Annotated in this window: 46 protein-coding genes and 1 tRNA gene (1 of these 47 running past the window's edge); 15 read left to right on the top strand and 32 right to left on the bottom strand. The window is 48.8% G+C overall.

Annotated features, from left to right (window positions below):
• Window positions 1-188 precede the first annotated feature (188 nt).
• Genes HMPREF9442_RS07725 through HMPREF9442_RS07740 form a run of 4 tightly spaced genes read right to left on the bottom strand, consistent with a single transcriptional unit; the run spans window position 189 to window position 5383 of the window.
• On the bottom strand, window positions 189-1763 hold the full coding sequence (locus tag HMPREF9442_RS07725; RefSeq protein WP_040602827.1) for a S41 family peptidase: 1575 nt from the start codon (window positions 1761-1763) through the stop codon (window positions 189-191).
• A gap of 22 nt (window positions 1764-1785) precedes the next feature.
• Complete coding sequence (gene coaD / locus HMPREF9442_RS07730) at window positions 1786-2244, bottom strand: pantetheine-phosphate adenylyltransferase (protein ID WP_008617490.1); 459 nt, start codon at window positions 2242-2244, stop codon at window positions 1786-1788.
• 10 nt (window positions 2245-2254) lie between these two features.
• The gene (locus HMPREF9442_RS07735; protein ID WP_008627147.1) at window positions 2255-4222 is read right to left on the bottom strand and encodes a DNA topoisomerase IV subunit B; all 1968 of its coding nucleotides are present in this window, start codon (window positions 4220-4222) and stop codon (window positions 2255-2257) included.
• 9 nt (window positions 4223-4231) lie between these two features.
• A complete protein-coding gene (locus HMPREF9442_RS07740; RefSeq protein WP_008627148.1) occupies window positions 4232-5383 on the bottom strand; it encodes a GNAT family N-acetyltransferase in 1152 nt (383 codons plus the stop codon).
• A gap of 205 nt (window positions 5384-5588) precedes the next feature.
• On the opposite strand from HMPREF9442_RS07740, the gene HMPREF9442_RS07745 reads away from it, so the two are divergent.
• Window positions 5589-6743 carry an OmpA family protein gene (locus HMPREF9442_RS07745; protein WP_232038437.1) on the top strand — a complete coding sequence of 385 codons (1155 nt, stop codon included), beginning with the start codon at window positions 5589-5591 and terminating at the stop codon, window positions 6741-6743.
• Between the two features lie 50 nt (window positions 6744-6793).
• Here HMPREF9442_RS07745 and HMPREF9442_RS07750 read toward each other — a convergent pair whose 3' ends face one another.
• Complete coding sequence (locus tag HMPREF9442_RS07750; RefSeq protein ID WP_008627150.1) at window positions 6794-8002, bottom strand: THUMP-like domain-containing protein; 1209 nt, start codon at window positions 8000-8002, stop codon at window positions 6794-6796.
• Between the two features lie 5 nt (window positions 8003-8007).
• Window positions 8008-8682 (bottom strand): M15 family metallopeptidase, encoded by a 675-nt coding sequence (locus tag HMPREF9442_RS07755; protein WP_008627151.1) that lies wholly within the window; start codon window positions 8680-8682, stop codon window positions 8008-8010.
• A gap of 368 nt (window positions 8683-9050) precedes the next feature.
• Between HMPREF9442_RS07755 and HMPREF9442_RS16215 the strand changes: the two genes are divergently transcribed.
• The 7 genes from HMPREF9442_RS16215 to HMPREF9442_RS07795 all read left to right on the top strand — a co-directional run bounded on the left by HMPREF9442_RS16215 (window position 9051) and on the right by HMPREF9442_RS07795 (window position 19778).
• Window positions 9051-9245: a hypothetical protein gene (locus HMPREF9442_RS16215; RefSeq protein WP_130893902.1), complete on the top strand. Its 195-nt coding sequence runs from the start codon at window positions 9051-9053 to the stop codon at window positions 9243-9245.
• 741 nt (window positions 9246-9986) lie between these two features.
• The gene (locus tag HMPREF9442_RS07770; RefSeq protein ID WP_087944090.1) at window positions 9987-12053 is read left to right on the top strand and encodes a PEGA domain-containing protein; all 2067 of its coding nucleotides are present in this window, start codon (window positions 9987-9989) and stop codon (window positions 12051-12053) included.
• Between the two features lie 42 nt (window positions 12054-12095).
• Window positions 12096-14282: a BACON domain-containing protein gene (locus HMPREF9442_RS07775; protein ID WP_040602822.1), complete on the top strand. Its 2187-nt coding sequence runs from the start codon at window positions 12096-12098 to the stop codon at window positions 14280-14282.
• A 57-nt stretch (window positions 14283-14339) separates the two neighbouring features.
• On the top strand, window positions 14340-15668 hold the full coding sequence (locus HMPREF9442_RS07780; protein ID WP_040602823.1) for a fibrobacter succinogenes major paralogous domain-containing protein: 1329 nt from the start codon (window positions 14340-14342) through the stop codon (window positions 15666-15668).
• Between the two features lie 12 nt (window positions 15669-15680).
• Window positions 15681-17552 carry an LPP20 family lipoprotein gene (locus HMPREF9442_RS15360; protein ID WP_008627166.1) on the top strand — a complete coding sequence of 624 codons (1872 nt, stop codon included), beginning with the start codon at window positions 15681-15683 and terminating at the stop codon, window positions 17550-17552.
• Window positions 17553-17579: 27 nt separating this feature from the next.
• A complete protein-coding gene (locus tag HMPREF9442_RS07790) occupies window positions 17580-18281 on the top strand; it encodes a hypothetical protein (RefSeq protein WP_008627172.1) in 702 nt (233 codons plus the stop codon).
• Between the two features lie 9 nt (window positions 18282-18290).
• Complete coding sequence (locus HMPREF9442_RS07795) at window positions 18291-19778, top strand: hypothetical protein (RefSeq protein ID WP_008627174.1); 1488 nt, start codon at window positions 18291-18293, stop codon at window positions 19776-19778.
• A 77-nt stretch (window positions 19779-19855) separates the two neighbouring features.
• Here the strand turns inward: HMPREF9442_RS07795 and HMPREF9442_RS07800 are convergent, their stop codons facing one another.
• Window positions 19856-21613: a 1-deoxy-D-xylulose-5-phosphate synthase gene (locus HMPREF9442_RS07800; protein WP_008627176.1), complete on the bottom strand. Its 1758-nt coding sequence runs from the start codon at window positions 21611-21613 to the stop codon at window positions 19856-19858.
• 122 nt (window positions 21614-21735) lie between these two features.
• On the opposite strand from HMPREF9442_RS07800, the gene HMPREF9442_RS07805 reads away from it, so the two are divergent.
• Window positions 21736-24177 carry a TlpA family protein disulfide reductase gene (locus HMPREF9442_RS07805; RefSeq protein ID WP_008627177.1) on the top strand — a complete coding sequence of 814 codons (2442 nt, stop codon included), beginning with the start codon at window positions 21736-21738 and terminating at the stop codon, window positions 24175-24177.
• Between the two features lie 121 nt (window positions 24178-24298).
• Here HMPREF9442_RS07805 and HMPREF9442_RS07810 read toward each other — a convergent pair whose 3' ends face one another.
• The 5 genes from HMPREF9442_RS07810 to HMPREF9442_RS07830 all read right to left on the bottom strand — a co-directional run bounded on the left by HMPREF9442_RS07810 (window position 24299) and on the right by HMPREF9442_RS07830 (window position 29857).
• Entirely contained in the window at window positions 24299-27421 is a 3123-nt protein-coding gene (locus HMPREF9442_RS07810) for a fibronectin type III domain-containing protein (protein WP_008627178.1), read from the bottom strand.
• A gap of 271 nt (window positions 27422-27692) precedes the next feature.
• A complete protein-coding gene (locus HMPREF9442_RS07815; protein ID WP_008627179.1) occupies window positions 27693-28217 on the bottom strand; it encodes a PIN domain-containing protein in 525 nt (174 codons plus the stop codon).
• A complete protein-coding gene (locus tag HMPREF9442_RS07820) occupies window positions 28180-28914 on the bottom strand; it encodes an ImmA/IrrE family metallo-endopeptidase (protein ID WP_008627181.1) in 735 nt (244 codons plus the stop codon). Before HMPREF9442_RS07820 ends, HMPREF9442_RS07815 begins: the two co-directional genes overlap by 38 nt.
• Window positions 28901-29254, bottom strand: a complete 354-nt coding sequence (locus HMPREF9442_RS07825) for a helix-turn-helix domain-containing protein (protein ID WP_008627182.1) — start codon at window positions 29252-29254, stop codon at window positions 28901-28903. Before HMPREF9442_RS07825 ends, HMPREF9442_RS07820 begins: the two co-directional genes overlap by 14 nt.
• Before the next feature lie 529 nt (window positions 29255-29783).
• Window positions 29784-29857 (bottom strand) — tRNA-Ile (locus tag HMPREF9442_RS07830).
• Window positions 29858-30026: 169 nt separating this feature from the next.
• On the opposite strand from HMPREF9442_RS07830, the gene HMPREF9442_RS07835 reads away from it, so the two are divergent.
• From HMPREF9442_RS07835 to HMPREF9442_RS07850, 4 genes are read left to right on the top strand one after another with little or no spacing between them, the layout of a single operon-like run.
• Complete coding sequence (locus HMPREF9442_RS07835) at window positions 30027-32651, top strand: calcium-translocating P-type ATPase, PMCA-type (RefSeq protein ID WP_008627183.1); 2625 nt, start codon at window positions 30027-30029, stop codon at window positions 32649-32651.
• Between the two features lies 1 nt (window position 32652).
• Entirely contained in the window at window positions 32653-33264 is a 612-nt protein-coding gene (locus HMPREF9442_RS07840; RefSeq protein WP_008627184.1) for an HAD family hydrolase, read from the top strand.
• A 12-nt stretch (window positions 33265-33276) separates the two neighbouring features.
• The gene (ribF, locus tag HMPREF9442_RS07845; RefSeq protein ID WP_008627185.1) at window positions 33277-34221 is read left to right on the top strand and encodes a riboflavin biosynthesis protein RibF; all 945 of its coding nucleotides are present in this window, start codon (window positions 33277-33279) and stop codon (window positions 34219-34221) included.
• Between the two features lie 18 nt (window positions 34222-34239).
• Window positions 34240-35016 (top strand): CPBP family intramembrane glutamic endopeptidase, encoded by a 777-nt coding sequence (locus HMPREF9442_RS07850; protein ID WP_040602831.1) that lies wholly within the window; start codon window positions 34240-34242, stop codon window positions 35014-35016.
• A 101-nt stretch (window positions 35017-35117) separates the two neighbouring features.
• Here HMPREF9442_RS07850 and HMPREF9442_RS07855 read toward each other — a convergent pair whose 3' ends face one another.
• On the bottom strand, window positions 35118-37406 hold the full coding sequence (locus tag HMPREF9442_RS07855; protein WP_008627187.1) for an NADP-dependent malic enzyme: 2289 nt from the start codon (window positions 37404-37406) through the stop codon (window positions 35118-35120).
• 163 nt (window positions 37407-37569) lie between these two features.
• Between HMPREF9442_RS07855 and HMPREF9442_RS07860 the strand changes: the two genes are divergently transcribed.
• Window positions 37570-38178: an L-threonylcarbamoyladenylate synthase gene (locus HMPREF9442_RS07860; protein WP_008627188.1), complete on the top strand. Its 609-nt coding sequence runs from the start codon at window positions 37570-37572 to the stop codon at window positions 38176-38178.
• Here HMPREF9442_RS07860 and HMPREF9442_RS07865 read toward each other — a convergent pair.
• The 7 genes from HMPREF9442_RS07865 to HMPREF9442_RS07895 all read right to left on the bottom strand — a co-directional run bounded on the left by HMPREF9442_RS07865 (window position 38175) and on the right by HMPREF9442_RS07895 (window position 46732).
• Window positions 38175-39050 (bottom strand): AraC family transcriptional regulator, encoded by an 876-nt coding sequence (locus tag HMPREF9442_RS07865; protein WP_008627190.1) that lies wholly within the window; start codon window positions 39048-39050, stop codon window positions 38175-38177. The genes HMPREF9442_RS07860 and HMPREF9442_RS07865 overlap by 4 nt on opposite strands.
• Before the next feature lie 22 nt (window positions 39051-39072).
• Window positions 39073-40713, bottom strand: a complete 1641-nt coding sequence (locus HMPREF9442_RS07870) for an MFS transporter (protein WP_008627192.1) — start codon at window positions 40711-40713, stop codon at window positions 39073-39075.
• 4 nt (window positions 40714-40717) lie between these two features.
• On the bottom strand, window positions 40718-41809 hold the full coding sequence (locus HMPREF9442_RS07875) for an HlyD family secretion protein (RefSeq protein ID WP_008627193.1): 1092 nt from the start codon (window positions 41807-41809) through the stop codon (window positions 40718-40720).
• A gap of 23 nt (window positions 41810-41832) precedes the next feature.
• A complete protein-coding gene (locus HMPREF9442_RS07880; protein ID WP_008627194.1) occupies window positions 41833-43158 on the bottom strand; it encodes a TolC family protein in 1326 nt (441 codons plus the stop codon).
• Between the two features lie 82 nt (window positions 43159-43240).
• Window positions 43241-43939: a DUF5041 domain-containing protein gene (locus tag HMPREF9442_RS07885; RefSeq protein ID WP_040602824.1), complete on the bottom strand. Its 699-nt coding sequence runs from the start codon at window positions 43937-43939 to the stop codon at window positions 43241-43243.
• A 24-nt stretch (window positions 43940-43963) separates the two neighbouring features.
• The gene (locus tag HMPREF9442_RS07890) at window positions 43964-45886 is read right to left on the bottom strand and encodes a TlpA family protein disulfide reductase (RefSeq protein WP_008627198.1); all 1923 of its coding nucleotides are present in this window, start codon (window positions 45884-45886) and stop codon (window positions 43964-43966) included.
• Window positions 45887-45964: 78 nt separating this feature from the next.
• Complete coding sequence (locus HMPREF9442_RS07895; protein ID WP_253271063.1) at window positions 45965-46732, bottom strand: META domain-containing protein; 768 nt, start codon at window positions 46730-46732, stop codon at window positions 45965-45967.
• A 409-nt stretch (window positions 46733-47141) separates the two neighbouring features.
• On the opposite strand from HMPREF9442_RS07895, the gene HMPREF9442_RS07900 reads away from it, so the two are divergent.
• Entirely contained in the window at window positions 47142-48263 is a 1122-nt protein-coding gene (locus HMPREF9442_RS07900) for a nucleotidyltransferase domain-containing protein (protein ID WP_008627202.1), read from the top strand.
• A 19-nt stretch (window positions 48264-48282) separates the two neighbouring features.
• On the opposite strand, the gene HMPREF9442_RS07905 is transcribed toward HMPREF9442_RS07900, so the two are convergent.
• The 12 genes from HMPREF9442_RS07905 to topA all read right to left on the bottom strand — a co-directional run.
• Window positions 48283-49005 (bottom strand): IspD/TarI family cytidylyltransferase, encoded by a 723-nt coding sequence (locus tag HMPREF9442_RS07905; RefSeq protein WP_008627204.1) that lies wholly within the window; start codon window positions 49003-49005, stop codon window positions 48283-48285.
• On the bottom strand, window positions 48998-49939 hold the full coding sequence (locus HMPREF9442_RS07910; protein WP_008627205.1) for a CDP-alcohol phosphatidyltransferase family protein: 942 nt from the start codon (window positions 49937-49939) through the stop codon (window positions 48998-49000). The genes HMPREF9442_RS07905 and HMPREF9442_RS07910 overlap by 8 nt, the downstream gene beginning before the upstream one ends.
• A gap of 237 nt (window positions 49940-50176) precedes the next feature.
• Window positions 50177-50668, bottom strand: a complete 492-nt coding sequence (locus tag HMPREF9442_RS07915) for a GNAT family N-acetyltransferase (protein WP_040602832.1) — start codon at window positions 50666-50668, stop codon at window positions 50177-50179.
• Window positions 50669-50815: 147 nt separating this feature from the next.
• Window positions 50816-51313, bottom strand: a complete 498-nt coding sequence (locus tag HMPREF9442_RS07920; protein WP_040602825.1) for a M48 family metallopeptidase — start codon at window positions 51311-51313, stop codon at window positions 50816-50818.
• Between the two features lie 110 nt (window positions 51314-51423).
• Window positions 51424-52458 (bottom strand): glycoside hydrolase family 43 protein, encoded by a 1035-nt coding sequence (locus tag HMPREF9442_RS07925; RefSeq protein WP_008627214.1) that lies wholly within the window; start codon window positions 52456-52458, stop codon window positions 51424-51426.
• Between the two features lie 235 nt (window positions 52459-52693).
• Window positions 52694-53191 (bottom strand): DUF4252 domain-containing protein, encoded by a 498-nt coding sequence (locus HMPREF9442_RS07930; RefSeq protein WP_008627216.1) that lies wholly within the window; start codon window positions 53189-53191, stop codon window positions 52694-52696.
• 1 nt (window position 53192) lies between these two features.
• Entirely contained in the window at window positions 53193-53708 is a 516-nt protein-coding gene (locus HMPREF9442_RS07935; RefSeq protein ID WP_008627218.1) for a PG0215 family putative anti-sigma factor, read from the bottom strand.
• Window positions 53698-54207: a GFO_1088 family ECF-type sigma factor gene (locus HMPREF9442_RS07940; RefSeq protein ID WP_008627220.1), complete on the bottom strand. Its 510-nt coding sequence runs from the start codon at window positions 54205-54207 to the stop codon at window positions 53698-53700. Before HMPREF9442_RS07940 ends, HMPREF9442_RS07935 begins: the two co-directional genes overlap by 11 nt.
• Window positions 54208-54288: 81 nt before the next feature.
• A complete protein-coding gene (gene argB, locus HMPREF9442_RS07945; protein WP_040602826.1) occupies window positions 54289-55062 on the bottom strand; it encodes an acetylglutamate kinase in 774 nt (257 codons plus the stop codon).
• Between the two features lie 2 nt (window positions 55063-55064).
• On the bottom strand, window positions 55065-56957 hold the full coding sequence (gene speA / locus HMPREF9442_RS07950; protein ID WP_008627224.1) for a biosynthetic arginine decarboxylase: 1893 nt from the start codon (window positions 56955-56957) through the stop codon (window positions 55065-55067).
• A gap of 8 nt (window positions 56958-56965) precedes the next feature.
• On the bottom strand, window positions 56966-57493 hold the full coding sequence (locus HMPREF9442_RS07955) for a shikimate kinase (RefSeq protein ID WP_008627225.1): 528 nt from the start codon (window positions 57491-57493) through the stop codon (window positions 56966-56968).
• Window positions 57490-57671, bottom strand: the final stretch of a protein-coding gene (topA, locus tag HMPREF9442_RS07960; RefSeq protein ID WP_008627226.1) for a type I DNA topoisomerase. Its footprint extends 2167 nt past the window's final position; only the last 182 of its 2349 coding nucleotides appear in the window; the start codon falls outside the window, past its right edge; the stop codon is at window positions 57490-57492. The genes HMPREF9442_RS07955 and topA overlap by 4 nt, the downstream gene beginning before the upstream one ends.

Below are 57671 nucleotides of genomic sequence, written 5' to 3' on the forward strand. Positions count from 1 at the left end.
GAGATTGAAAAATCACTCGCCTGAGATTGATTTTCCGTTTGGCGCACAACGGTAGCAGCCCATTACCTGAAAGTGGGCTGAAAGATGGCACTTCCATCCTTCAGGATACTAATATGCTTTAAGCGAAAGGTTTACAGCATATCCTGAAAGATGGAAGATGTTTTTGTGAAACTCCTGTGTAAGGTAGATTATTTAAGAAGCTCCAATGCTTTTTTCACGAACGGATTCTCTTCGTACATGACGGCGAAGTATTCCGACATGTCCCAGATGTCCCGTGCAATCAAGGCTTTCATCTGAAGTTTCAGTTCCGGTAATGTCTTTTGAAGTTCTTCCTCGTCTTTGGGCTTCACACCGGCTTTTTCCCCTTCAGCAAGTACCAGGTCGATGAGTTCTTGGGGTGTTTCAAAACCAGTTTTGAATTTGTCGAATGAAGCGTATCCGCGCCGGATTTTCTTACGGTATTTATCAATAAACTTGAGGTCGGCGTTGACGATGGCACCTTTGGCCGTCAGTTCGCGATGGAATTTGGTGTAGCGTGTCGTATCCAACGGTATGAAATAGTCCGGCATGATACCTCCTCCTCCATAGACGGTACGGCCTTTGCGCAAAGTCTTATATTTTAAGGAGTCGGGGAAGTGGATGCTGTCTGCGTTGGTCAGTTCGCCATGGTTGTAACGTTCTATGACGTCCATGTTATACTTCATCTTGTCCCCCATGGTGTAGGGCTTTTGGATGCAGCGTCCGCTCGGTGTATAATAACGTGCCACGGTCAGTCGGATCATGGAGCCGTCGGGCAGGACGAAAGGCTTTTGTACCAGGCCTTTGCCAAACGTGCGGCGGCCCACCACCAAGCCGCGGTCCTGGTCTTGGATGGCTCCCGTGACGATTTCGGAGGCCGAGGCTGAATATTCATCCACCAATACGATGATTCTCCCCTCACGGAACAATCCCGGGCCTTGGGCGCGGAATTCTTTATAGGGCGTGCGCAATCCTTTGGTGTAGACAATCAAATCGTTCTTGGGCAGGAACTCACTGGCAATGCCCGTCGCGGCATCCATATATCCGCCGCCGTTCTGCTGCAAGTCCAGTATCAAGTCCTTCATGCCTTGGTCTTGCAAGTCCTTGATGGCTTTCTTCACTTCATCATGGCTCGTGCTACCGAAACTGGACAGGCGGATAAGCCCCACAGTGGGGGTTACCATGAAAGCCGCATCTACGGTAGATACAGGAATCTTGTCCCTCGTGACGATGAATTCCAATCGGTCTTTGATACCGTTCCGCACCACACCTAATTTTACTTTTGTATCTCTCGGGCCACGCAACCTGCGCATGATTTCCTCACGGCTCATCTTCACACCGGCAATGGCAGTGTCGTTCACGCTGACGATACGGTCGCCGGCCAGGATGCCCACCTTTTCCGACGGTCCTTTGGCCACGGGCTGAATGACGACAAGCGTGTCTTCCAACATGTTGAATTGTACGCCGATACCGTCGAAATTACCTTGCAACGGTTCGTTCATCTTCTTGGTTTCCTCGGCGTTGGTGTAAGAGGAGTGCGGATCCAGTTTGGAGAGCATCCCGTTGATGGCATCCTCCGTCAGTTTCACTTCGTCCACGCTGTCCACGTATAGGCTGCTGATGGCCAACTGGGCCATGGAGAGTTTACGCATGGACTGTTCCATTTCCGACATGTTTCCTTTCCGTTGCGCCGGAGCCGTCCACGGAAGGCAGAAGAGCAAGGCTGCCCAAAGAGTTTTTTTCATGATGTTTGTGCTGAATTGTTGTTTATTCATATTCGAGTCCCTCCGGGATATAAGGTGATATGTCCTTCCCGAAGTGCATAAGTTCCTTCACCATCGTGGAACTGATGAACGCCCATTCCGGTTCTGTGAACAAGATAATAGTCTCCACGCCTGTCAACCGGCGGTTCAGGTCGGCTATGTTCATTTCATATTCATAATCCTTGATGGAGCGTATGCCGCGCAGGATGAAGCGGGCGTGATGGCGGGCTGCGAAATCTACGGTCAGGTCCGAGTAGCCCTCCACCTGGATGCGTTCGTCCCCGGCAAAAAGTTTACGCAGGGCGGCAATGCGCTTTTCCGTACTTTGTTCCATGCGCTTGTATTCATTGATGCCCACGCCGATAATGATGCGGTCGAAGAGCGTAAGCCCCCGTCGTAGCAGAGATTCGTGTCCTTTGGTAAAAGGGTCGAAACTACCGGGGAATATGGCTATTTTTTCCATTGATGAATCTTTATATAGCGGTTTCTGCGGTTTCGTCTTCTTCCGCACGGTCTTCCTCGATGACCAGGTTGTTGATAATGAAGTTCTGTCGTTCCATGGTGTTCTTGCCCATGTAATATTCCAATAGCTCTTTCACTTGGTCGCTCTTATGCAACGACACTTGTTCCAGACGGATGTCCGGGCCGATGAAGTGCTTGAACTCGTCGGGAGAGATTTCCCCAAGCCCTTTGAAACGGGTGATTTCCGGGTCGGGACCTAAGGCTTCGATGGCCGCCACGCGCTCCTCGTCGGAATAACAATAGCGGGTGATGAAGTCCGATTTGGCAGCCTTGGCTTCTTCTTCCAGTTCCTTCAACTTTTGCTTGCCGATTTTGTTTTTGCGGTTGCGCACGCGGAAAAGGGGCGTCTGGAGAATATACACGTGTCCTTTCTTAATAAGTTCGGGGAAGAACTGTAGAAAGAAAGTAATCATCAACAGGCGGATGTGCATGCCGTCCACGTCGGCATCGGTAGCCACGATGACTTTGTTGTAGCGTAGCCCGTCTAGTCCGTCTTCGATGTTCAGGGCGGCTTGCAGGAGGTTGAACTCCTCGTTTTCGTACACCACTTTCTTTGTGAGACCGAAACAGTTCAACGGCTTGCCTCGCAGGCTGAACACCGCTTGGGTCGTCACGTCGCGGCTCTTGGTGATACTGCCGCTAGCCGAGTCGCCTTCGGTGATGAAGATGCTGCTATCCTCCTTCAGGTCGCCTTTGGCATCGTTCAGGTGGATGCGGCAGTCGCGCAGTTTGCGGTTGTGCAAGTTGGCCTTCTTGGCTCGTTCGCGTGCCAACTTTGTCACGCCGGCGATGGCTTTGCGTTCCTTTTCGTTTTCGGTGATTTTTTGTATGATGATGTCGGCGATGTCCGTATTCTTGTGCAGGTAGTTGTCCACCTGTTCTTTGACGAAGTCGCCCACGAACTTGTCTATGCTGATTCCGCCGTCGGGTATGGTGGTCAGCGACCCTAATTTGATTTTCGTCTGGCTTTCGAAGAGCGGTTCTTCGATGTTGACGGCGATGGCCGCCACCAGTCCGTTACGGATGTCTCCGTAATCGAAGTTCTTGCCTGAGAAATCTTTGATGGTCTCGGCAATGTGTTTTTTGAAGGCACTTTGGTGCGTGCCGCCTTGGGTCGTATGCTGTCCGTTGACGAACGAATAATATTCCTCTCCGTATTGTCCCGTGTGGGTAAAGGCTATTTCTATGTCTTCCCCTTTCAAGTGGATGATAGGATAAAGCCCGTCGTTGGTCATATTATCGTTCAACAGGTCTACCAGACCGTTGCGGGAATGGATGCGGCGGCCGTTGAACATGATGGTCAGTCCCGTGTTCAGGTATGTGTAGTTGCGCAGCATCGTTTCAATGAATTCGGTGCGGAACGTGTAGTTCTTGAACAAAGCACAGTCAGGTTCGAAATAGATGAAAGTTCCGTTTTCGTCGGCTGTCGGTTCCGTCGATTCGCTGGTCAGGATTCCGCGTTCGAAAGTGGCCCGGCGCATTTCGCCGTCGCGATGGCTTCGCACTTCGAAGTGCGAGCTGAGCGCGTTGACCGCTTTCACACCCACTCCGTTCAGTCCCACGCTCTTCTTGAATGCCTTGGAATCGTATTTGCCGCCCGTGTTGAGCATGCTCACCGCTTCGATGAGTTTGCCCAAAGGGATACCGCGGCCATAGTCGCGTACGCTGACCCGCAAGTTGTCCTCTACGGTGATTTCTATCCGTCGGCCGGCATTCATTTTAAACTCGTCGATGCTGTTGTCTATCACTTCTTTCAAAAGCACGTAGATACCGTCTTCGGCATGAGAACCGTCGCCCAGTTTTCCGATGTACATGCCCGGACGGGTACGGATATGTTCCATGTCCGACAAGTGGCGGATATGGTCTTCGGTGTATTCGGTAAGTATCGGTGCTTCGTTTGGTTTCTCTTCTTCTGCCATAGTGTGTTTCTATTTAAGTGACTTCTGGTAGCAACGTCTGTGTTTATGTACTTCTGCGTCTAAGTAAGCCCATTGCCCTTGGCTTTTTTCGTTGGTCTCCAGTTGCGGATGCGTTTCGCCGAACTTAAAGCCCATCTGTTGGCAAATGGGGATGAGGTCGGCGAAGAGCATGGCATTGACCCCTTTGTTCTGATATTCCGGAAGGACGGCCACAAGCAACAAATCTATGATATCCGAATGCTTGAAGAACAGGGCCTTGACCAAATGATACCAACCGAAAGGGAACAGGCGGCTCTTGGCTTTCTGCAAAGCGTGCGAGAGGGAAGGCATACCCACCCCCATGGCTATGATGCGTCCTTCGGCGTCTTCCACGAGCGTGACGAGCCGCATGTCTACGAGCGGAAGGTAAGTGTTGACGTATTGGGCAACCTGTCGCTCGTTCATCTCGGAATAACCGTACAACGGGGCGTATGCTTTGTTGACTACATCGAATATTTTCGGCCCCCATCCGCCTTTACGTATTTCTTTGGCGCTTTTGAATTTGCGTACACGCAGGTTATAGCGTTTGGCACTCATCTCCGCCACGCGGAAATATTTGTCCATGTGCGCCTGATGGTCTTGGTCGGGTACGCGTATCTTGCGCTCCACCCAGTCCACCTCTTTGGTATAACCAAGGCGGTCCATGTGAATTGGATAATAAGGATAGTTGTATGTTGTGGACATCGTGCTCAACTGGTCATAGCCGCCGGTGAGCATGCCTTCCGGATCCATGTCCGTAAACCCTAAAGGCCCTACTATCTTGTCGCATCCGCGGGCACGTCCCCAAGCTTCCACCGTGTCCATCAGGGCACGGCTCACTTCCGGGTCGTCCGTGAAGTCGATCCAACCGAAGCGGGCGTTGTTCGTGCCCCATGTCTGATTGGCCTTATGGTTGATGATGGCAGCCACGCGCCCCACGATTTTTCCTTCGCGTAGAGCCAGAAAATAATCCACGTCGCAGAAATCGAAGGCTGCGTTTTTCTGCGGGTTGAACGTGTCGAGCGTGTCCTCCAAAAAGTCGGGCACGGCATACGGACAGTCCTTGTACAGTTCGTAGTTGAAACGTATGAACGCTTTCAACTCTCGGCGAGTCGATATTTTTTTAATGGTTACAGCAGACATGTCATATATGTAAAATGGTCAATAAATTGCGGCAATGCGCAAACGTGCAAATATAGTCTTTTTTTTATTAACAGTTGAGTAAAATGCTTCGCTTTTCGCTTATCCTCCCTTTTTTTTAAGAAAAAGTTAAAAAAGATTGTTAGCTTCTTGTATTTATCTTATATTTGTGAACTTAATCCAAGTTGAATCATAAAAATATAGACTGATGGGAAAGATAAGATGTATGCTCGCGGTTATGGCTATGGCCATAGGTACGGGAGTGGCTTATGCCGGAGAAGGAAACAGTGAGAAAGATTATCGTCCGTATCCGCACATGTTCTTCGGGTTGAACGGGGGCGCGCAAGTGTCTTTTACTCATTATGATTTCAGCAAGTTGATCACACCGAGTTACGGCGTTTCGTTCGGTGCTTATTTCAATCCGGTCGTTGGAGCGCGTTTGCATGTGAGCGGTTACGAGAACAAGGGGGGTATCAAATCTTTGAATGAAACTTACGATTTCAATACGGTGACGGGTAGTGCGGACTTGCTGTTGAACGTGACCAACATGTTCCGTAGCGATAAAGATCGTGTCTTTAATCTTATTCTTCTTGGAGGTGTAGGATTGGCAGGCGCATGGGACAATGACGATTTCCACGCGTTGGCTGCCAAAGCAGCCGAGAACTATCCGATGGCATGGCAGGATCGTAGGCTTTCGCATAATGTGCGGTTGGGAATGCAGCTCGATTTCAATATCGTCAAACATTTCGGACTGAATCTGGAATTGGCCGCTAATAACAGATCCGATCGTATCAATTCTAAAACGACCGACCGAAATGACTGGGCTGCCACAGCTTCTTTAGGTCTGATTTTCAAGTTCGGGCAGAAGAAGGCCGAAAAGATGGCGGAAGAGCCGGTTCTGGTGGCAGAGGAATGGGCTACGCGTACGGATACCGTTTGGTATGACGACATCACGTATAGGGACGTGCCCGAAAAAGTCACTTACGAGGACAATATTTACTATAAAATCCGTTTGAGCGAACCGGATCCGGCTTCAAAGATTCAGAAGATAGCCGATTTTGTCAAGGCGCATAAGAATTGCAACGTACAGGTAACCGCTTATGCAGATAAAGCCACGGGAACACCGGAGTTGAATATGCAATATTCCAAGGAACGGGCGGAGAAAGTCGTTGCGGCGTTAGTGAAGGCCGGTGTGAGTCGCTCTGTCATTACTTCCGAATATAAGGGCGACACCGTGCAACCGTTTGCCGAGAACGACAAGAACCGTGTGGCTATCGTAAAAGTCACGGGTGAGGGCGTGAAGAAGGAACAAGTGAAGACGAAGAAATACAGATTGGAAGAGACCCGTTACAGGTTAAAGTAACAGAGCAATTTTTTTCATAAGGAAGGGGTCGGCTGTGAAGCCGGCCTTTTTTATTGGGGTCCCGCTTTCCGGCACCGGAGCAGCACATGCCGTCCGTCGGACAACGTCGTGGCGAAGAGGTAAGCGTTGCCTCCCTCCCTTAGTTTGAGGCGTTTGCGGAGTCCGGCTACGGTGTCCGGAAAGTTGCGGACGGTCAGATTGGCTTGTCCGAGGCCGTTTAAAAGTCCTTTCAGTTCCTTTTTGCCGAATCCGCAACAATCCTCTATGGCAAACGCCCGCCCGGGAAAATCCTTGCAGGAATGGTCTGAGGTGTATAAATGGGAATTGGGATGCAGTTTCCGCAGGCCGTAACGTGTGGCCAGGCTGCGGAATCCGCCGCACTTCATCACGGAAGCATTCGGTTCGTAGAGAAATCGGCCCGGCGTGTCCGAATAAGTGCATGCGGCCTCCTCCTCTTCAGTCAAGGTGAACGTGAAAGTGGGGTCTTCCGTGCCGAGGTTGACGCAATGGCACGCCGTCTTTTCCGGTTTTTGCCGTGTCATGACTAACAGCAGTTCCTTGCATTCCCCTTGTACGCTGACGGCGTGGACTTCGGCCACGTGTGCCAAGGTGCGCAGGGCCGTCCGGATGTCCAACATGGGGGAGAGCTTGATGAGGCTGAAAGCCGCCTTGCGGCGGATGGCTTCCTGGAGGATGGATAAATCCGGCTCGCAGTCTTCTATGGCCACCGTCTTGCGCCCGACGGTGTCGCGCCGTGCCGGGTCGACGAAGCAACAAGTGGCGTCGGGCCATTCGTCCGGCGAAAGGGAAGAGTCGGTTTCCCGGATTTCCGCTTGTGCCAATCCCAATGTTTTGAAGTTATGTGCCGCGATACGGCACAATTCCGGTTGGCGTTCCATATAGACAGCCCGGTCGAACAGTGGAGCCAGAAAGCTGAAATCGATGCCGAAACCTCCGGTCAGGTCCATCAGGGTATGGGGAGCTTCCGTGCTGTCGTTGTCCAACAAGCGTTTTACGAGGGCTTGTTTGTACCTTGCCGTCTGTTCCGAAGAACATTGCTCCATCGGGAGACGGGGCGGATACTGTATCCCGTCTCGTTCCGCCCATGAGGGGAGTTTGCGTCTTGCCGTCTGCCAACCCTCGATTTGTTGCAAGGCCATGCGCAGGTCTACGTTCTCCGGGGCCGGTTTCAGGGCCAGTCGGCGTACATCCTCCTCCCGGTGTGTCCGGATAAAATCTTGTGTCTTTTCGTCCAACATGTGTTTTATGGAATGGGTTTATAATGCGCTTTGGCTTCGGCGCGCGTGATGAAATTGAAATGCCACCATTCCGTGCGCAGGGCTTTGAACCCGGCTTGGCGCATGACCCGGCGCAGCAGTTCGCGGTTGCTCCGGGCTTCCGGCGTGAGTTTGCCCTGCTTTACCATTTCCGCCTCGTTGTCGATATGGGCCAATTTGCCTAAGTAATCTATTTTCGTGCCCATGGACAGCGTGTCGCCTTTCGCGTCGCAGAGCGTGAGGTCCACGGCCATACCGTAATTATGCAATCCCCCGCCGTTTTTGGGATTGCTCACGTAGATATTCTTCGGTGTTCCGGCCACTACGTTCCACATTTTTTGTTGGATGTGCATCGGGCGGGCGGCATCGTACACCTTCAGGCTCAGTTCCGGGTGGGAGGTCTTCAGGATTTTTTGGGCCTTGGCCAGAGCGCGTGCGGCTTTCGGGTGCAGGTAAGCTTCATGCAGGTCGGTGTAAAGCACCCGTCCCGTGAAGTTGTCCGCCCGTGCGTACATCAGGCTCACGCGTATCGTGCTGTCCATGCTGCGGACATCCACGAAGCCCGCCCGTTCCATGGCTTGAGCCGTCCGTCCCGGAGTTTGGGCGCAGGCGGCACTTCCGGCTAAAAAGCATGCTAAAAGGATATATGGAGTGAACGTCATATTTATGGGGTTGTCATTTTGCACCGCAAAGATACGGATTATGCCTTGATTATGGGACGAATCAACGGGGTTTTTGCTTGCTTTTTGTCAATTTTATCCTTGTCGTTTTATGGTTTCCGGAAGTTTTGGTGGCTCATGAAACGGTCTGTTTTTCACACAAACTCCATTCTTCTGCTTCTATTGTGCATTTCCGTTTTTTGGTCTCAGCCGAACGGAAAATCGTTTGGCTGAAAGAGATTTTTCGTCTGGCGCAGAGTGGTGGTGAGTTGTCGATATTTTGTGCCGGAAATGCCCGTTCGGCGACGAATGGAAAGGCTTTAAGTACCTTGTAAATCTCTATTTGCCGAGAAAAACCGTGCTTGAATGGAATGGCAGAAAGAAAGGAAAATGTTTGCAAGGATGACGCGTCCGGGAGTTTCTTCCGCATGGTGCGGGGAGGCGGGAAACGAAATGGCAGCCGAAAGGGGAAACGGCTTTCTTTCCGGGTTTCCCTGACGGCGCGAGAATCGCTTGAAATCTTCCACGGCGGATTTTTCCCGGATTACGCGCCGCATTTCGGATGAAAATGACAAAATGTCAAAAACGGATTGGGGTTTGCCGGAGGATGTCTTTCCGGTTACAAAGGAGCACTGCGGACGGGAGTCAGGAGGGGCTTATATACATAAGAAAAAGGATTTTGCCTGTTATACCGAGAATATCTTGAAGATTTATTTGTTTCTTTCAACCTTCTTTAGTATTTTTGCCCTTGTACTCCTGCGTTCCTATTTTTCATGGCGAGGACGGATGGTTCCAGTGCCGTGATAAGGATGGGAAAAGCTTACGCCGGGCCTGAAGGAAAGAGGTTGTGCTCGGAACTGACGGCGGGTCTTGGGCGAGCCGGAGCACTATATATTGGGAAAAGGCGTTTACATGCGTCTTGTCTTGGGCTTATCAGAATCTCGCAAGTTCACAGTTTGGTCAAGATAAGGCAACAGTAGATGTCCTCGGGATGTGTTTTATACGCATCCCCTTATATTTGGTATATTCACCTTATTATTAATAAAGGTGTATGTGCCGGGTGTGGGGGAATTGTATACATATCGGCGTGGGCTTCTGCGTTGCTCGTTCTACCAGACTGGGCAATGCGAGAGCCTTGATAAGCGGGATGAGTAACGGGTACAGACTCTCACGCTTTTTTTCGTATATAATGATGTACTAACTGGATTGATTTGCGGGGAGAGTCGGCAGATATGGCGAAAAGAAATGCTTTTGCCCTCCGGCATGTCTGAAAACCCGGTGCGGCAAATGGCAGGTAGATTAAGAAAATGTCACAACAAAGTTTAAAAAGGAAGTGGACACTCTGCTTGTTGCTTTGCTGGGGGATAATGGCAACCTATGCCCAAAAAGATTTGGAACGCTTGCATAAGTTCACCATCACGGAATTTTATCAGGACCAACAAGCCACTACGGCTACGTCCGAAGAGTACAAGCAAGTGGATGGCAGCGGTTCACTCATGGCCATCATCAAGTTCATGTCGGCCGACCCCACGGTGAAAATCGACAACATAGAGGCTTTCATGTTCAATTTTGGTAACATGATGCACAAGACCGTGGTACATGGTGATGAACTGTGGGTTTACGTACAGAAAAACGCGCGCACGGTGACTATCAGCCGTGACGGGTATGCCCCTATCAAAAAGTATGATTTGAAAACCACCATAAAGGAAGGAGCAACGTATGTCATGAAAATCACCTTTGACAAGGTGACATGGAATGTGGAACGCTCCTTGAACAAACAGTTCCTGCAATTACAACTGGAACCTGGGCTATCTAATGCGGTGGTCACGCTGACGCGCGAGGGGGAACGTGAACCTATGGAGACTTCCACTACGGATGCGACGGGCAGCGTGGCGTGGAATCTTGAATTCGGTACGTATTTCTATGGTATCAAGGTGCCCAATTATGTGGAGGCATCGGGGCGGGTGAAGCTCACGACTTCGGATAGCACCTATGTGGAAAAAGTGAAATTGACCCCTAATTTCGGTTATCTTGAAATACAGGATCCTGGCAACGCTTCGGGGGCTAAAGTCTTTGTCGACAACAAGGAGATGGGCACGGTGCCCTATAAAAGCGATACCAAATGGGATTGCGGCACATACCAACTGCTGTTGGTGAAGGATCTTTATAAGAGCCATACGGAGGAGTTTACCATCAAACAAGGCGAGACCACGGTCATCAAGCCGGTGTTGGAGTCCAATTTCGCAGAAACGACACTGACGGTGGAAGGCGGAGCGGACATCTATATCGACGGGATACGCAAAGGGGCAGGCCGTTGGGCCGGTCCTTTGAAGGCGGGTACTTATCTGGTGGAATGCCGTAAGGCCAACCATCGTAAGACGCAAAAGGAAATCCACGTGGAGGTAGATGTGGCCAGCACCATCACCCTTGACCCTCCTATACCCATTACGGGCTTCCTTTCGGTGAATTCCACTCCTGTGGGCGCACAAATCAAGATTGACGGGAAAGATTACGGGGTGACTCCGAAAATCATCCAAGACTTGCTTATCGGTCAACATAAAGTAGAGGTATCTATGGCCAACCGGAAACCGGAGGTGCGCGAGGTGAACATCATGGAGGGCAAGGAAGAGCAACTGAATGTGGAATTAAGCTCCACGGCCCTGATTTCATTTTCCAGTATGCCGAGAGGGGCTTCTGTACTGATAGACGGCACGCTCGAAGGCACCACTCCGTTCACGAAGGAGATGGCTTCGGGGAATTATGACATTCAGGCCAGATACTACGGTTACCGCCCTTTCCGCCGCAAGATGTACATCGACGTGGCTAAACCCGCAGTGCATTTCAAGATGTCGCGCCAACTGATGAAGCGAAGTGCATTCTATTTCGGTGCGGACGGACAGTTCGGTTCGCTCACGGCCGTGGGCGGCACGATGGGCTTCTATGCCGGGAATGTGAATGTAGAGGCTTTCTACATGAAAGGTTTCGGCAAGGAAACCGTATTTTGGAACTCTACGGGTGAGAACGAGCAGGTTGCCCCTTGGACGGAAGAAGAACTTGAGGTAAAGACCGTTGTAGGCGGCAAGCTTGGTTATGGCTTCATATTGGGCACGCGCTTCCGTATAACTCCGCAAGTCGGTTGCACTTATGTGGGCGTGTCGGGAAACAACGAGACTTCGGTGTATGCGCTTTCGGGTACGGGAGGGGTGCGCCTTGAAGCGGCCTGCACGTCGCACATCGGCATCAGCCTGACTCCGGAATACGCCTTCAAGCTTGCCGAAGCCGACGGTTATAAGCTGTTGTCGTCCGTGTTGCCCTCCATGAAGGACTGGAGCGAGGGCTTCAATTGCAAGGTCGGGGTCTATTTCTTCTTTTAATGACTTGAAAACGCACAGATGGTTATGAAACGGAAAAGAATTATGAAATATTTGTCAGGATGCCTGGCGCTGTTGGGGCTGACGGTGTCCTGCAATGACGAACTTTACATGGGCGGCGTGGGAGTCGTGCCTGCCACGAAGGCTTATTACTTATATACGAATATGTTAGGCTTCAACTTACCCGATACCGTGGTGACTCCCTCCACGTTCGGCGTGGAATGCAGGAACGTGCCGTGGCGGTTGGACGTGGCCGACGAATGGCTCAAGGTCTCCCCGGCGGAAGGAACCGGAGAGGATACGTTCTCCATTGTCAGCGTGGGGGCGGATGTCAATCCGTCCACGTATTACCGTTATTCGGTGTTCAGTCTGGAGTCGGCCATCGATACGACGGTTTACCGGTACAGCCAGCAGATTTGGGCAGAACAGCAGGGAAATACGGGCACGTCGTTGACCGTGTCATGTGATGTCCCGTTGCGGGTTTCTGCATCCGCTGCGTCGGAGACCTTTACGGTGGAGACGAACGCGCCCAAGTTCGACCTGCGCACCGATGTCGATTGGCTTCAGGCTACGGCTTCGGGCAACGAGGTCACGTTTTCCGTGGAGGCGAACACCACCGAGGACGTGCGCGTGGGCTATATCTATTTCGACACTTACAGGCAGGAGTGGCAAAGCTCTTCGCCTACTATTTATACCTATTATCTGGAAGTCCGCCAGGAAGCTCCTGAATATTCCTTGTCTGAAAGCAGTCTGGCTTTCCGCAATACGGCGGGCACGAAAACGGTAACGTTGTATTGCGACTTGGGATGGACGGCTTCTACTACTGATTCTTGGATTCAGGTCAGTCCTTCCTCCGGCTCGGCGGGTACGGTGGAACTGTCGGTGAGCGTGACGGAGAACGGTGGAGTAGAGGAACGCTACGGAGCCGTCAACCTCCATGTGGACGGTGATTTCCTGATAGAGATTCCGGTGAAGCAGTCGGGCTTGTATATGGACATGACGGAGAGCCGGTTTGATTTTGAATCGGGTGCAGCTTCGCGGACTGTGTCGATGTCCACCAACCTGTCGTTCTGGAACGTGTTGGAGAAACCATCTTGGGTAAGCGTGTCGCCGGAGAGCGGCGAGGCCGGGGAGCATACTCTTACGATAAATGTCGAAGACAATCCGAACACTACAAAAAGAGAAGGACGTGTGGTTGTGGGTAACCAAGGGCTTTCTTTGGCCGATACCCTTTGGGTGACGCAGGAAGGCAAGTCGTTCGGTCCGCTCGAAACGGTATTGCAGTTTGAAAACGTGGCCTCGTCGAACACGCTCGACATCTCGACCGATGGTGATTGGACGGTTACGACTTCAGACGGATGGATTACCGTCGCCCCGTCGTCCGGACATGGCAACGGGCAAGTGACGGTTACCGTAGAGGCCAATGAAACCGACAATGAACGTACGGGGTTACTCTCTGTGGCGGTGGGCGGCACCGTGCAGTATGTGAACGTGGTGCAGAAAGGACGTTATTTCACCATCGACCGGGGACCGTCGGCTTCTTTGCCTTCGAAGGGAGGAACCATAGAATTAGGTATTGCGACCAATCAGGCATGGACGGTAGCCGTGAAGAACCAGTCCTCATGGTTGGCACTTTCCGCCACGCAAGGGCAAGGCGATGCCAAACTGGTGATTTCCGCCCAAGACAACCCCAGTCTGGAAAGCCGGACGGATACCATCGTATTTACACCCGCCAACAAACAAGGAGTGAAGTTGGCCGTCAAGCAGGCCGGACGTTACCTGAAAACCGATGCACAGGCCGTGTCGTTCTTCTATAAGGGGGGAACATCTGCCCCTGTGACGGTGTCTACCGACGGGACGTTCCGTGTGGAAAAATCTTCCGGAGCCGATTGGTTGGTTGTGGCAACGAACAATAACCTACTCATGTTTACTGCCGAACCGTATAGCGGCAACGACAAGCGTACAGCCACCGTATCGCTTTACCTGACCGGCTTGTCCGGCGAGGCATCCGAGGCCAAGATGGTGGACATCGTGGTGACGCAGTATTCCAAGAACACTCAGTTCGTGCGTGACGACTACGGCGAGGATGTCCGTCTGGACGTGACTTATAAGGACGGTGCCCTCATCATCCGGTCGGACTATGGCGAGGACAAGGACTTGTCGCCCGCGCCCGGCACATCGGGTGAAATCAGCCGTGACGACTACGGCACGGACCAGAACTTGGAACAATAAGCCGCAAGGCATAAAATAAGAATCAAGAACGAAAAAACAGAAGATAAAATGAAAACAATGAAGAAAAGGATAAGCCAACTCTTTGGGCTTGTGGCCGTAGGAACGGCCTTGATGGCAGGGGTATCGTGCAGCAACGACACCGAGGAACTCATGGGGCAGCCAGGAGCGACGGAGGAGACGGAACATACGGCGGTCATGCACTTGACGGGCGGCTTGCAGTCCTACACCCCGAAGCGTGAGACTTCAACGGAATGGAACGAGGGGGATGTCATCTACCTGCGTTTCTATCAGGCCGATGAGAAAACGGTGGTGTGCGGCAAGGCGGTTTACAATGCCTCGTCGTCGCTGTGGAACATCAGTTACTACGGTAACTTGTCTACTGGCAGCACTTTGAAATGTGAGGCTTTTTACTTTGTCAATGCCACGGCCACGGACAACTATCATGTGACCATGACTCCGATGAGCTGTGCTTATGTGGATGAGGCTGCGACTTATATCGTGGATGACAGTGAACTGTTCGTAAGTGCGGTTTTGGCTCCGAAGACTGCCCGTATGCACATCAAAGGGGAGAAGGATAAGACGGTCGCGGTTTCAGGGGTGGTGTACAACACGTCGTTCAGCCTGACGGACAATGTGTTTACGACATCTACGGAAGAGATAAGCACACAGTTTGAGTCCGATGGCTATACACCTTATATATATTGTTCGTTGGATGAGACCCACGTGATTACACTGGACGACCTTTATTATAAGTATACCAAGACCTTCGATCCGACCAAGTTCATGGCTGGCGAGAGCGGTTACATGGTGATGCCGTCCCAAGTGGAGAACAAGGGATGGACCTCTGTTTATTATTATCCCGAAGAGGCCGTGGATTTGGGGCTTAGCGTGCGTTGGGCTTCAATGAATGTGGGTGCCTCGAACCAATATGACGATGGAATCTACACCTCGTGGGGGGATGCGTATGGTACGAATACTTCTACCAGTAGCAGTTATAACAATGATGTACATGAAATAGTGGGAAATCCGGCTTATGATATCGCCACGAACCTTTGGAACGAACGTTGGCAGATACCGACAAGAGAGCAATGGGAAGAGTTGATAAATAATTGTACATGGACGTATGCCTATGATTCCGAAAGGAAGGTTTACGGATATACGATAACGGCTGTGAACGGGAATTCCATTTATTTACCTTTTTATTTCTATACTACAGGGGAGAATATAGTGAATGGGTCTTCTTACACTTCTGGATATTATTGGAGTTCCACAGAGTACAGTAGTTCGAATAAGGCTTATGCATTAGAATTAACTTCCAGTTCCAAATATATAGATTATAATAGTAAATATTACCGGATGCAAGTCCGTCCGGTTCTTGTAAAATAATGACATAGTCTGATGAAACGACGAATAATAAACCTATGGCTGCTCTTGTTGGTGCTTTGTCCTGCTCTGGAAGCCCAAAACTGGGACTATATCCGTTCATCCGGCGAATATTATTACGGTTCCGGCACGGGGAAGACGGAGGCTGAGGCTGACAAGGCTGCATTGAACGACTTGGTACAGATGATAGCGGTGCATGTGTCAAGCGATTTCCAGTCGCAGACCGACGAGACTCAAACCAATGGGAACATCGACCATAAGACTTATGTAAGGAATTGTGTGAGCACTTATTCCTCCTCTGCCTTGACCAATGTGGAGAAATGGACAGAGGGGAAAGAACCGGAGGTTACCGTGCGGCGTTATATGCTGCGTTCGGAGTTGGACAAGATTTATGAGAAGCGCATAGAAAAGATACGCGACATGGTGGCCATTGCCGACGGGGCGTTGGAGAAAGCCAAGGTGGACATGGCCTTGCAATACTATTACTGGGCTTACTCCTTGGCACGTTCCCTGCAACATCCCACGGAAGCGAAGGATGAGGCCGGGCATAGCTTGGTGACGCTGCTTCCGGTGAAGATACGGGGCATATTGGAAGACATCAGTGTGGCTTTCGAAAAGCGTGAAGGGGATTGTGTGGATTTGGTGTTCAACTACAAAGGTCGTCCCGTATCGGGGTTGGATTTCCTCTATTCCGACGGGCGTGAAGAGTGCGACGGGGCAGCGAAAGACGGTCGCGGCATGTTGGAGATGGCACCGGGCTATGAGACGGAGTTCTATCATCTTGACATTGAATATGAGTATAAGAATCTGGCACGTGGGGACGATGAGTTGCAGGCCGTGTTGAATGTCGTGGCGAAGGCGGCTTTTCCGGAGTCTTCGGTAAGCGTGAAAGGCCGTGCGGCGCAAGGAGGCACTTCGGTTGCGGCTTCCCGACCTACGGCACGGCCGGCCACTGCAAGTGTGGCCTCCACGGATGCCCCGGCAGAGGCTTCTGCCGCAGGGCCATCCCCGTCGCAGACGGTGGACGACGATGCCTTGTATTGTGAAGCGATGGAAAAGGTGTTGGCAGCCATCAAGTCGCGCAATTACGTAAAGGCCAGTTCTTGTTTTACGCTCGAAGGCCTGGACGTGTATAACAAACTGATTTCTTACGGTACGGGACGTGTGGTGGGACAGCCTGATATGGTGTATTACCGTAGCAGTAACGGGCAGGTGGTGGCACGCGGGCTGCAGATGTCCTTTTCGTTCATGAACGGGAAGCGGAAGAAGACGTTTGTGGAAGACGTGGTGTTCACGTTCAATCCGGACAAGAAAATCTCCAATGTGGCTTTCGGATTAGGGAAAGTGGCAGAGTCGGACATCCTGAACCGTTATGCGCCCGGATGGAAAGACGAAACCCGCGAATTGATCATGGAGTTTCTGGAAAACTACAAGACGGCTTATTGCCTGAAACGTCTGGATTATATCCGTGACATCTTTGCCGACGATGCCGTCATCATCGTGGGCAATATCGTGAAGCGCAACCTTGCGGCGGTGCCGGAAGAACGTGCCATTTCGCTTGAAGGGCAGGACATCATCAAATATAACCGTTATGATAAGGAGACCTATCTGGCCAATCTGGCCCGTACGTTCAAATTGAACGAATTCATCAACCTGCGTTTTACGAACAATGACGTGCAGTGGTTGGAGAAATATGAAGATGCGGAAATCTACGGCATACAGATAGGTCAGGAATACACCTCTTCCCGTTACGCGGACAAAGGTTACCTCTTCCTGTTGGTGGATATGACCGACCATAATGCACCGCAAATCAAGGTGCGTACGTGGCAGCCCAATGAGGTCTCGATGTCGAAGATATTCAGCGCAGGTGATTTTTATAACGACTAACACTATTCATTTTAAAAACATGGTATTATGAAAAAGATTCTGGTATTATTGGCCGTGGCCTTCATGGGCGCATCGGCAGGTTACGCGCAAAGTGCGATAGAACTGGCCAAACAGCAACGTGAACTGGACAAGGTGAATATGGACATGTTGAATGCCAAACCCTCGAAAGATGCAAAGAAGCAGGCGAAACAAAGGACAAAGGACGGGTGGGAGGTGCCCGCCGGCAGTTTGTCTATGGCCAGTCAGTTTACCCGAGCGCAACTCATGAGGCAGGAACTGATGGCTAACGATGCGGGAGAACCTGTGGCCCGCTACATCCTCCATGAGGCTACGGTGACTTCCGGTTCGGAATCTGTAGGCTACTCGTCTGCACGTGCACAATGCCAGGCCGAGATAGCCAGTATGTTGGAAACGAAGATAGCTGCGGCTATGAAGCGTAAGCAGGACAATGCCCAAAATTCTGCCATTGATGCTACCACAGTGGACAAGTTCCACGAGCGCGGACGGGCAATAACGGATGCCACGTTGTCGATGATGACCCCTGTGGTGCATATTTACCGTGTATTGCCGAACAACAATTACCAAGTGCAGGTAACCGTGGCTTATGACAAGAAAGTCATGAAAAAGCAAATGAAACGCCAGTTGGCAGAGGAACTTGAAGCGGAAGGCGACGGCTTGGACAGCGAGTTGGACGGTATCGTGGACGAGGTGCTGAGCGAGGAATTTTAGTATAAGGATATGAAGAAGGCATCTGTTATAGTGGGCATGGCATTGTGCTTCTTCGGGCAGGTACAGGCCCAGAATGATGACTTCGGGGATGACTTCAAAGAAGATTTTGAATCTTTTCGACGAGCTATCCATAAGGATTTCAATAACTTCCGGAAGAAGATAAACAAAGAGTATGCCGAGTTTTTGAAAAATCCGTGGGAGGAGTTTACGGAAAAGAAACCGCTCGTCATACCCAAAGAAGACGATGTGCCTCCGGTGATTTACCCGGAGGAGGATAAGGACAATCCTCTTCCTGCCCCAGAGCCATTGCCTTTTGATGTGGTCATTCCGGTTCCCAAACCTACCCCACAACCCAAACCTGTGGAACCCATTAAGGAAGACCCGGAACCGATGCCGAAAGTGGATTTCTCATGGTTTGGCACTAAGTTAAGCGTACGGTTTGATACCTCATCGGCTTTGCAGATGACAGGCGCAAGAGAAGATGTGGTTTCTGCTGCGTGGTTGGAACTGTCAGGGCAGCAGTACACCAATCTTGTTTATGATTGCCTACAGTTGCGTACGGAGTATAAGATGGGCGATTGGGCTTACCTTGAGATGTTGCAGGCTGTGGCCGAAAAACTCTTTGGAGAGGGTACGAACGAATCCACTTTGCTTATGGCTTACTTGTATTGCCAATCCGGCTACAAGATGAGGTTGGCACGCGATGATTCCGGTGTTTTGCACATGCTTTTCGCATCTCGCCACATCATTTACGACATACCGCATTATAACGTGGGAGGTGAGAGGTTCTATCCTTATGGGGAATGCCCTTCGAGCATATACATCAGCGACAATGCATTCCAGGGCGAACAGAGCCTGTCCCTTTGGTTCGCTGCATCTCCAAGGTTGGCTGTGTCTGCCACCTCATCACGGACGCGTCAATCCGAGCGTTATCCGGAGGTAAAGGTTACGATGTCCTCGAATAAGAATCTGATGGACTTCTATTCCTCTTATCCCACTTCGATGGTGGGCGACAATTTTGTAAGCCGTTGGGCTATGTATGCCAATACGCCGATGAGTGAGGATGTGAAGCGTCAGATATATCCGGACTTGAAAGCAGCCATAAACGGATGCGACCAGTTGACGGCTGTGAATAAGTTGCTGAATTTCGTGCAGACGGGCTTCGAGTACGAGTATGACGACAAGGTATGGGGTGGCGACCGGGCTTTCTTTGCAGAGGAATCCCTTTACTATCCATATTGCGACTGTGAGGACCGTAGTATCCTTTTTACCCGTTTGGTACGCGATTTATTAGGGCTTCGTTGTATCCTGGTTTATTATCCGGGACACCTGGCCTCGGCTGTGGAATTTTCGCAGTCTGATGCCGTGGCGGGCGATTATGTCTTGTTGGAAGGACGAAAGTTCGTGATAGCCGATGGTACTTTTATCGGTGCACCTGTGGGCAAGACGATGTATGGCATGGATAACCAGACAGCCAAGGTAATTTTGTTAGAATAACAGTAGGGTTCTTTTATATATGTGGCAAAGAGGCAGTTCCTTTTGTAATAGGGGACTGCCTCTTTTAAGTGGAATTTTTATAACTGCGCGAGGATGTCTTCGGCAATCTGTTCCGCCGTCAGGTGGTTGTCGCGGAGGAATGCCGTCACGTCGAAGCGGTCTACGAACTCCTTGCGGGCACCGAAGTTGAGTACTTTCATGGGGCTTGTGCCGTAGTGGCGGGCGATTTTCTCACCGAAGCCACCGTCCAGTACGCCGTCTTCTAGCGTGGCTACAAGGACATGGTCGGCTTTCAGCGCATCTAATAAAGTGGCATCCGTTCCGGTGATATAGCGTGGGTTGATGAGGGTGGCTTCAATGCCGGCCCTTTCTTTCAGGATACGTGCGGTGGATTCGCCTAACGGGAAGAAAGAACCCAAGGCGAGCAGGGCTACTTTTGTTCCTTTCCTTACGACCTCATAACGGTTCAGTTGTCCGTAGTCCGTATCGATTTTGCGGTTTGCGTGGATGACTCCGTTGGCTGGCACGCGGATGGCTACGGGATGCTCATTCTGATGCAGGCTCCACTCCAACATGGCGAAATACTCTTCCTTGCAGGTCGGGGCGAGATAAATCATGTTAGGGATGTTGCTGATGAGCGGGATGTCGAAGAAGCAAAGATGTGTCACATCGTTCATGGCCGACAATGATCCCCAAAAGACGAGCAGCGTGGCCGGATTACGGTTGATGCAGAGGTCTTGTGAAAGTTGGTCGTAAGCTCGTTGGATGAATGTACTATACACACCGAATACGGGGCGTCCCCCATTGGCCGCGATGCCGGAGGCTAAGGCTACGGCATGCTCTTCGGCGATGCCCACGTCCACGAACTGGTGGCCTGCGGCTTGCCGTTTGTCTTCCGTAAAGCCCATGACTGTGGGGGTGCCTGCCGTGATGCCTACCACGCGGCGGTCTTCTTTCATCTTTTTCAGCAAATAGTCTGCAGTCAGTGTCCCGTAGTCTTCTCCTCCCTCGGGTTTATGCCGGGGTTCACCCGTTTCGATGACGAATGGTGCACAATAATGCCATGGTTCCTTGTGTTCTTCTGCCGGTCGGTATCCCTTGCCTTTCAGGGTGTTGATGTGTACCACGACGGGGTGGTCGATGTCTTTCACCTTTTGGAATGCCGAGATGAGGCTTCCGATGTCGTTGCCTTGGTCTACGTACAGGTAATCCAGTCCCATGGCCTTGAAGAAGTTGCAAGGACATGTGCCTTGGCTTTCACGTAACTCCTGCAGGTTACGGTACAGGCCTCCGTGGTTCTCAGCAATGGACATCTGGTTGTCGTTGACTACGATGATGAAGTTCGTGCCCAATTCTCCTGCGTAGTCCAATCCCTCGAAAGCTTCGCCGCCGCTCAGCGAACCGTCTCCGATGACAGCAATGACATTGCCTTTTTCGCCTTTCAGGTCACGGCCTTTGGCCAGTCCTCCGGCCAAGCTGACTGAGGTGGAGGTATGGCCGATGACGAAATGGTCGTGTGCGCTTTCCGACGGCTCGGAGTAGCCCGACACGTCATCGTATTTTTCCGGATAGAGGTAAGCGTCTTTCCGTCCGGTCAGCATCTTGTGCGGATTGCTTTGGTGGGACACGTCGAAGACGATTTTGTCTTCCGGCGAGTTGAACACGTAATGCAGGGCGATGGTGGCCTCCACCATGCCGAAGTTCGGGCCGAAATGGCCGCCGTGGTCGCTCAGCCGGTGTAACAATGCTTCGCGTATTTCACCGCTCAGCAGGTTGAGTCCCTCTCTGGACAATTTTTTCACGTCTTCCGGAGAGTTGATGTTTTCTAATATCATAACGGATAATTTTGTTGTTTTAAAATAATGGTACAAAGATACGCGGTTTTACTGGAAGGTTTGTTATCTGGATTACGGGTATTTTTACCCGGATTACGGGTTGGAAATACTAAAAAAACACAATGTACCAGATTTTCTCGGGGCATGACTTTGCCGAGTTTCAGAAACTGTGTAATTTTATGTCGGTTAATTTAGATAATTCCATGATGAAACACTTGAAACAGAAACTTATTGCATTGTTATGTGTTACGTTTGCCGTGGTCAGTGCTTGGGCAAACGATTCCGTGGTTTGGCACCATCCTGTGGTGGGCTATACCCATTCTATCGTAGAGGTAACCAAGGTGGTGCTCCATGCGGACCGCACGGAAGTGTCGTGCCATGTACATTACCCTTCAGGTTATTGGATTCAAATCCTGCGCACGACGGAATTGCAAACGGATGGCCGGAACTTTCCCGTAAGGGATGCTTCGGGCATTCCCCTTGGGGAACGGTACACTATGCCTGAGAGCGATGAAGTGGACTTTACGTTGACATTCGATGCCGTACCGCTTGGGACGGTAAAGATGAATCTGGTAGAACCGGGAGGATGGACGGTTTACAATATCCGTCCGGAGGATTATCGGCCCGAAGGGATAGAGGACACCTATTGGCGCGATGTGCGTACGGGAGATTGGTTTGTCGGCTTTTCCGGCGACGGCGTGATATACGACGGTAAGGTTTGGGACGTGGTGAGCCGAGAGGAGCGGAGAGACGGGCGTGGCCAATGGGTGATTGCCTATGGCGGAGAGCAGCTCGCTGTGGAGGTGGGCAAAGAAAAACGTGGCACGCGTCGCATCACCGTGGGCAAGGAACCGCCCGTAGAGTGCAGCTTGATTACGGGGGCGGCGTTGCCTGACTATCCCGTGGAAGACCTGCGGGAGGGGTTCAAGGACAACGGTTACCGTGCGGACGACAGCGTGACCATCGTGGGCTGGATGAAGGACATGCCTGCCGAGGCGTGGGAGAAAGGGCGAAGCGTGGAAATATTACGCAACAACATCTTTATGGACAAACAGGAATCCTTTGTGGCTGCCATGGATTCGACCGGGCGTTTCTCTGTGCGCGTGCCGTTGGTCAACACGTCGGAAATCTATATCGACATAGGGCGGAAGGGTATTAACACGGTGGTGGAGCCGGGGGAGACTTATTTCCTGTTGCACGATTTCTCCACCGGCCATGTGCTTTTCATGGGAGAAGATGTCCGGTTGCAAAACGAATTGCAGACGCATCCTCCTTTGTACGTGGATGGTTATCTCCGGAAAGGGCAAGGGACGGTCGATGAATTCCGGATACAGATGGAGGAAAAGTACCGGCATGCGGTAGAGGAACTGTCACGACGTGTGGAGGAACATCCCAACCTTTCGCGGCGTTACCGTTACTATATGGAATCTTTTGTTTTGACGGGGTTGGGCCGTTCGATGATGCAGGCGCGGTTTGCGGTGCCCGATTGGCAGTTGCCCGAAGATTACGTGGACTTTGTCCGGACGAAAGTTTGGCAGCGTCCTCCCAAACCCTATACACTTTGCCAGACTTTCAGCACGTTGATGAGGGATTATATAGACCATTCCTCAGAAGCGAAAGACAAGGTGAGGGGCGATGTTACATTCAATGCCTTCGAAAGTTTGCAGCAACGGGGTGAAATTTCGATGACGGAGGAGGAAGTAAATGCCGTGGAGGCTTATCAACTGGTTGTTAGGGATTTACAGGAAAAGCTGAATGCGGAGCCGTCGGATTCGTTGCGTCAACGCATGGTGGTGGAGTTTGGGAAAAGTGAGTTATCCCAACGTTTCATGTCGCTTGTTACACGTTTTGAGGACGTTTTAAATGAGGAGATATTGATAGATAACATAGATTTCTGGAAAGAAGACGCGGAATCGGTGGGGTGTGACAGTATTTTATGCCAAATTCATTTAGCCCGGAAGCTTTACGGGCTGATTGATAACATGCGGAAACCTTTGCCGGACAGGATGATGGCAAAGGCTGAATGGGGAATCAGGCTTGAGGGCGGATGGGACATCGTTAGCAGGGAACAAGAGAAGTACGTGGCTATCCAAAATCGGGACTTGTCCGACGTGAGCAGTCTGAGGTCGGCAGAATACGTGAAGGACGTGACCGGCGGCGAGGCGTTGTTGCGTAAGCTCACGGAGCCTTATCGCGGCAAACTCGTGTTGCTCGACATTTGGGGTACTTGGTGCGGGCCGTGTAAGGAAGCCTTGTCTCATTCGCATGAACTGTTCGAGCGGATGCGTCCCTACGGCGTGGTGTTCCTTTACTTGGCCAACCGCTCTGCGGAAGATTCGTGGAAGAACGTCATCAAACAATATAACGTGGTAGGTGACAATGTGGTGCATTATAATCTTCCGGACGACCAACAACGAGCCATAGAACAATATCTGGGAGTGAACTGTTTTCCCTCTTACCGTCTTATCGGTGTAGACGGTCATGTGTTCGACGTAAATGCAGACCCTCGTAATCTGGACGCGTTGGAGGGACTGGTAAAACAGTTGGTTCTATCCGGGCAATAATCCGGTACGGATGACCAAAGGGCGAGGATAAAAACAAAAAGAAAGGGGGGTGCCAGAAGGCTCGGTTTGATAGCCTCTCTTCCGGCACTCCCTTTTTGGGGGAATGATATTTCCGTGTGGGTTATTTCTTGATGACTTTGTGTACGATGCTGTTATCCGTCCCGTTGTGGAAATTGAAGATGTAGATTCCGGCAGGCAGGTCGGTAAAGTCGATTGTGCAGTTACCTTCCGTCAAAGTCGTGCGACGCACACAGTTTCCGGCCAAGTTGAAGATGTCGGCTGTTTCATAGGTGTTACCTTCGATACGCAGCGAGCCGTTAGCATTGGGATAGAAGAGTGGTCCGTCTTCGTTTTTAGCTTGTCTAATGCCCGTGCCGTCTTTTATGGTGAACTGGATTCTCGGGGAAACCTCGTCATAGGAATCGTTAATGAACAGGGCACTGAAATAGTTTCCGGGTTCGAGCGTACCGGCTTTGATGCTCACGGTTCCTTCCGTGGCTCCGTAAGTGTAATAGAAGCCGTCAAGCTCGTCCACGTTGGGGTCTTTGCCATCTTTGTAGACACCTACCCAGTCTTTCGGCGTACCCGGACCGTCCTTGTAGTGGATGAGAATTGCTTCATCGGTGGAGAATTCCGTCTTGTCGGTAGACAGCGAAGATATGTCTTTGCCTACAGAGAAATAAACTCGTTCACGCGGTTCGAAGTACTGTCCCAAGGTGAAGTAATTCAAGAAATAATATCCTTTGGGCAGATCTTTCGCCAAAGTGAGTGTGCCTTCGGTGTTTCCGTCGAGGTAATCCCATGAGTCGGATGTATCAGCTGTGCCGGGAACTTCTCCCCGCTTGTAGATGCCGATCCAGTCGTTCTTCAGGCCCGGTGCGTTGGAGTAGGTCACCACGATGTCTTCTCCTTCTTCGAATTCGCTCTTTTCCAAACTGATTTGCGGTTCGGGACCGACATAGAACGGGATTCTTTCGCTGATTTCCGTATATCCCTCATCTTCAAATAGCACGGCATAGTATTCGTTGGTTTCGTCGATGGTGAAATTCATTGAACCGGATTGAGCCGGGGTATATTTCCATTTGTACGAAAGAACGGAATGCGGTTCTTCTCCTTTGCGGTAGATGCCGATCCATGCGTTTTGACCTTCAGGAGCATATTTGTAGTTGATGGTAATGGTCTCTCCCGGTATTACGCTTGTGTCCGTTATGGAAATGGAAGGCTTGCCTGCTATACTTCCTTCTACGGTAAACTGTCTGGTGTCTGACCATTCCGACCATTCCATATTGGTATCGCGGTATCTCATCCTTACATAATAGGTACCGTTTATCAGTTTGTTTTTCTCAATGGTAAGTTGGGTGATGTCTATATTTTCATTGAGGTCAATGGGGATGTGTAAGGGTTTCCCCGTAGAACCGTAAAGGTCTTCGACGTCGCGTACCTTGTTGTATTCTATGGTAGAAAAGTCTTGGTTGAGTGAGAATTGGTATTGTACGCTATTTAGTTGTTCATCCGTAGTGGTTTTATATGGACTTCCTTTAAACGTATAAGGCAGGGTGATGGTCTCTTCTGTTATTTCCTTGATTTCCGGCTTTTTTGGAGCAGCTTTACCCAAAGTGCGACTGAAGGAGTCTATTAGAATATTGTCCACTACCAGTTCCTTGTTACCGATGGCATAACACTCCGCTTTCATTTCTTTTTTATCGAAATCAAACTCCAGAATCTGGTAGCCCCAATAGTCAATGGTTTTTTGTACGTCATCGTAGTCTTGTTCGGAAGACATGCCCCACATTTGATCCCAAGAGGCAGCGCCGTTAATGATGTGATATAGCGGATAATCGGTCAACTGCCCCCTATGGTACAAATGGTGGTGACCTCCGTAGTTCAGTACGTGCTTCGGAGTCTCGGACAGAATGGGTATGATTTCATTTCTAACCCATGCCGAGATGTCACCAACGTATTGCTCAGCTTGGATAGGCCGATGGTTTACACTGATAATGAAGTCTACAGAATCGTCTTTTTTGGCAGCATCTACAATTTTTCTCACCCATTCTTTTTGGGCATCGCCGGTATGTTCAGTGGACAAAACAACGAAAAGGATACGGCCGGCTTGGTAGGCGTAATAGTTTTCCGTGCCACTGCTGATACCTTGGTAGGTAAGGTTCTCATAGTGGTAATGTGCGGCATATCTCTGCATACCCGGGTCGTTATAAGTTTCATGGTTTCCCACGGCTGTCATGATGGGGAGATAAGGTGACATGAGTTGCGATTTGAACAGGTGTATCTGTTCGTATTGGTCCAATGTACCTACGTCCACTTGGTCGCCGATATTCATAATCATGTTGATGTTTTCGGTAAGGTCGCCATATTTTTCTTCGATTTTACGTTGTGCTGCTTTCATTAGCCACTCATATCCGCTTCGGCTTTTGATTTGGTGATCACCCATTAACAGAATGCGCATGGGCTCATGGCTTTTGGGGGTCGGCATGGTGCGGAAATGGCATACTTTGCTTTTCTTGTCGTCACTGATAGCTTGGTAATAGTACACCGTGTTGGGTTGCAGTCCGATGAGGCGGATGGAGTTCCAATAATATGGGAAACCGTCTTCTGAAAGATTGTCAATGGTACCCTCTAAGGTCTGCGTCAGTTGGTCTTTTGAAGTTCCGTAAATGACTTTAGGGGTGTTTTCGAAAGAGGTTTTCCAACTAATCCAGATGGCGGTATCTTCCGCGCTTTGGAGGTAAGGTTTCGTCATATCGGCATAGCTGCCGGTTTTAGGCTCCACGGTCAGCCGGTGTGCCACGACTTGTCCACAGGCGTTTTCACCTTCGGCCGGTGTGTAGTAAATGTCAGCTTCGGAGTAATCTTTTCCTCCTATATTTATTGTCTCTCCCGGAGCAATGGTGTGGTCTTGTATGCTTTGCACGTAGCGGCAGAATTTTATAGGAGTCTCCAAGGTATCTTTGTGTTCATCGGTAAATGTTCTTATCAGGCGGACCGGGCTGTCTTGTGATAGAAAGGAAGATGAAATTTCGACGGTAGGTGTTCCTTGTCCCGATATGACTTTGCAACCGATAGGAGTCCTCCAATCGTAATGGGCGGCAGTTTCATTTTTGGGAGCCTCGAACGTGGACGTCTCATTGATTTTCATGACAGGGTTGCCTTCTATGCAGTCGGCTTGTGCCTGGGCATACCCGCAAATTGCTAACGAAAGCAACGGAAGTGTCAGCATTCTCTTTTTCATTCTTTTTTTCTTTTAAAGTTTATGTTGTCAAGTTTTGATGCAACAAAAATAGAGTAAACTTATTAAGAGCCAGTTGCGTTGCTTTTACATTCTTTTTGCAGGGTAGAAATACATCTGATTTCACGTAGAATCTTCGTAAACAGCGCCGTGAGACGGGCTTGTGAAGTAATATAGTTGAAATAAAACGGCTTGCGAATATCTTTTGTAAGCCGTTGATTTTTTATAGTAAAACATCTCTTTGTATCCTTCGTTTTTCCTAAGATGTGCGCAATTAGATTTGCACGGTGCATTTATATAGAGTTATATCAATAATAGGAAGCCTGCTTCCAGCATCATTTACAGCTTGCATAAATTCAGTACATTCTTGTTGTGTCATTTTCTTTTTGCAATAAGCGTAATATAGGAAGTCAAGAGTAGTCAGATAAGTAATACTATTTTGAGAACAATATTCTTTTATGTCCCTTAAATTGCTACTCCCTAAAACATCTTGGTTATCCCTGCAATAAATCATACAGGCACTTTCGCCTTTTCCCAATCTACGTTGTAATGAGAAGTATTCTTTCATAGATTCACCTTTAGGAGAAAAAGTCTCTTTTCTTAATTTTGAGAAATAACGAAGATAATTGTCAATGAGATTTCTTGTTTTAGAGTTCTTTGAAACTTCATTATAAACCACATCCAATACTATATATTCATATTCGGGGAATATATCCGGTAATAGTGAAAAGTTACCCGTTTCTATAAAATGGATAATCACATCAGCATCGAGTACTATTTTCGTTTTCTTGTGTCCCATTGATATTTATTTTACCGAGCAACTCCATATAATGGCTTTCCGAGATTTTCTCTTTATCGAATAAATTACGTGCTTTTTCTCCAAAATCACCGATAACCAAACCTTCATTTGCAGCTTCGTATAAAGCCGTATCATATCCGAAACATTTTGCAGAGTTTTTTACTCCTACTTCAGCAAATTGGGAACGTGTACTTTCTGAAATGAGGCCTATATTTAACAATCTATACAACAAGGCCGAACGAGAAACAGAGAAGTAATGTTCAAGTTTCAAAATTGTTGCCATAGAAATGCTTTTAGTCTTTAATTCATTCTCCGGTACCAGTTGGCAGATTCCGGATTCAGGCATTAATAATAAAGAAGCAAACATGTCGGCACTTTGTTCTACAAAGTTCTTGCTGTATCCGGGGTTGCATTTGTGCGGGGTAGGCTTTTCTTCTATAAACAAGTGATATAATTCGTGGGCAATTGTGAAATGCTGTCTTCCACGTGGCTGATTGGAATTGATAAGCATAAAACGATGCCCGGAATTGTCCTTTAAACACATGCCTGAAAAATTGTCAGACAGAGGTCTGAACACTGTAAGTATGTTCAATTTCAAAAGCAGACTTTTCAATGTGACAGGCTCGGATGCACTAAGCCCATTATCTGTGCGAAATGCTGATACTTGTTTTTCTATGATAAACTTATTCGGCTTCATTCTGTGCAATTCGTTCCATTTTAAGATATGATTTCACAATGTCCTTGAAATTTGCGATTTCTTTTAAGTCATTATCTTCCAAATCAGAAATTCTGAAAGCAGTAGCCATAATTTCATTATCAGCTTGGATATTATCTTCAAACAAAATGAAAGGTTCACAACCGAACATGTTTGAGATTCGTTCTAAAATATCATACGGAACTTCCCTAGTGCCTCCTTCATAATTACTATATGCAGAACGCTCAATCCCAATAGATTTGGCTATCTGTTCTTGTGTGAAGCCAGACAGCTCTCTAATCTTTTTTAGATTTTCTCCAATAATTTGATTTATCGTTCTCATGAGTGCCTCTTTTAGTTCTGTGGCAAAATTACTTTTAATTTATTATATAAACAAATATTGCCACGATTAGTTCGCTTATTTATAGTTATCTCTATAAATTTGAAACAACAGATTATGGGGAAGAAAGTCAAATCAAAGAAAAATTAGAGATGTCTGTACTTTATTTGTTGGCAAGCCATGTGCAGGCATGAATCAAGTTTGCGATATATTAAGGCGTATGAAAACAGGAAAATTGTGATGTACATACTTCTCGCTTGATTTTATTGCGAACAAAAGGGATAACTACCGGTGTGTAGCTTATTCCTTTTATTTGTATTATACTATCGGTGAAAAGCCTCAACCGATAAGGCAATAGTTATGAAAGAAACGAGATGGAATGTGGTACAATTTACCGGTGTGTTTCGTTTATCATTGACTATCAGACTTCTCGGAACTGTGTGCAAATTGTGTGCAATGAACTTTTGTGTGTAAAGAAAAAGCCGCTACAAATTTCTTTATAACGGCTTAATTTCCTTTGTTTTATGCTTTGTGGACCAGCCAGGGCTTGAACCTGGGACCTCCAGATTATGAGTCTGTTGCTCTAACCAACTGAGCTACAAGTCCGAAACAACTTCTTTCTGAAATTGCATTGCAAAAGTAATATGATTTATTGAGATATGCAAACAATAAAGGTAAAAAATGGGGGGAAAGCTTTCAATATTGCCGGAACTATTGTATTTTCGCGTCGTGGAATGATGTATGAAACAGAAATCGTATATAATTAAAGGTAAAGATGAGTACAAAAGAGACAGATTGGTTGAGTGTCGGTTTGAATGACCGACAAGTGGAAGAGAGCCGTGCCCGTCATGGGAGCAATGAACTGACCCCACCGAAACGCCCTTCAATGTGGAGGCTTTATCTGGAGAAATTCCAGGATCCCGTAATACAGATATTGTTGGTAGCTGCCTTGCTGTCTTTTGTAGTCGCTTTTGTGGAAAATGAATTTGCAGAGACCATAGGAATCGTGTGTGCCATATTGTTGGCCACGGGCATCGGTTTTTATTTTGAGTACGATGCCGCCCGTAAATTTGATGTGTTGAATGCTTTGGGGAGCGAGGCCCTTGTGCGGGTTGTACGGAACGGACAGGTGTGTGAAGTTACACGCAAGGAGCTTGTGGTGGGAGACATCATCATGTTGGACACCGGAGACGAGATACCTGCCGATGCCGAGTTGTTGAAGGCTGAAAGTTTGCAGGTGAATGAATCGAATCTGACGGGAGAACCGGTTACGCGGAAAAGTACGGACCATTCGGATTTTGATAAAAATGCCCCGTATGCCACGAATCGATTGATGCGTGGCACGACCATTGTAGAGGGAAGTGCTGCGGCCCGTGTGATCGCTGTGGGCGACCATACGGAGATTGGCCAGGTAGCTCGCGAAGCGACGGTGCTGACCGGTGAGAAGACCCCATTGAACAAACAGTTGGATCGTTTGGCCGGTTTCATTAGTAAGATAGGCTATACCGTGGCATTCCTTACGTTTACGATATTTACGGTACATGGTTTGATGGAATATGTCCCCAAGGTCGATGTGTGGGGGAGTGAGAACTATTGGCATGTGTTTGGGATGGTGCTGAATAATTTCATGATGGCTGTGACGTTGATTGTCATGGCTGTTCCCGAGGGATTGCCGATGGCTGTGACGTTAAGTCTGGCATTGAATATGCGTCGTATGCTGAAGACCAATAACCTGGTACGTAAGATGCATGCTTGCGAGACGATGGGGGCCATTACGGTGATTTGTACGGACAAGACCGGAACATTGACACAAAATCGCATGACCGTGTCGCAAATGCTGATGCAAGATGAGGATTCGGTACTCTTGGATGAAGCTATCGCCTGCAATACGACTGCCTTTTTGAATGAATCCCGTACGGAGGGGTTGGGAAATCCCACGGAAGTGGCTTTGTTGCTTTGGATGCAAGGGCGCGGCTCTGATTATATGAAGGTGCGCCAAGGAGTGGAAGAAGTGGCTCGTCTGCCTTTCTCTTCAGAGCGGAAATATATGGCTACGATAGTGGATTCCTCCGTGTTGGGACGAAAGATTGTATATGTGAAAGGGGCACCGGAAATCGTTTTGGGACTTTGCCGGGGTTTATCGGAAGAGCAAATTGCAGGGTATCACGTCCAACTGAAAGACTGGCAGATGCACGCTCAGCGTACTTTGTTGCTGGCTTATAAGGAAGTGGCGGATACGGAAGATGATTGTGCGGCTTTGGTACAATCCGGCGGATTGACCTTGTTGGGCTTGGCGGCTATTAGCGACCCCGTGCGTCCGGAAGTGCCTCAGGCTGTGGAGAACTGCTTGAAGGCCGGGGTGCAAATCAAGGTCGTGACGGGCGACAGCACGGGTACCGCTGTGGAAATAGCCCGTCAAATCGGTTTGTGGAAAGAAGGAGACGACGAAAAGAAGAATTGCATGCGGGGCGTTGACTTTGCTGCGTTGAGCGACGAAGAAGCCCTGCAACGTATCAAGGATTTGAAGGTGATGAGCCGTGCTCGTCCGTTGGACAAGCAACGGTTGGTGAAGTTGTTGCAGACGGAGGGAGAAGTCGTGGCTGTGACCGGCGACGGGACGAACGATGCTCCGGCGTTGAACTTTGCCCAAGTCGGCCTGTCGATGGGGTCGGGGACTTCGGTAGCCAAGGAAGCCAGTGACATTACATTGCTTGATGATTCGTTCCGTAGTATTGTCACGGCTGTCATGTGGGGGCGTTCGTTGTATAAGAATATCCAACGTTTTGTCATGTTCCAGTTGACTATTAATTTCACCGCTTTGTTGGTCGTGCTTATCGGTGCGTTCATGGGAACGACTCTTCCGTTGACCGTTACCCAAATGTTGTGGGTGAATATCATCATGGACACTTTTGCGGCTTTGGCTTTGGCATCGTTGCCGGCTGACCCGAACGTGATGAATGAGAGGCCTCGTCCTGTAGGGCAATTCATTATCACCCGTCCGATATGGACGTCGATATTGGGTTATGGGATGGCCTTTGTCGGGTTCTTGTTGGCCATGCTTCTCCGTATAGAAACCACGGGAGGAATGGATGTGTATGAACTGACCGTGTTTTTCACATTCTTTGTCTTGTTGCAGTTCTGGAATTTGTTGAATGCAAAGACCTATTCTACGACAGATTCGGCTTTTAAGCATCTTTCCCGGTGCGTCGGCGTGTTGACCGTATTATGCCTTATCCTGTGTGGCCAGTGGTTGATTGTACAGTTCGGCGGACCGGTATTCCGCACTGTACCTTTGGCGGCCGGGGACTGGGGAATATTGCTTGCTGTAAGCTCTCTTGTATTATGGGTCGGAGAGGCAGGCCGTTTCTTCAAACGGCTTTGCCGGAAAAAAGCAGAATGAAATGGATAAACGGATAAAAAATATTATTTTCGATTTCGGCGGTATTATCGTGGATTTGGACAAGCAGGCAGCGGTTCATGCTTTTGAGGCGTTGGGTTTTGAAGCCCGTGCTTATATCAATGATTATGTGCAGGACGGAGTGTTTGCCTTGATGGAAACCGGAGATATGTCACCGGATGAGTTTTGCACTTATGTGCGGAAGAAAGTCGGGGCAGATGTGAAAGATGAAGAAATCTTTCGGGCTTGGAATAAGATGTTGGTCGGGATTCCGGCTCGTCGCATGCAAACCATCCGTAATCTGCGGACGGATTACCGCACTTATATGCTCAGCAACACGAATGCTATGCACTGGGCATATTCATGCCGTGAATTGATGGCTTCTACGGGGCTGGAGATGGAAGATTGTTTCGACCGCATATTCCTATCCTTCCAGATGCATCTGGCCAAACCGGACGAACGGATATTCCGTAAGGTGTTGTCGGAAGCCGGGTTGAAGCCGGAAGAGACATTGTTTGTCGATGACTCTTCCGAAAATTGCAGGACGGCAGAGAGTTTGGGTATACAGGTGTTCCATTCCCGGCAGCCGGAAGATTGGTTCGGTTTGTTGGAGTAATGACGAAGGAGAATGAAGTTTATCACGCTTACTGACCCCTTGCCTTATCAGGCTTGTGTCGCCACGATTGGTTTTTTCGATGGCGTGCACCGGGGGCATCGCTTTTTGATACGGCAGTTGACCCGTTATGCCGTCGGGCACGATTTGGCTTCTTTGCTGGTCACTTTCCGTACGCATCCGCGTCAAGTCATGCAAGCCGCTTATCAGCCTCAGTTGCTGACCACGTATGACGAGAAATGCGGGCAGTTGGCTACGACGGGAGCGGATTATTGCCTGACGTTGGATTTCACCACGGCATTGGCAGCTTTGTCGGCCCGTCGCTTTATGGCTGAAATACTGAAAGAGAAGTTATCTGTAAAGGTCCTGGTTATCGGATACGACCATCGTTTCGGACATGACCGTTCGGAGGGATTTGCGGAATATGTGGAATATGGACGGGAATTGGGGATGGAAGTCGTTCGTGCGGACGTCTTTGCCATGAGCGAGGTGAACGTAAGTTCGTCTATGGTCAGGGCTTGTCTGGCCGAAGGCGAGGTAGGAATAGCGGCACGTTGCCTGACCCGCCCGTACGAAATTACGGGGCGTGTGGTTCATGGTTTCCACGTAGGGCATGAACTGGGCTTTCCTACGGCGAATATACAGGTAGAGGATTCACAGAAGCTGATTCCGAAAAACGGTGTATATGCCGTTTGGGTCAAAGGAAAAATAGGAGGAGAGGAACACGTTTGGGGCGGAATGTTGAATATCGGTCTTCGGCCGACGATGGAAAACGGTGAGAATCGCACCATAGAAGTACATTTGTTGGATTTTGCCGGGGATTTGTACGGTTGTCGTTTGACGTTGAGTTTCGTCAGGCGTTTGAGAGATGAAAGGAAGTTCAGGAATAAAGGGGAATTGGTTCATCAGCTTCGCGAGGATGAGGCTATGGTGAGAATGATTTTAAACAAGGAGCAATAGCTTGGAAAGGAGATGGGTATGAAACGTACGATTTGTCTGGTGATTATTTTTTTGTTGGCCCAGGTTTTGTCTTCCTTGGTAGTCTTGTTCTTTTTCAATCTTTCGGATTTGCTTCACGAAGGGCGTTTGGATGTGAACGCATTGGCAGCTTCTCCATCGGCTTTGGGGATTTCTCTGTTATTAAACGGGGTTGTGGTATGGGCGGTGATGACTTTGTTGAGATGGACAGACCGTAAAAGTTTCCGTTTCGGGCAAATAAAATGGCCGGTATACGCCGGTGTGGTCTTATGGATGTTGCCCGTCATTTTTATTGTGAACCTGTTATTGGAGACTTTGACATTAGAGGACTTGAATAAGGATGTATTTGCCACGCTTGTGTATAACCCTTGGGGAGTTTTGGCCATTGTTTTAGTCGGGCCTGTTACCGAGGAACTGGTGTTCCGGATGGGAATCCAGCGGCATCTTATCCGGCACAGGATGCGTCCGTGGATGGCCATTTTGCTTTCAGCCTTGATATTCGGAGTCATACATGGCAATCCTGCACAAATACCGGGAGCTGTAGTTTTTGGTTGGGTTTTGGGTTGGTTGTATTGGCGGTCGGGAACGATCTGGATTCCGGTGGCGGCACATGTCTTCAATAATTTTGTGGGTGTTGCCATGATTTGGTGTACAGGAGATTCGGATACGACTTTGGTGGAGTTGTGCGGCGGGGCCGTCGCAGCTTCCGTTTGGGCTTTGGCAGCTGCGGTTTGCGGATATGTGGGTTACCGTTATTTGGACAAGGTGTTCAGTTAGGAAAGGGGTAAATATTAATCCTGTTTATACTAAAAGAAATCAGGATGCACAGCTAAGGAAAAGGCAGTGCGTCCTGATTTCTTTTGGTATAAACCTGTTGGTTACTGGTTCTTTTTCTTCATCACGATGGCATCAATGACCGCTACGGCCGTGATGTTCACGATGTCGCGTACGGAACTTTCGAAGTCGGTGAAATGAATCGGTTTGTTCAATCCCATCTGAATAGGGCCTATCATTTCAATTTCGTCTCCATTCAGGGCTTGGAGTAACTGGTAACCGGCATTGGCCGAACTCAGGTTCGGGAATACCAAGGTGTTGACCTCCTTGCCCTGTAGGCGAGTGAACGGGTACTTACGGTCGCGAAGTTCATTGTTCATGGCGAAGTTCACCTGCATCTCCCCGTCGATGGGTAGGTTCGGGTAGTTCTCCTGCATATACTCTACGGCTTTATGGATGCTGGCCGGGCTTCCGCATGTGTCCGTCCCGAAATTGGAATAGGACAACATGGCGATGACCGGTTCGTGATTGAAGAAACGCACGGTCTTTTCGGATAGCCGTGCAATGTCTATCATCGTTTCCGTGTCGGGATGGCGGTTGATAAGCGTGTCTGCCAGGAAGTACGTACCTTTCTTACTGTTCATGATGTGCATGGTACCGAAATGGTTGTATTCCGGTTGTATGCCGATGACTTCTTTGGCAACCTTGATGGTGTTGGAGTATTTGGTATACACTCCCGTGATGAATGCGTCCGCTTCGCCAGTCTCTACCATCATCATGCCGAAATAGTTACGCTCGAACATCTTGTCGTTGGCTTCCTCGAATGTATAACCTTCGCGGGCTTTCTTCTCGGCCAATATCTTGGCATAACGTTCGCGGCGTTCAGCTTCGCGGTCGTGGCGCAGGTTAACGATTTCGATGCCTTCCAGGCTGAGGTCGAGTTCTTTCGCCAATTTCTCGATACGCTCGTCGTTACCCAACAGGATAGGATGGCAGATGCCTTCAGCCTTGGCCTCTACGGCGGCTTTCAGCATGTTGGGATGGATACCCTCGGCAAACACTACGCGTTGGGGATTGCGGCGGGCCGTATCTCTCAACTGGCGGGTCAGTTTCGACTCATATCCCATCAGTTCCTTCAAGTGGAGGGCGTAAACGTCCCAGTTTTCGATGGGCTTGCGGGCCACTCCGCTTTCCATGGCGGCTTTGGCCACAGCCATGGACACCTCGGTGATGAGGCGCGGGTCTACCGGTTTCGGAATGAAATATGAAGGACCGAAGGTGAGGTTGTTCACGTGGTAAGCCTCGTTCACTACGTCCGGCACGGGTTGTTTGGCAATGCCTGCGATAGCTCGTACGGCGGCCAATTTCATTTCTTCGTTGATGGCCGTGGCACCGGTATCCAACGCACCACGGAAGATATAAGGGAATCCGATGACGTTGTTAATCTGGTTCGGGTAGTCGGAACGTCCAGTAGCCATCAACACGTCGGGACGCGAATCCATAGCATCCTCGTACGAGATTTCGGGTACCGGGTTAGCCAATGCGAACACGATGGGCGACGGAGCCATGCTGCGCACCATGTCCTTGCTCAACACATTGCCGCGCGACAAGCCGAGGAATACGTCGGCACCCTTGATGGCTTCTTCCAACGTATGGATGTCCGTACGACTGGTGGCGAAGTAACGCTTCTGCTTGTTCAGGTCGGTACGGTCTTTTGAAATCACACCCTTGCTGTCCAGCATGACGATGTTTTCCAACCGTGCGCCGAGCGATACATACAGTTTTGTGCATGATACGGCCGAAGCCCCGGCTCCGTTCACAACGATTCTCACGTCTTCGATTTTCTTTCCTGCCACTTCCAACGCATTCAACAGTCCGGCACTGGAGATGATGGCCGTACCGTGTTGGTCGTCGTGCATGACGGGGATGTCGAGTTCTTCTTTCAAGCGACGTTCGATTTCAAAGCATTCGGGTGCCTTAATGTCTTCCAGATTGATGCCGCCGAAAGTCGGGGCAATAGCTTTTACGGCCTGAATGAACTTTTCGGGGTCTTTTTCGTTTACCTCGATGTCAAACACATCAATGCCTGAGTATATCTTGAAAAGTAGTCCTTTTCCTTCCATTACCGGTTTGCCGGCCAATGCACCGATGTCGCCCAATCCGAGGACAGCAGTACCATTGGAAATTACGGCTACAAGATTTCCTTTGGCTGTATAGCGGTAGGCATCCTGCGGGTTCTTTTCTATTTCGAGACAGGGTTCTGCCACGCCGGGCGAATAAGCCAGTGAAAGGTCCGTTTGTGTACTGTGGGGCTTGGTAGGCACCACTTCGATTTTTCCAGGCTTGCCTTGTTCATGATAGCGCAAAGCCATTTCTTTGGTTATTTTTGCCATTTTGTTATGATTTGGAATATATTCTTTCGCTAATACCGGACAAAGATACTAATAAAATTATATTTTGACGTGTTACAATCGCGTTTTTCATTATATTGTAAGCTCTTTGCTGCAAAACCAAAAGAAAATGATACCTTTGTAAACTATAAAAAGGAAAGAAAGCATGCTAATTAGAATTTATCCGGAAAATCCGAACCCCCGTGAGATGGTCAAGGCCCTCAAAATGCTGAGAGACGGTGAGTTGATTATTTATCCTACCGACACGGTATATGCCATAGGATGCGATGCTCTGAACGTACGGGCGGTGGAGAGGATTTGTGCACTGAAGGGAGTGAATCCACAGAAGAGCAACTTGTCGATTATTTGCTATGACTTGTCCAACATCAGCGAATATGCGCAAGTCAGCAATGCTGCTTTCAAACTTTTGAAGAAAAACTTGCCGGGGCCGTTCACGTTCATTCTGCCCACGAGCAGCCGGCTTCCTAAAATATATAAGAATAAGAAAGAGGTGGGTATCCGTGTGCCGGACAATAGTATTGCGCGTGGATTGGTGGAGGGATTGGGGAATCCACTCCTCACGATGTCGGTGCATGATGAGGACGAGATTATCGAATACTCTACCGATCCTGAGTTGATTCATGAGAAATACGAAGGCCGTGTGGCTTTGGTCATTGACGGGGGATATGGAGGTAGCGAGGCTTCAACGGTGGTGGACTGTGTGGACGATGCTTTCGAAATTGTCCGGCAAGGCAAAGGAGAACTTTTGTTTTAGAAAGTCATACTTTTACGGAATTGTTGGGGGGATAGTCCGGTTTGTTTTCGGAAAAAGGTACCGAAGTAAGATGCGTTGGGGAAGTGTAGGTCATTGGAGATTTCCTGGATGTTCTTTTGGGTATTTTTGAGCAGTGAAATGCTTTTGCAGATAATGGACTTGAATACGAGTTCTTGTACGGTGTATCCACAAATAGATTTAGATAATGCGGAAAGGTATTTGGGGGACAAGCATAATTTGTCAGCGTAAAAATCCACGCTTCTTTTTTGGGTGTAATGTTGTTCTATGAGTTGGATGAGGCGCATGAATATTTCGTTTTTGTGACCGATAGAATCTAATTTGGCGACAAGTTTACGATTGTAGATGGAACAGAGGCGATGGGTCAGGGCTAATAAAAGCAGTTTTTGTTCATAAAGGTTGAATGAATCGTTTTCAGTGTGCAGGGTACTATTGAGCAGGTGCATATAGCGGATAACTTCAGCTTCTTCTCCAGTATTCCAGACATAGCAGGGTTCCGGCACGAATTTCATGTAGAGGTACATGGATACGACTAAGTTTCCCATGATGTTACGAAGTGTATCTGTTTTGTAGATGAGGATGAAAATCTTCAAGTCATTGGTGGACTGTAATGCGCGGAAAGTTGAATTCTCCGGGATGAAGAGCGTCTCGCCTGCTTGTGCTTGAAAGTCTTTTTGGTTCAGTGAAAATGAAAAATGTCCTTGCAGGCATACAATTAACCCGACTCCGTTTGTTTCAAACGAGGTCTTTAAAATCGGGGGGAAATCAGTGAGAAATCCTTCCGAACTGCAAATGTTATGTCCTGCAGTTAAGCTGCGGTTTAGTTGGACTAAACGTTCTTTATGGTTTTCCATACATGGCTTGCTAAACTTTTCGCTAAGTTAGCAATTTTCGTTTGGGATACGGTATGATTAAGGTGAAAATTGTGCAGAAAAGGCAAGCATAGAGTGTCCACCCCGCCATTTCTTTGACGGCCGAAAGTGTGGCTTGTACCTGAATGCGGCCTTTGGTGGAAGTTGCCGCCATATTGATAGCTTCCGCTTTGCTTTTCCCTTGGTAGTACATTCCCTGAAGTGTGCCGTTGAACGAGGTAGAGGCATCTGGATTTAGCATGTCTACGTTTTGAGCGTAACGTGTAATGTAATGTTGTTGCCGTTCTTGTAGCAAATTGCTGTAGACAGCTCCCCCTATGCTAGGTGCTAACACCATCCGTACGGTGAGCATTGTGCAAATCCACGTGGACAAGTATTTGTAGGGCATACGTTGGGTGGCATACGTTGGAATGAGGGAGTATAGCATCATCATTCCAGTGGAGCGTATGATGACGGGGTATTTCATCCGTTCGTATAGTCCGGCGCTTTGAACCTCGAAATACATGAACATGGCTGAAAGTCCGAGTAAGAGGAAACCTCCGGCAAACAGGTATTTGAAGTGCACGCCTTTTACGCTCAGCCCGATGGTGAGCAGGCCGCCGATGGCGTAACCCGCCATGCACCAGTTGCCTAACGTGGCGTTTTGCCAATTGTCCAATTTCATGCCGATGCCGGTGAATACGTTGACAAACATGGCACTGGAGTTAAGGAACATGAGCAGAAAATAGAAAAGGATGCCCATACGGATGGTGCGCAGGCGCAATACTCCCAAGATATAATAGGGATTGCGGTGCATGCTTTCCAAATATATGAATAGCCCGGCTGATATTACTCCCCCCACTGTGGCCCAACGGATGGTCGGGGCGTCATACCAATCCAAGACTTTCCCGTAGGTCATGATGTAGGTGAAGCACAGCAGCATGGTGCAGAATACAGTTGCATTGCCGAACTGTCTCATGTTGATGGGGAAGCGGTGGCTTTGGAACTTGTGATAGGGCATGGTGATGAAAATCACCAAGATGCTGAGCAACAGCATACCCATCATGAAGTAGTAGACATATTGCCATTCGTATTCAAAGGCCATCCAAGCAGTGATAGAGGTGCCAATCTGTCCCAAAATCATGAAGAACAAATAGATTGCAGGTTGGGCGGCACTACGTTCAATGTCAAGTTTGTCCCAACCGTTTGCTGTTTCGGGTTCCATGCCCGGGGTGATTTTGAGATAAGCTTCAATGCCTCCTGCATAAAGAATCAGCGTGAATAGGTTAACCATCATAAGTACCATGCGTAGGAATCCCATGAGCAGGCTGCACAAGGCTAATAAAAATACACTGTCGGTCTTGGCGCAGATGAAACTGAAGATATACATGAGCGAGAAGCCGGCGAGGCACATCATTTTCTCACGTCGGATGAGGACCAGGCGGTAAAGGAAAGGTGCAAAGGCAGCCATGCCGATAGAGGTGGCAAAGTTGGTGAATTGGATGTGTTCGGAGATAATGCCTAATCCGCTCATCATTTCGGTACTGTTGACAGAGTATACTCCTCCTGCCGTGAGAATGGGTAGGAACAATAATACCAAAATGAGGATACCGAGAGGTTTGGGTACCCAATTATAGAACGGATAATTTTTCGGATAAGAAGGCATAGGCTCAGAATTTAGCTTTTACGATGACCATCATGCCGGCCGCCAGTTTTTCGTTGTCTTCTTTCGATAAGTTGGTGAAGTCTATCCGGACCGGAATCCTTTGTTGTATTTTCACGAAGTTGCCGGCTGAGTTGTCCGTCGGAACCAAAGAATACTTGGAGCCGGTGGCACCGGATATGGCGGTGATTTTACCGCTGAAAGTCTTTTGGCTCACTGCATCTACCGTGATGGAAACTTCTTGTCCGACCGAGAGGTTTTCTATTTGCGTTTCTTTGTAGTTGGCGACGACCCATTTTTGCGTATCAGGCAAGATATAGGTAATTGTCTGTCCGGCACTGATATATTGCCCTTCTTCCAAGGCCCTACGTCCCAATTTCCCGTCACACGGGGCTACGACTACGGTATAGGAAAGGTTCAATTTGGCCATTTCTAATGCGGCTGTGGCTCGTTGTATCGCCGCTTCTGCGCTTTGGCGGCGGTGCGATACTTCGTTCACGCCGGAGAGGGCGGCCATGCGTTGGCGTTTGGTAGCTTCCAATTTTTTGCGGGTAGCCTCATATTCGGTCTCAATCTGTTCCAATTGGATGGGGGTGGCGGCATTACGTTTTACCAAATTTTCATAGCGTTGGCGGTCTTTTTCCAATTTGGCCAGACGGATTTCTATTTCCGAAATGGATGCGTCATATACGGAAGCGGTGTTTTGGGTGGTCTGTAAGCTTGCTCCGATGATGGTTTGTCCGGCTAAGGCGTCTTTTAGTGCGGCTTCGGCTTCCATTACTCTGATTTTATATTCACGGTCGTCCAAAACCAATAGCGTATCGCCTTTGTGTACGTCTTGGTGTTCGGTGAAATAGATTCTTTTGATATATCCCGATGCGCGTAGGTTTACGGGGGATATATATTGTTCGATTTGTGCGTCGTTGCTAGTTTCCGTGTGTTTGTATCCGATGAAGAGGAAAATGACTTCGATGACCCCCCAAACCATGACGGCAATACCCAACAGGCTGACGGCAATTTGCCAACGTCTCACTTTTCTTAGTTTTTGGGCTTTTTCCTGATGAGTCCCAGTTGTCTTGTTCGTATCTGTTGCTTCCATTTTTACAATAGGGTTTATGTTTTTTATTTAACTAAGGAGTCCAATTGTCCGCTCAGTTTCATGAGCGTGAGCCGGGTAATCCGGTAGTTGTAATGCGCGCTGATATAGTTGTTTTGTGCTTCGCTCATCCGCATCTCGTCTTGTAGGACTTCTGTCATGGAAGCGATGCCTTCCCGATAGCGGTCGGAGGTGACTTCGTAAACATCTTCGGCCAACAAGTAGTTGTCTCTTTGTTTTTTGAAATTACGTTGATTGTTCAGCAGGTCACTGGTGGCGTTCAGGTACTGGGTTTGTAAGTTTTTCCGTGTGTCTTCTTGGGTAAGTTTGATGTTTTCAATATCCAAGAGGGCTTTACGTTTCTTGTAACGTTTGTCCAAACCGTCGAAAATGGGCACACGTAATGAGAGCCCCAGGCTCAGGGCGTCGTACCAGTGGTTGGACGGGCCAGAGTGAAACCAATGGTAGCCTTTGTCTGTATATGCTGAATACATCCAGCTTCCGCTCAGGCTAAGTGAAGGTATATAGCCGTGGTTGATTATTTTTTTCTGTTGCTCTGCCAGGCGTTCTTGGGATTGTAGCATTCGGAGTTCGTATAAGTCTTCAGACAGGCCGTTGAACGAGTCTTGTGAAATCGTTTCGGTGTTGGCCGGGACTAATGCAATTTCTTTTTCTTCCGGATAGTCGAGAATGTATTTCAGCATGTTGAGCTGTTGGATTAACATGGCTTGTGCGTTGTCATATTGCACTTGAAGGTTCTCTAAGTTGATATTGACGCGTTTGACATCTACGTCCAATGCCATGTCATTGTCGTAAAAGGCTTGTGTGATGTCTCTCAGTTCTTCCAATCGTGCGATATTGGCCTTGATGAGTGAAATCTGTTCCGTTGTGGTTTGTCCCAGATAATATATTTTGCAGATTTGCATGATGAGGTCTTCGCGTGCTTTTCCGTATGATAAGCGGCTGATCTCATCCATGGTTTTAGCGATGGATACGGCTGTATAGACCGTTTGGTTGTAGAGGGGCATTTGTAATTGTACGCCCGCATTGGCACTGTATTGCAGGGTGTGGGTCACGTTATAGGGTACACCGTACGATGAGCCGTCCGTTACGGAAACCGGAGGTCGCAGGTTGTCGTTGAAATTTGCGAATCCGTTGATTTGCGGCAAGAGTTTAGCCCGGTTTTCAGAGATGCCGTACTGGCTTTTCCGGATTTCGTTCCGTCTGTTTTGTAAGGACAAGTTGTTTTCGATGCCCCATTGCAGGCAACGTTCTAATGTCAGGGTCTCTTGTGAGTTCCCTTTGGCAATAGGCAGGCAAAATATAGAAAATATGAACAATAGCCTTTTCATGATGTTTCCCCTATGTTTGTCGCAAAGTTAGCGGCTTATGGATAAATAGGGGTATTCATAAATAGGTCTTTTATGTTCATATTTACCTTTTCTTGTTCAGCCTTATACCTATTATATAATAGTGTGGGATATGGCGAAGTATTTCGGCTTTCATTTCCGGGTCTATTTCGTTTTCACCGCAGAAACGGAAGAAGGTCGTGCCCGGTTCAGCCCATGCCGAGCCATATAGCAAGAGGGGTATTTTCATTTCATCGGCTGTTTGTATGGCATGGAAGGCAAATGGTCGTGTATGGTAGCTGTAGAAATCCCGTCCGTCGGCAGGATGTAAGGTGAATCTGAAACCTTGCGTGCCGACGTTGGGGCAAGATATGCGGATTGCTGCAGTGGAATCGTTCTTTTCATCTTGTCGTATATAAATGGAAATCTCCTTGATGTTGTCCCACTCTTTTTCCCCGTTAGGGATTTTGTAGGCCTTCCGGAAACCTTCCTTGTGTTCTTCCGGTATTTCGTCTAAAGAGCAGATATTCTTTCCCAAATCAAAGTGGTGTGTTCTGCCTGTTTTTTGGTGGTTTTTATATTCATCCACGTAGATTTCCATTTGATATGTGGCATCGAGGAACTGGCTCACATCGAAACGGTGTATGTGGATGTCCATGTCTTCGAGCACATTGAGTACATCCTGCAATTGAGTTTCCATGTGCTTTACTGTATGTGTGGTTTGAGCTTGTATGGTGGTAAATAAAGACATACATAGCAATCCAACAGATAAAAATCTTTTCATATTTTAAATTTTATGTGATATCCTTTATTTTTCTAATTCTTCTATTAGCGTCTTTATCATCAAACTGTGGTCGCGGAAGTCGTTACGCAGCTTGTATGCCCCCGACTTGTCCACCAACACGTAGGAGGGGATGCCGTCTATCTTGAATTTGTCACACAGATAGTTCCATTGTTCCTGGTTCAGGCGGTAGTGCAAGCCTTGGATGTCCGGAATCATGGTCTTGTATTTCACGATGGGAGAGGTCTCGTTGGCAATGTAAACCCATACGAGGTTGTCACTTTTCAGGTTGGAGGACTTGAGCGGTTCGTTGGCTTGGATGGCCGCACGGCACGGGCCGCACCATGTATTCCAGAAGTCTACAATCACAACTTTGCCTTTGTAGGGCGCGATGAGGGCATCGAAAAGCCGCTCTTTGGGTACGTCGGGCGTGGTTTCCACCCTCGACTTGGCTTCCACGGCGGCCAGTTCTTCTTTGGCCTTCTTTTGCATGAGGGTGAACGCTTCGAGGTAGAACGGGTTGTCCATGGCTTTCATTTGGGCAAAGTCTGCATCGGTGAGCGCGACATTCTCCGCCTTGGCCGGGTAACCGGCGATTTGTCGCAAGTCCTTTACCAAGCCTTTTTGGATATCGGCCAGTTGTGGCCAGTCGAAAGAAGATGAGCAGGCGGCACGCACATAGTCTGACACATTTTCGCCCATTAGCAGTTTGGTGTCGTTGATGTCGAACAGTTGGCAGATGGCCTTGGCATCTGCCGGTTTAAGCGGGGCGATACCTTCCACCTTGAAGTTATAATCCCATTGACGGTTTATGTGTCGGTAATTATGTTCGCGCAGGTAATCGCCTTGCGCCATGGCCGAGAAGGCATCCTGTCGAAGAGCGAGCAGTTTCATTTCCTTTTTGAGCAGTGAAAAGTTGCTCCGGGCGATGCTGTCTGCAAGTGCCTTATAGGTGTCTACGACATGGGCGGCATATTCGGTCGAGGTCATGTGGTAGTCTGCAAATTCGCCCGTAAGCGAGTTCATGCTATAATAAGGACTGTTGTCTAATTGGTTGCCGACGTTATTCAGGTTGGCATACGTGCCCGAAGAATAGAGCCGTTGGAAAGGTGCCGGGTATGTTATTTTTTTCTTTTCCTCGCGGCGGAGCGAAAGGTAATACCCAATGGAGTGCATGTCCACATATAGTTCGGTCGTTTCGCCTGGAGCTAACCATGCGCTTCCTGCCATACTGTTGTTGAGGACTACGGCTGCTTGCACCGTTCCGCATTGCAGGAAGCTGAACGAAGCCTTGCCCGTTTCGGGGTCGACGGTTGCCGTATAAGGCTGTTGCGTCCCGAAGAGGGTGTTGACATAGAGGTTGGCCTCTTTGCCTAATTCCGGACGATAATGCAGGAAATGGACGTTGACGGTCGTGGTGCCCGTTTTGAAAATCGGTTCGGGCACTTCCGCATCCCAGTCGACCAACCGCAAGCTTTCGGGTACGTTATCTGGTATGTCGAATGTTTTTTTCCCCGTCAGGTCTATCCCGAAGAGCTTGAAACAGTCCTCGCAGTCGGATTCGATAAAGTCGAATGATGTCGTGCCGGAAGGGAGCGGCTCGAAGCAGAGGGTAAATGAAGCTTCGCCCGATTCGGGCATCCAGAAAAGTGAGTCCGGAGTGATTCCCTCGGCACCGGTCAGCATATACCGTTTTCCTCCGGCTTGCAGGTACGACTCCGAAGAAATGCGAATCCAGTTGTGGGGACGGTAATACGCGTCGGTGTGCAGGATGGTAGCTGAGTCCGTCAGTTCCACCTTTGCAATGTCAAGTGCGTTGGTATTGGCCGTTTCAATCAAAGGGTATTCCACTGCTTTGTTGTTCGGGCCACAGGACGTGAGCCATGCCAAGAGAGTCAGTACGCCCGCTCCGGTTCTCCACTTGGGAGCATTCATAAAGAAATGATTCATGATATTGATGTTTAAAAAGGGGATGCCCTTTTGGATAATCAGGCATCCCCCGGTTAATATTTTCAGGTATAGGCGCCTTTATTGTTTCACCAACGTCAACGCTTCCGCGCCGTTTTCATCCAACAGGGCAGCCGTATGCTCGTCTTTGACGATAAAGCTTCTCACTTTGTTCATGGCTTCCAGCACTTTGCCTTCTACCGTCATGCCCGGGCCGGCCATCATCGTGGAAAGCAACTTGTCGAACTTCAGTGAAGCGGGTTTTTCCTTTTCCTGTTCGATGCCCCCGTTTACGATGTTGCATCCAGCATTGCCGTGCAATGTCTTTTTGTCGGCATTGAATTCAAGGAACGGTGTTTTCTCCGTTTTTTCGATATCTTCTACCGCTTCGTCGTAGACCTTCGTGATATTCCATTTGCCGTTCAAGGAAGCCAAAGTGGCGGCGGGACGTTTGCTCAGTGTGAACAGGGCGTTGCCGTTGCCGTCTGTCAGGGTCAGTTCTTTTTCCGTACCTTTATAACCGGTCACATTGCCCAAAGCTTCCAATACGGCACGTTCGGTTGCCATGTCGCTGCAAAGCATCCGTGTGGAAGCCACTTGCCCGAAAGACAAGCGTCCGGCTTTGTCTTTATCCACTTGGATGGACCCCATGATGCGGTTGCACCCGGCACAGCCGTATATCCGGTTCTCTTTCATGTCCATTCCTATATATGGTTCTTTGTCGGCTATAGCCTCTTTGCCATTTACGGTAATGATATTCCATTCGCCCTCCAAGGCACTGGTTTGTAGGGTGTTCTTGCTGCTTCCGCAACCACTTGCTAAAACAATGGTAAGAATGGCTATTCCCATTGCGCTTGATTTTTTCATTTTCATTTTTGAATTGATTTAGTATTGTAAATTGCAAATATACCTCTTTTTCCTTGTATCCTCATCTTTTTAAGTTGTTTTAATTTACAGGAACGATTGTTTTCTATTGTGAGTGGCCGGAGAAATTTTCTGTGTAAAAGCGTTGTGCTGATTGGCCCGTTTCAATCTCCTTTGATTGAAAAATCGTTTGGCTTAGAATGAAAAATTGTTTGGCTTAGATTGATTTTCCGTTCTGCTGAGTTTGAAATTAAGGTCTTTGGATGTCGTATAATTTATTTATAATGAGTGATTTAAAATAACTTTGCGTTGGAATGCCGATTTGCATCGGAAAAATGTTATCTTTGCAGAGGCGTTTGTGAAAACAAGGTGTGAAAAATACTGATAAATAAAGATGGGAAAAACAAGATATATGCAGGCTGACGAAGCCTTCTTCAAGCTTCTGCGTTTAGGAATCGGGACGTGCCACGACCGTGACGTGGCTTTAGACAAGGACGGATGGGCGGCAGTGTATGACATGGCTTGCAAACAAGCCGTGGCTGCCATCGTGTTGGATGGCGTGGAGCGTTTATCCGTCATCCAGAAGCCTCCGGTGGATGTCGTGATGCCTTGGATCGGACTGGTGCAGCAAATAGAAACACGCAACCGCAGGCTCAACCGGACGCTCGTGATGGTGTATGACAAGTTTTTGAAAGAAGGAATGGGCACTGTCCTGCTGAAAGGACAGGGTAATTCCTTGTTTTATCCCCGCCCGCTGCATCGCACGCCCGGCGACATCGACCTGTGGATGAACGACGGACGCAAGATGGTGGTGGATTATGCCCGGAAGTATTGCCCCGGCGTGGAGGTGGTTTATCATCATGTGGACTTTCCCGTATTGAAAGAGGCTGAGATTGAATTGCATTTTACGCCTTCATGGATGAACAGTTGGGGGATGAACCTCAGGCTACAACGTTATTTTAAGGAATGGAAAACGTTGTCATTGCTCCATAAGGTGCAGTTACCCGAACGGGTGGGCGAGGTGGCCGTGCCCACTTTGGCGATGAACCGTGTGTACCTGTTGGTGCATGTTTACCGTCATTTGTTCGATGAAGGCATCGGTTTGCGCCAATTATTGGACTACCACTTTGTGCTGAGGCAACCCTGTTCCGAAGCGGAGCGGGAGGAAGCCGTGCGGTGCTTGGAGCGTTTGCATCTCAAACGTTTTGCCGGCGCGGTGATGTATGTATTGCAAACGGTTTTCGGGCTAGAGGAAGAACATCTGTTGGTGCCGTCATCGCCCGGACGGGGGCAGCGCCTGTTGGCCGAAATCATGAAGGCCGGAAATTTCGGGCAACATGATGAACGCATCCGGCATGATGCAAATGAGACACCTTTCGGCCGTTTCCGTCGCAAGGTGTCGCGCAACATGGGATTCCTGACGGATTATCCCGGTGAAGTCCTTTGGAGTCCTTTGTTTAAAATATGGCATTACGTGTGGCGGTCGCGTCACGGTTATTTTCCGGCAAAGAAATAATCGGGCAACGGCTTGCGGTTCACTTTTGTTTCCGATAAGTCAGAAGAGCCTTCAAGGTTTCGATGTCTTCGGGCAACGTAAGCTTGAAGTTGAGTTCGGAGCCGGATGAGATGTAGAGTTTTTTTAGAGGGAAAACTTCCGTAATCAGGGTATACAGGGATTGGCTGCGGCTGATTCGGATTTGGCTTGCCCTGCGGAAGGCTTCTGTCAGGTCGTTCAGGCTGAAGGTTATCGGGGTCTGTGCGCGGTGCAGAAGCTCACGTGGAATGCACCTTTCCGAAGAAATACCGTCGGGGCTTACCATGTAAGCCTCTTGGCTACGGACGGCAGTGACGGCATTTCCATGCGTGCGGAAAGTGTCCAGGTTGAGGCTGATGATTTCGTCAGATACCAAAGGGCGTACGGCTTCGTGGGTCAGGACGGTAGGGTTTTGTTCCCCCAGTTCTGCATATAGGCCTGCGATACCGTTTCTCAGGGAGTCGATGCTAGTGTCTCCGGCCGGGAACAGCGTATGCAGCTTGCTTATTCTGCCGTTTCGAGCCGTCGTTTTTACAAAATCGTTCCATTCCGGATTGCAGACCACATAAATACGGTCGATTTCGTGATGGCGTTGGAACGCTTGCAGGGTGTAGGAGATGACCGGCTCACCTGCAATCTCTATGAATTGTTTGGGGCGGTCGGTGTGCATGCGGAAGCCATGTCCTCCGGCTAACAGTAATACGACGTTGAGTGGCTTATCCATTTTCTATCTCCTTTGTGAACCGGTCACAAAAAGTTTCATGTACATGGCGGGTGTAGTAACGCAAGGCTTCGAGTACGATAATCTCGAAAACGAAGAAGAGCCAGGGCATGTCGATAAACAGCGATACGAACAGTACGATAACCCGTGTATCGAAAGTCAGGATGTTCGTGTATTTCATCAAAGGAAGGCTCGCTGTACGGAATCGTTCTTTCAACGTTTGCGGTACCTCGTCCGGATAACGTTGCTGGACGAGGGCATAGAACTTTTGGAATTTGGGCGTTTGCCGCTCCTGTCCCCGCGTGTAGTTTCCATAAAAATAGAGGTATATCTTGTGAAACCATTCCTTGCGGTTCCAGGGTAACGATCGCATCAGGGCGCGTTGTTGGGCATAGTTGTCCAATTCGCTTCCCGATGCCCCTTTGAGGAAATAAAGGTGGATGTTGCGGTAATAGTCAGCCACGGCACATTGTTTGGCATGGCAGTGGAAACCGGAGAAAGCGGCCATCAGCCAAATCCATATCCCCCATGGTTGCCCCCACGGAGCCGGTTCGCCAGTGAGGCGCAGGCACAGGAAAAAATAAATGGAGAAGAACCATACGTCGCCGGCAAAGCCGTCCAAGATACGTCCGATTAGCGTTTTCTGCCCCGTCATGCGAGCCAGTTGCCCGTCGGCGCAGTCGTACCAGTTGGCCCATATCAGAAGAAACATACCGATGAGGTTCATGTATAGGTCGTCCCACCAGAAGAAGTAACCGGCCAATGCTCCGATGACGATGGAGAGCAGCGTGACGGCGATGGGATGGATATGTAGTTTCTTGAACAGCAAAGCCCAAAGATAACCCGGAGTGCGCGTGACGTAAAGTTCGAACGTCCCTTCCGTGTCTTCTGATTTCAGCGTGTCTTGTACACGTTCTTTCAGTGTGGATGATGTCATATTTTGTGAGCCTCCTAAAGTTCTGGTTTTCCCTTTCTTTCTAAAAGTGTTGCAATATTCGTAAAAAAAAGCGGAATCTGCAAGCTGTCAGTGGAAAAAGGCCGGAATAAAAGAACGAAACCTTTGTTTTTGTGGGTATTTTACGTAAAAGGCGAGAGGAAAACGCAAAATGAGGCAAGGGGATAGAGAAGAGGCATTTGGGGAGGTTTGTCGGTTTTCTTGAAACACCATGGTCTTTTATGGCTCCGTATCTGAAGTAGGGACTGCACTGTCCCGATTGGGGTTTTGTCTTTCCCGTTTCAGGTAAATCATGTCCTTCAGCAGTATGCCTCCTTCTATGATGGGATGGTCATAGTGCCGGGTGAAGAAATCGGGCAGGGTGTGTGAATAGGTAAATCCGCAACTACGGTAAAATGGTAGAGTTAACGGGCTGTTGCCCGTGCCGACCAACAGGGTGTGGCAGTCTGCATAGTAATGCCATACGTGCTCCACCATCATCCGTCCGTAACCTTTGCGTTGGCAGGCGGGAGCTACGGCAAGGTTTTTAAGTTCATAAACTCCTTGTTTTTCGCGAGTGACTACGGCTACGGCTTTTGCTTCGCCTCTTTCTTCCATGATGAACAAGTCGCCTCGTTCTATATAGCGGTCTATCATCGATTCTTGTTCATCGGCCAGAAGCAATAGGTATAGGAAACGTTTCTTGTCAGATTTTACAAGTCGGATATGCATGGTTTTTTTTTCGTTAGTCGGGTGGTAAGGATTGGTTTCCATTGATTGGTCAAATGAAGGCGGTTTTTATAAAGACTTTGGGAGGGTGGATGGCGTGTTGGAGGACGTTAAGGAGAGGCAGAGGCTTTCTTCCGTCTCGATGTTATCCTATCGGAAAGGAGACGGGTAGTGGCGCAACTCGTTTCTGAGCGTGCCGGATTGCCGTTGGGTCACTTTGTCCATTAAGGTCCAAAAGCGAGGGCCGTGGTTCATCTCTTGGGTGTGGCAAAGCTCGTGGAGCAGTACGTAATCGGATAACCGAAGAGGGAGAATCATCAGATATAGCGACAGGTTGATATGCCCTTTGTTGGAGCAGCTTCCCCAACGTGTACGGGCCGAATTGATGCTGAGCCGGGTGTAATGGAATCCGTGACTGGAAGCCAACTCCTCAATCCGTGGCAGTAGTATGGCCTTGGCTTGCTTGCGCAATGCCTCCGTGACGACCTTGAAAAGCCAAGGTTGCAAGTGTTCGAAATCCGTTTGCGGAGGATAGATGATTTCCACGCGGTGGGGAGTATGCCGGATGAAAAAGTCCTGCCGCTGTCCCTCTGTAAATGTGAGGGTCAGTTGGTCGGTAGTTATCTTAAAATTACCGTCTATCATCATTTTGTTGGGTTTGTCATGAAGGCATATCACGGTTCCAAAATCCCCGCCAAACGTTTCTTGCGGTGAGAATCGTGGCGGGGAAGTCAGGCATTTAATATGTGTAACTTTGCCTATTTCTTTTTGAAGACATCCAGATTCCATTCAGCATGCCATGGAATCGTAATTTTGTTGGTCTGCTTGTCAATCATCATAGGCAACCAAATGTAACGGCTGTCTTGCAGATCTTTCTTTTTCCACATGTCGAAGCACGCGATATAGGCATTTTTCTTGCCCTGCACGGGGATGACGAAAGTGCTTTGTCCGTAGAATGTCTTTTCGGCATCCGGTCCCGTACAAGGGTCTCCCAAAACTGTCCACTCTCCCATGATGGAATCGGCTACAGCTAATTCAGCACTGTTGGGATCCCAACCGGTGCAACCGCTAGAAAGCATATAATACTTATTTCCGTGCTTGAAGACGGCAGGTGCTTCTCTTGCCATGCCGACAAAGCGGCGTACGTATTTTCCGTCCGGTTTGGTGTAATCGTCGGTCAACCGGTTGATGTGCATGGTTTGGTTTTCTTCCGATGAAGAGAACTGGTAAGCAGTTCCGTCATCGTCTACGAATACGGTTTGGTCACGGCTCATCGTACCGTTCGGACGGAATCCGTCCAGATATTTAAACGGACCTGTCGGTGAATCAGCGATGGCCACACCGGCTTCAGCCTTGCTGTAATCCGGGCTGTCTATGTGCATCCACATGACAAACTTTTTGGTCTTTTTGTTGTAAACTACCTTGGGGCGTTCGAGTACTTGCGTCGGGTGGATGTCGCTGTTAGGGTCGTCGGTAATGGCTTTCAAGGCCACTCCTTCGAATTTCCAATTCAGTAAGTCCTTACTGGAGTAGCAGCTTACTCCGGTTACGTCCGTACGATAGCGTTCCCAGGTCGCGTCGGCGGGCAGGACAGTCTTGCCGACCTTGTATTCACCGTACCAATAGTATGTACCTCTATGGTATAAGATACCGCCTCCGTGAGCGTTGATGGGGTTGCCTTCCGTGTCGTTCCAAACTTCTTTGGGACGGAAGAACTCGTTTTTTTGTGCCTGAATGTGTACTGTTCCCAATGCACATACGGCCACTGCAGCAATTACAAATCTTCTCAACATAATATAATGGCCAGGTTTATAAAATTAGAATTCGCTTCAAAGATAGTATAATCTTGAGTAAAAATCAAGGTTTGGGCATGCAAAATCCGTAAAAATGAAAAAGGGCCACCTCCACAGGCAGCCCTTTTCGTCGTTAGTATGTTATGAAAAAATTTGAGAGAATTGAAACTTCACAGTTTCATTGCGTTTTATTAAGCACTAACTTGTTTATATAGAAAAAGCATAAAATGTTCCATTAATCTTGTTTGAGTGTCCCCGATGAAAGCATTTTCATGAACCGATCGTCCATATCTCCTGTAAGATTGACGATGGTCAGTGTTTTCTCATCCGGATTCAGGTTCAGCACTACCAGTTCCCGTATCACTTCATCGTGTTTACGGACAAAGATTTTATTGTTTTGTCCGGGTTGGTTCTCTACCCACGGGGTAAATCTGTTTTTGTTCTTTTCTATGAGATGTTCGGCTTTTCGGAAAAACTTCTCACTTTGTTTTGTTGCCGTGATGATTCGGGCACTTTTCAGTTTGGAAAGGAGATATCCCGGAACCTCTTCATCTCTGTCTCCATTCGGGGCCGTCATGGTGTCCACGAGTTTCTCCATCATTTTCGGACTGACAGTCTGGCATTGTATTTCACCGTTTTCCTTGGAACATTGTTCCATGAACTTAGACGCAAAATCCTGCCCCCACGTGTGGATTGAACATGCTATTAACAATAAGCAAAGAACGCGTTTCATTTTATTGTTCTTTTTGTGCCTCTTTAGGCTGCATTTGCAGGAGAGAATCCTGTTTGGATGCTTCGCTCAGGCTTTGCGACACCATTTGTAAGGCATCGGATATCTGATTGTAAGCCATTTCCGGATCATTGTATGAATCCTGGTAATTCTCATAGTTATAGTCATTCTCCACGGCGGCTTCACGGTGGAAAGAACTTTGTGCAGCATTGCCTAACGTGAGGATGATGGCTACGGATGCAGCAGCCTTGTAGAGGGGCATCATCCGGCGTACCCACGTGATTCTACGTGCTTTCACCGGTTCGTCCTTCTCTATGTGCGCCATGATTCTTGCGTCAAAATTCTCACCCAATTTTATTTCCTGCCACATCTTTTCGCTTACAAAGAGTGGCTTGTAAGGCATGAGGTGGCTTGGTATATGGGTTTGGTTGAAGAAGGTTTTCAGTATGGCTTCTTCTTCCAATGAGGTTTCGCATCGCCAATAGCGTTCCAGAAGTTGTTCTATGTACTTATAGTCCATATCCTTGTATTTCTGTGTACTTTTGCTTGATTCGTTGTCTGGCACGGAACAGATAGACTTTCACCTGTTCTTCGCTCAGATTCAGAATCGCTGCAATCTCTTTATAGCTTTTGCCTTCTATTTCTCTCAGTTGGACGATGTCCTGTTGGGCTTGCGGCAATTCCTTCAACAGTTTTTGGAGAAGTCCGAGCCCTTCACGAGCCGTCAGGCTGTCGTATGGAGTGGAAGTATCGGGGCGGCTATGCAGGCTTTCGTCCAAGACGATATGCTGCGCTTCTTTTTTTTCGCTTCTGTCCAAGGAAAGGTGCCTGCAAATGGTCAGGCAATAAGCTTCGATAGAGTTCAGTTGCGACCATTCGTTGCGTTTGTCCCACACCCTTATCAGTGTTTCTTGAACGATGTCTTCCGCTTCTGCCGTGTCGAATGTGATACGAAGAGCCAACCGATAGAGTTTGTCTTTCAGGGGCAATATATCGTTCCGAAAACTGATTTCTTTCATCTCTCTGTAATAATGACGGGCGAGTGCCTGAAAAGTTACACTCACCCGCCATTTTTTTTGAAATATTTTTTTCGTCTTGTCCTATCTCTCTATAACTGTGCCGGATACGCCGTCGATAGCTGTGGCTAAAGTGATAATGACTTTGCTTACTCCGGCATGGATGGCTTCAAATGAGTTTTCCAATTTCGGAATCATTCCGCCTTGTATGATGCCTTCCTCCACATAACGTTTAAATTCGCTTTCGTTGATATGAGGGATGAGGCTGTCATCGTCTTCTGCGTCTCTCAATACGCCTTTCTTTTCAAAACAGTACATCAGGGTGACATCGAACGCATCGGCCATGGCTTTGGCGGTTTCCCCGGCAATGGTGTCGGCATTGGTATTCAGGATATGTCCCTGCCCGTCGTGCGTCAAGGGAGCCATGACGGGCACGATGCCTTTACGGACCAGGTCGGCCAGAAGCGTACCGTTAACTGCGTCTACGTCTCCTACGAAACCGTAGTCCACATCCTTCACCGGACGTTTGTGGGAACGTATCACATCCATGTCGGCACCGGTCAAGCCTAAGGCGTTGACACCTTGCGCCTGAAGGCGTACCACGATGTTTTTGTTGACCAGTCCGCCATACACCATGGTGACTACGTTCAGCATGTCTGCGTCCGTGACGCGGCGACCGTTGATCATTTGGCTTTCTATTCCTAATTGGGCTGCGACTTTGGTGGCAGAACGTCCTCCGCCATGTACTAAAATCTTATTGCCTTCAACGGCCGTGAAAGCTGCCAACAGTTGGCGGAGCGAGTCTTCTTCCTCTACGATTTTGCCGCCCACTTTGATGATGGTGAGTTTCTCTTTCATGTTCATTCCAAATAAGTATAACCATAAAGTCCCGAGCGGTAGTTGTTCAGGAACTCTTTACCCTCTTCGAGCGAAATCTTTCCGCTTTGGATGGATTTGGATACCCATATTTCGAGACGGCGAACTAGTTTCTTCGGTTCATACTGGACATATTCCAACACCTCGGCTACGGTTTCCCCGTCGATGATTTGGTCGATAGTATATCCCTTGTCCGTCACGGAAACGTGTACGGCATTGGTGTCGCCGAACAGGTTGTGCATGTCGCCTAATATTTCTTGGTAAGCGCCGACCAGGAACACAGCGAGGTAATAGTTTTCGCCTTTCTTCAACGTATGCACCGGCAAGCTGTGGGAAATATGGCTGTTGGTTACGAAGTTTGCGATTTTCCCGTCCGAATCGCAGGTGATGTCCTGTATCGTGGCATGCGTGTTCGGACGTTCGTCCAACCGTTGTATCGGCATGATGGGGAAGAGTTGGTCTATGGCCCATGTGTCCGGCAGGCTTTGGAACAGCGAAAAGTTACAGAAATACTTGTCTGCCAACAGTTTGTCGAGCGACATTAGTTCTTCTGGTATATGTTTTTGTGTCTGTGCCAACAGGTTGACTTCACGTGTGACGCTCCAATACATGCTTTCGATGTCGGCACGTGTCCGTAAGTCTACGATGCCGTGGCTGAACAGGTCCAGTGATTCTTCTCTGATTTGTTGGGCATCGTGCCAGTCTTCCAGAAGGGTACGCGGGTTCAGGTTGTCCCAAATCTCATACATGTCCTTTACCAGTTGGTGAGCTTCCGGCGAAGGCTCGAAATTCTCGTCCATACGGGGAAGGGAGGCGGTTTCCAGTACTTGCATGATGAGCACCGAATGGTGGGCGGACAGAGACCGTCCGCTTTCCGTAATCAGGTTCGGATGCGGAAGGTTGTTTTTATTGGCCGCATCGACGAAAGTATAGATACAGTCGTTCACATATTCCTGGATGGAGTAGTTCACAGAACTTTCGCTATTGCTGGAGCGTGTACCGTCGTAGTCTACTCCCAGGCCGCCGCCGCAATCCACGAACTCTACATCATAACCCAAATGATGGAGTTGGATGTAAAATTGCGAAGCTTCGCGCAGGGCGGTCTGTATGCGGCGTATCTTGGTAATCTGGCTACCGATGTGGAAATGGATAAGCTTCAGGCAGTCTTTCATGCCTTTGGCTTCCAACATGTCGAGCGCTTCCAACAGTTCACTGGATGTCAGGCCGAACTTGCTGGCGTCGCCGCCACTTTCTTCCCATTTCCCGCTGCCAGACGAAGCCAATTTGATACGGATACCGATATTGGGCCTTACGTTGAGTTTCTGGGCAACCTCGTAGATTGTGTTCAGCTCGTTGAGTTTCTCTACCACCAGGAAGATGCGTTTGCCCATCTTTTGGGCCAATAGAGCCAGTTCTATGTAATTATGGTCCTTGTAACCGTTGCAGATGATGGGAGAGGCTGAGTCGGTATTGACGGCAATGACCGCATGCAGTTCCGGTTTGGAGCCGGCTTCCAGACCTAAGTTGAATTTCTTGCCATGGCTGATGACCTCTTCTACTACGGGACGTATTTGGTTGACCTTAATGGGATAAATGATAAAATTCTCTCCTTTGTAGTCATATTCCTTGGCTGCCTTCTCGAAGCAGTTGCTAGTTTTCTCGATACGGTTGTCCAGGATGTCGGGGAAACGAACCAATACAGGGGCCGACATGTCCCGGATGGCCAATTCGTCCATCAGTTCCCTCAAATCGACTTTCACGCTATCCTTTCTCGGGGTTACGTAAACGTGTCCTTTTTCGTTGATTCCAAAATAGTTGACTCCCCATCCGTTGGTGTTGTACAATTCTTCGGAGTCTTCAATACGCCATTTTCTCATTACGTTCTTTATAGGTTTAATAGTTCACGAAGCAAACGGACGGAGTCCTTTATTTTATCGTAGTTCTCTAATAAATTGACATCTAATGTATATTGTGCCCGGCTATAAAAGGGTTCGCGTACTGCGAGGGAATCCCGGATATATTGTTTCATTTCATCCTCCGTTTTGTCTTTCAGCAGGGGGCGTTCCACTTTTCCCATTTTCAGATGTTGGAACAGCACGTCGGGAGAGGCTTTCAAGTATACCGTCTGAGCTTGCCGGTTCATGTATTCCATATTGTCGAAAAAGCATGGCGTTCCTCCGCCGCAGGAGATGATGACATTCTCGAACTCAGCTACCTCGTGCAGGACTTTCTGTTCAATCTCGCGGAATCCGTTTTCTCCGTTTTCCGCGAATATTTGGGGGATGGTCCGGCGGTAGCGTTCTTCGATATACCAGTCTAAATCATAAAACGGGAGAGCCAGGCTTTGTGACAATGCCTTTCCTACGGTCGTCTTTCCGGCTCCCATGTAACCGATTAAGATGATACGTGTCATTTTTTCTTGCTATAAGTTCTTTTACGTGCCGTTGTTTTAGGTTTCTCGTCTTGTTCCTTGACCACGGCCATGCACTCCTCAAGAGTCAGCTCTTTGGCCCGTTCTGCCAAGGTCTTCGGCAAGCGGTAATTATTGCCTTTATAGGCGATATAAGGGCCGTAGCGCCCGTTGAGAACTT

The sequence above is a fragment of the Paraprevotella xylaniphila YIT 11841 genome (assembly GCF_000205165.1).
In the GTDB taxonomy this organism is placed as follows: domain Bacteria; phylum Bacteroidota; class Bacteroidia; order Bacteroidales; family Bacteroidaceae; genus Paraprevotella; species Paraprevotella xylaniphila.

Excerpts from the sequence above, each read along its gene's own strand:
- HMPREF9442_RS07770 (WP_087944090.1), top strand. The coding sequence starts at position 9,987 with ATGTCACAACAAAGTTTAAAAAGGAAGTGGACACTCTGCTTGTTGCTT.
- argB (WP_040602826.1), bottom strand. The coding sequence starts at position 55,062 with ATGAAAGAGAAACTCACCATCATCAAAGTGGGCGGCAAAATCGTAGAG.
- HMPREF9442_RS07935 (WP_008627218.1), bottom strand. The coding sequence starts at position 53,708 with ATGGACTATAAGTACATAGAACAACTTCTGGAACGCTATTGGCGATGC.
- HMPREF9442_RS07900 (WP_008627202.1), top strand. The coding sequence starts at position 47,142 with ATGGGAAAAACAAGATATATGCAGGCTGACGAAGCCTTCTTCAAGCTT.
- HMPREF9442_RS07740 (WP_008627148.1), bottom strand. The coding sequence starts at position 5,383 with ATGTCTGCTGTAACCATTAAAAAAATATCGACTCGCCGAGAGTTGAAA.
- HMPREF9442_RS07780 (WP_040602823.1), top strand. The coding sequence starts at position 14,340 with ATGAAGAAAAGGATAAGCCAACTCTTTGGGCTTGTGGCCGTAGGAACG.
- HMPREF9442_RS07905 (WP_008627204.1), bottom strand. The coding sequence starts at position 49,005 with ATGGATAAGCCACTCAACGTCGTATTACTGTTAGCCGGAGGACATGGC.
- HMPREF9442_RS07885 (WP_040602824.1), bottom strand. The coding sequence starts at position 43,939 with ATGAAAAGATTTTTATCTGTTGGATTGCTATGTATGTCTTTATTTACC.
- HMPREF9442_RS07880 (WP_008627194.1), bottom strand. The coding sequence starts at position 43,158 with ATGAAAAGGCTATTGTTCATATTTTCTATATTTTGCCTGCCTATTGCC.
- HMPREF9442_RS07790 (WP_008627172.1), top strand. The coding sequence starts at position 17,580 with ATGAAAAAGATTCTGGTATTATTGGCCGTGGCCTTCATGGGCGCATCG.
- HMPREF9442_RS07895 (WP_253271063.1), bottom strand. The coding sequence starts at position 46,732 with ATGGGAATAGCCATTCTTACCATTGTTTTAGCAAGTGGTTGCGGAAGC.
- HMPREF9442_RS07805 (WP_008627177.1), top strand. The coding sequence starts at position 21,736 with ATGTACCAGATTTTCTCGGGGCATGACTTTGCCGAGTTTCAGAAACTG.
- HMPREF9442_RS07890 (WP_008627198.1), bottom strand. The coding sequence starts at position 45,886 with ATGAATCATTTCTTTATGAATGCTCCCAAGTGGAGAACCGGAGCGGGC.
- ribF (WP_008627185.1), top strand. The coding sequence starts at position 33,277 with ATGAAGTTTATCACGCTTACTGACCCCTTGCCTTATCAGGCTTGTGTC.
- speA (WP_008627224.1), bottom strand. The coding sequence starts at position 56,957 with ATGAGAAAATGGCGTATTGAAGACTCCGAAGAATTGTACAACACCAAC.
- HMPREF9442_RS07755 (WP_008627151.1), bottom strand. The coding sequence starts at position 8,682 with ATGACGTTCACTCCATATATCCTTTTAGCATGCTTTTTAGCCGGAAGT.
- HMPREF9442_RS07835 (WP_008627183.1), top strand. The coding sequence starts at position 30,027 with ATGAGTACAAAAGAGACAGATTGGTTGAGTGTCGGTTTGAATGACCGA.
- HMPREF9442_RS07875 (WP_008627193.1), bottom strand. The coding sequence starts at position 41,809 with ATGGAAGCAACAGATACGAACAAGACAACTGGGACTCATCAGGAAAAA.
- HMPREF9442_RS07725 (WP_040602827.1), bottom strand. The coding sequence starts at position 1,763 with ATGAAAAAAACTCTTTGGGCAGCCTTGCTCTTCTGCCTTCCGTGGACG.
- HMPREF9442_RS07810 (WP_008627178.1), bottom strand. The coding sequence starts at position 27,421 with ATGAAAAAGAGAATGCTGACACTTCCGTTGCTTTCGTTAGCAATTTGC.
- HMPREF9442_RS07825 (WP_008627182.1), bottom strand. The coding sequence starts at position 29,254 with ATGAGAACGATAAATCAAATTATTGGAGAAAATCTAAAAAAGATTAGA.
- coaD (WP_008617490.1), bottom strand. The coding sequence starts at position 2,244 with ATGGAAAAAATAGCCATATTCCCCGGTAGTTTCGACCCTTTTACCAAA.
- HMPREF9442_RS07815 (WP_008627179.1), bottom strand. The coding sequence starts at position 28,217 with ATGGGACACAAGAAAACGAAAATAGTACTCGATGCTGATGTGATTATC.
- HMPREF9442_RS07860 (WP_008627188.1), top strand. The coding sequence starts at position 37,570 with ATGCTAATTAGAATTTATCCGGAAAATCCGAACCCCCGTGAGATGGTC.
- HMPREF9442_RS07820 (WP_008627181.1), bottom strand. The coding sequence starts at position 28,914 with ATGAAGCCGAATAAGTTTATCATAGAAAAACAAGTATCAGCATTTCGC.
- HMPREF9442_RS07735 (WP_008627147.1), bottom strand. The coding sequence starts at position 4,222 with ATGGCAGAAGAAGAGAAACCAAACGAAGCACCGATACTTACCGAATAC.
- HMPREF9442_RS07865 (WP_008627190.1), bottom strand. The coding sequence starts at position 39,050 with ATGGAAAACCATAAAGAACGTTTAGTCCAACTAAACCGCAGCTTAACT.
- HMPREF9442_RS16215 (WP_130893902.1), top strand. The coding sequence starts at position 9,051 with ATGGCAGAAAGAAAGGAAAATGTTTGCAAGGATGACGCGTCCGGGAGT.
- HMPREF9442_RS07930 (WP_008627216.1), bottom strand. The coding sequence starts at position 53,191 with ATGAAACGCGTTCTTTGCTTATTGTTAATAGCATGTTCAATCCACACG.
- HMPREF9442_RS07940 (WP_008627220.1), bottom strand. The coding sequence starts at position 54,207 with ATGAAAGAAATCAGTTTTCGGAACGATATATTGCCCCTGAAAGACAAA.
- HMPREF9442_RS15360 (WP_008627166.1), top strand. The coding sequence starts at position 15,681 with ATGAAACGACGAATAATAAACCTATGGCTGCTCTTGTTGGTGCTTTGT.
- HMPREF9442_RS07775 (WP_040602822.1), top strand. The coding sequence starts at position 12,096 with ATGAAATATTTGTCAGGATGCCTGGCGCTGTTGGGGCTGACGGTGTCC.
- HMPREF9442_RS07850 (WP_040602831.1), top strand. The coding sequence starts at position 34,240 with ATGAAACGTACGATTTGTCTGGTGATTATTTTTTTGTTGGCCCAGGTT.
- HMPREF9442_RS07840 (WP_008627184.1), top strand. The coding sequence starts at position 32,653 with ATGGATAAACGGATAAAAAATATTATTTTCGATTTCGGCGGTATTATC.
- HMPREF9442_RS07915 (WP_040602832.1), bottom strand. The coding sequence starts at position 50,668 with ATGCATATCCGACTTGTAAAATCTGACAAGAAACGTTTCCTATACCTA.
- HMPREF9442_RS07750 (WP_008627150.1), bottom strand. The coding sequence starts at position 8,002 with ATGTTGGACGAAAAGACACAAGATTTTATCCGGACACACCGGGAGGAG.
- HMPREF9442_RS07795 (WP_008627174.1), top strand. The coding sequence starts at position 18,291 with ATGAAGAAGGCATCTGTTATAGTGGGCATGGCATTGTGCTTCTTCGGG.
- HMPREF9442_RS07745 (WP_232038437.1), top strand. The coding sequence starts at position 5,589 with ATGGGAAAGATAAGATGTATGCTCGCGGTTATGGCTATGGCCATAGGT.
- HMPREF9442_RS07870 (WP_008627192.1), bottom strand. The coding sequence starts at position 40,713 with ATGCCTTCTTATCCGAAAAATTATCCGTTCTATAATTGGGTACCCAAA.
- HMPREF9442_RS07800 (WP_008627176.1), bottom strand. The coding sequence starts at position 21,613 with ATGATATTAGAAAACATCAACTCTCCGGAAGACGTGAAAAAATTGTCC.
- HMPREF9442_RS07855 (WP_008627187.1), bottom strand. The coding sequence starts at position 37,406 with ATGGCAAAAATAACCAAAGAAATGGCTTTGCGCTATCATGAACAAGGC.
- HMPREF9442_RS07925 (WP_008627214.1), bottom strand. The coding sequence starts at position 52,458 with ATGTTGAGAAGATTTGTAATTGCTGCAGTGGCCGTATGTGCATTGGGA.
- HMPREF9442_RS07910 (WP_008627205.1), bottom strand. The coding sequence starts at position 49,939 with ATGACATCATCCACACTGAAAGAACGTGTACAAGACACGCTGAAATCA.
- HMPREF9442_RS07955 (WP_008627225.1), bottom strand. The coding sequence starts at position 57,493 with ATGACACGTATCATCTTAATCGGTTACATGGGAGCCGGAAAGACGACC.
- HMPREF9442_RS07920 (WP_040602825.1), bottom strand. The coding sequence starts at position 51,313 with ATGATGATAGACGGTAATTTTAAGATAACTACCGACCAACTGACCCTC.